At 58.6% G+C, this 57,671-nt stretch carries 43 protein-coding genes and 5 pseudogenes (2 of these 48 only partly in view); 20 read left to right on the top strand and 28 right to left on the bottom strand.

Annotated features, from left to right (window positions below; all coding sequences use genetic code 11):
• Both AC6I6U_RS17175 and AC6I6U_RS17170 read right to left on the bottom strand, forming a co-directional pair.
• On the bottom strand, positions 1-280 hold the 5' portion of the coding sequence (locus AC6I6U_RS17175) for a MarR family winged helix-turn-helix transcriptional regulator (protein WP_497877237.1). It extends 197 nt beyond the left edge of the window; 280 of the gene's 477 nt are visible here — the first part of the coding sequence; its start codon is at positions 278-280; its stop codon lies beyond the left edge, outside the window.
• The gene (locus tag AC6I6U_RS17170; RefSeq protein WP_497877236.1) at positions 277-708 is read right to left on the bottom strand and encodes an SRPBCC family protein; all 432 of its coding nucleotides are present in this window, start codon (positions 706-708) and stop codon (positions 277-279) included. Before AC6I6U_RS17170 ends, AC6I6U_RS17175 begins: the two co-directional genes overlap by 4 nt.
• A 430-nt stretch (positions 709-1,138) precedes the next feature.
• Between AC6I6U_RS17170 and AC6I6U_RS17165 the strand changes: the two genes are divergently transcribed.
• From AC6I6U_RS17165 to AC6I6U_RS17155, 3 genes are all read left to right on the top strand, one after another.
• Positions 1,139-2,791, top strand: coding sequence for a hypothetical protein (locus tag AC6I6U_RS17165; RefSeq protein ID WP_497877235.1), 1,653 nt, complete (start codon positions 1,139-1,141; stop codon positions 2,789-2,791).
• A 140-nt stretch (positions 2,792-2,931) separates the two neighbouring features.
• A complete protein-coding gene (gene solA, locus AC6I6U_RS17160) occupies positions 2,932-4,107 on the top strand; it encodes an N-methyl-L-tryptophan oxidase (protein ID WP_497877234.1) in 1,176 nt (391 codons plus the stop codon).
• 306 nt (positions 4,108-4,413) lie between these two features.
• On the top strand, positions 4,414-5,757 hold the full coding sequence (locus AC6I6U_RS17155) for a DUF7256 domain-containing protein (protein ID WP_497877233.1): 1,344 nt from the start codon (positions 4,414-4,416) through the stop codon (positions 5,755-5,757).
• A gap of 339 nt (positions 5,758-6,096) precedes the next feature.
• Here the strand turns inward: AC6I6U_RS17155 and dinB are convergent, their stop codons facing one another.
• Genes dinB through speD form a run of 5 tightly spaced genes read right to left on the bottom strand, consistent with a single transcriptional unit; the run spans position 6,097 to position 12,191 of the window.
• Positions 6,097-7,209 (bottom strand): DNA polymerase IV, encoded by a 1,113-nt coding sequence (gene dinB, locus AC6I6U_RS17150; protein ID WP_497877232.1) that lies wholly within the window; start codon positions 7,207-7,209, stop codon positions 6,097-6,099.
• Positions 7,202-9,142, bottom strand: coding sequence for an Orn/Lys/Arg family decarboxylase (locus AC6I6U_RS17145; protein ID WP_497877231.1), 1,941 nt, complete (start codon positions 9,140-9,142; stop codon positions 7,202-7,204). The genes dinB and AC6I6U_RS17145 overlap by 8 nt, the downstream gene beginning before the upstream one ends.
• 36 nt (positions 9,143-9,178) lie before the next feature.
• Positions 9,179-10,396, bottom strand: coding sequence for an MFS transporter (locus AC6I6U_RS17140; protein WP_497877230.1), 1,218 nt, complete (start codon positions 10,394-10,396; stop codon positions 9,179-9,181).
• A 15-nt stretch (positions 10,397-10,411) separates the two neighbouring features.
• A complete protein-coding gene (locus AC6I6U_RS17135) occupies positions 10,412-11,818 on the bottom strand; it encodes a coproporphyrinogen-III oxidase family protein (protein ID WP_497877229.1) in 1,407 nt (468 codons plus the stop codon).
• The gene (gene speD, locus AC6I6U_RS17130) at positions 11,802-12,191 is read right to left on the bottom strand and encodes an adenosylmethionine decarboxylase (protein ID WP_497877228.1); all 390 of its coding nucleotides are present in this window, start codon (positions 12,189-12,191) and stop codon (positions 11,802-11,804) included. The genes AC6I6U_RS17135 and speD overlap by 17 nt, the downstream gene beginning before the upstream one ends.
• 577 nt (positions 12,192-12,768) lie before the next feature.
• On the opposite strand from speD, the gene AC6I6U_RS17125 reads away from it, so the two are divergent.
• The 4 genes from AC6I6U_RS17125 (at position 12,769) to AC6I6U_RS17110 (ending at position 15,147) form a co-directional block, all read left to right on the top strand.
• Entirely contained in the window at positions 12,769-13,848 is a 1,080-nt protein-coding gene (locus AC6I6U_RS17125) for a DUF1176 domain-containing protein (protein ID WP_497877227.1), read from the top strand.
• Positions 13,849-13,991: 143 nt separating this feature from the next.
• Positions 13,992-14,285 carry a hypothetical protein gene (locus AC6I6U_RS17120; RefSeq protein ID WP_497877226.1) on the top strand — a complete coding sequence of 98 codons (294 nt, stop codon included), beginning with the start codon at positions 13,992-13,994 and terminating at the stop codon, positions 14,283-14,285.
• A gap of 229 nt (positions 14,286-14,514) precedes the next feature.
• Positions 14,515-14,844: a DHCW motif cupin fold protein gene (locus tag AC6I6U_RS17115; RefSeq protein ID WP_497877225.1), complete on the top strand. Its 330-nt coding sequence runs from the start codon at positions 14,515-14,517 to the stop codon at positions 14,842-14,844.
• A gap of 66 nt (positions 14,845-14,910) precedes the next feature.
• Complete coding sequence (locus tag AC6I6U_RS17110) at positions 14,911-15,147, top strand: hypothetical protein (protein WP_497877224.1); 237 nt, start codon at positions 14,911-14,913, stop codon at positions 15,145-15,147.
• A 105-nt stretch (positions 15,148-15,252) separates the two neighbouring features.
• Here the strand turns inward: AC6I6U_RS17110 and AC6I6U_RS17105 are convergent, their stop codons facing one another.
• Positions 15,253-18,159, bottom strand: coding sequence for a sensor domain-containing phosphodiesterase (locus tag AC6I6U_RS17105; RefSeq protein ID WP_497877223.1), 2,907 nt, complete (start codon positions 18,157-18,159; stop codon positions 15,253-15,255).
• Positions 18,160-18,647: 488 nt separating this feature from the next.
• Here AC6I6U_RS17105 and AC6I6U_RS17100 point away from each other — a divergent pair, with 488 nt between their 5' ends.
• On the top strand, positions 18,648-20,849 hold the full coding sequence (locus AC6I6U_RS17100) for an OsmC domain/YcaO domain-containing protein (protein ID WP_497877222.1): 2,202 nt from the start codon (positions 18,648-18,650) through the stop codon (positions 20,847-20,849).
• A 57-nt stretch (positions 20,850-20,906) separates the two neighbouring features.
• The gene (locus tag AC6I6U_RS17095; RefSeq protein WP_497877221.1) at positions 20,907-21,404 is read left to right on the top strand and encodes a GNAT family N-acetyltransferase; all 498 of its coding nucleotides are present in this window, start codon (positions 20,907-20,909) and stop codon (positions 21,402-21,404) included.
• 7 nt (positions 21,405-21,411) lie between these two features.
• On the opposite strand, the gene mobH is transcribed toward AC6I6U_RS17095, so the two are convergent.
• Together mobH and AC6I6U_RS17085 are read right to left on the bottom strand one after the other, a co-directional pair.
• On the bottom strand, positions 21,412-22,614 hold the full coding sequence (mobH, locus tag AC6I6U_RS17090) for a MobH family relaxase (RefSeq protein ID WP_497877220.1): 1,203 nt from the start codon (positions 22,612-22,614) through the stop codon (positions 21,412-21,414).
• Between the two features lie 173 nt (positions 22,615-22,787).
• Positions 22,788-23,123 carry an ArsR/SmtB family transcription factor gene (locus AC6I6U_RS17085; RefSeq protein ID WP_497883048.1) on the bottom strand — a complete coding sequence of 112 codons (336 nt, stop codon included), beginning with the start codon at positions 23,121-23,123 and terminating at the stop codon, positions 22,788-22,790.
• Between the two features lie 60 nt (positions 23,124-23,183).
• On the opposite strand from AC6I6U_RS17085, the gene AC6I6U_RS17080 reads away from it, so the two are divergent.
• The 4 genes from AC6I6U_RS17080 to AC6I6U_RS17065 all read left to right on the top strand — a co-directional run bounded on the left by AC6I6U_RS17080 (position 23,184) and on the right by AC6I6U_RS17065 (position 26,004).
• A complete protein-coding gene (locus AC6I6U_RS17080) occupies positions 23,184-24,275 on the top strand; it encodes an NADH:flavin oxidoreductase/NADH oxidase (RefSeq protein ID WP_497877219.1) in 1,092 nt (363 codons plus the stop codon).
• Between the two features lie 236 nt (positions 24,276-24,511).
• On the top strand, positions 24,512-24,757 hold the full coding sequence (locus tag AC6I6U_RS17075; RefSeq protein ID WP_497877218.1) for a hypothetical protein: 246 nt from the start codon (positions 24,512-24,514) through the stop codon (positions 24,755-24,757).
• Positions 24,758-24,790: 33 nt separating this feature from the next.
• Positions 24,791-25,366, top strand: coding sequence for a DUF4291 domain-containing protein (locus tag AC6I6U_RS17070; RefSeq protein WP_497877217.1), 576 nt, complete (start codon positions 24,791-24,793; stop codon positions 25,364-25,366).
• Between the two features lie 50 nt (positions 25,367-25,416).
• On the top strand, positions 25,417-26,004 hold the full coding sequence (locus tag AC6I6U_RS17065; protein ID WP_497877216.1) for a hypothetical protein: 588 nt from the start codon (positions 25,417-25,419) through the stop codon (positions 26,002-26,004).
• An 81-nt stretch (positions 26,005-26,085) separates the two neighbouring features.
• Here AC6I6U_RS17065 and AC6I6U_RS17060 read toward each other — a convergent pair whose 3' ends face one another.
• Both AC6I6U_RS17060 and AC6I6U_RS17055 read right to left on the bottom strand, forming a co-directional pair.
• On the bottom strand, positions 26,086-26,451 hold the full coding sequence (locus AC6I6U_RS17060) for a VOC family protein (protein WP_497877215.1): 366 nt from the start codon (positions 26,449-26,451) through the stop codon (positions 26,086-26,088).
• 186 nt (positions 26,452-26,637) lie between these two features.
• On the bottom strand, positions 26,638-27,186 hold the full coding sequence (locus AC6I6U_RS17055; RefSeq protein ID WP_497877214.1) for a hypothetical protein: 549 nt from the start codon (positions 27,184-27,186) through the stop codon (positions 26,638-26,640).
• Positions 27,187-27,786: 600 nt separating this feature from the next.
• Here AC6I6U_RS17055 and AC6I6U_RS17050 point away from each other — a divergent pair.
• Positions 27,787-28,643, top strand: a protein-coding gene (locus AC6I6U_RS17050; protein WP_497877213.1) for an IS5 family transposase whose coding sequence is annotated in 2 segments (ribosomal slippage) — positions 27,787-28,141 and positions 28,141-28,643 — 858 coding nt in all. Because the reading frame shifts where the segments join, the coding sequence is not laid out codon by codon here.
• A gap of 56 nt (positions 28,644-28,699) precedes the next feature.
• Here AC6I6U_RS17050 and AC6I6U_RS17045 read toward each other — a convergent pair.
• The 3 genes and pseudogenes from AC6I6U_RS17045 to AC6I6U_RS17035 form a co-directional block, all read right to left on the bottom strand.
• On the bottom strand, positions 28,700-29,143 hold the full coding sequence (locus AC6I6U_RS17045; protein WP_497877212.1) for a hypothetical protein: 444 nt from the start codon (positions 29,141-29,143) through the stop codon (positions 28,700-28,702).
• 8 nt (positions 29,144-29,151) lie between these two features.
• The gene (locus AC6I6U_RS17040; protein ID WP_497877211.1) at positions 29,152-29,445 is read right to left on the bottom strand and encodes a hypothetical protein; all 294 of its coding nucleotides are present in this window, start codon (positions 29,443-29,445) and stop codon (positions 29,152-29,154) included.
• 72 nt (positions 29,446-29,517) lie between these two features.
• Positions 29,518-29,610, bottom strand: a pseudogene (locus tag AC6I6U_RS17035) (hypothetical protein); the annotation flags it as partial.
• Between the two features lie 78 nt (positions 29,611-29,688).
• On the opposite strand from AC6I6U_RS17035, the pseudogene AC6I6U_RS17030 reads away from it, so the two are divergent.
• A pseudogene (locus AC6I6U_RS17030) lies at positions 29,689-30,642 on the top strand (IS256 family transposase); the annotation flags it as partial.
• A gap of 393 nt (positions 30,643-31,035) precedes the next feature.
• On the opposite strand, the gene AC6I6U_RS17025 reads toward AC6I6U_RS17030, so the two are convergent.
• From AC6I6U_RS17025 to AC6I6U_RS16965, 13 genes and pseudogenes are all read right to left on the bottom strand, one after another.
• Positions 31,036-31,635 (bottom strand): hypothetical protein, encoded by a 600-nt coding sequence (locus AC6I6U_RS17025; RefSeq protein ID WP_497877210.1) that lies wholly within the window; start codon positions 31,633-31,635, stop codon positions 31,036-31,038.
• A gap of 3 nt (positions 31,636-31,638) precedes the next feature.
• Positions 31,639-32,241 carry a hypothetical protein gene (locus AC6I6U_RS17020; protein WP_497877209.1) on the bottom strand — a complete coding sequence of 201 codons (603 nt, stop codon included), beginning with the start codon at positions 32,239-32,241 and terminating at the stop codon, positions 31,639-31,641.
• 280 nt (positions 32,242-32,521) lie between these two features.
• Positions 32,522-32,823 (bottom strand): annotated as a pseudogene (locus AC6I6U_RS17015) (integrase core domain-containing protein); the annotation flags it as partial.
• Between the two features lie 63 nt (positions 32,824-32,886).
• Positions 32,887-33,288 carry a hypothetical protein gene (locus AC6I6U_RS17010; protein WP_497877208.1) on the bottom strand — a complete coding sequence of 134 codons (402 nt, stop codon included), beginning with the start codon at positions 33,286-33,288 and terminating at the stop codon, positions 32,887-32,889.
• Positions 33,288-33,566 carry a DUF8616 domain-containing protein gene (locus AC6I6U_RS17005; protein ID WP_497877207.1) on the bottom strand — a complete coding sequence of 93 codons (279 nt, stop codon included), beginning with the start codon at positions 33,564-33,566 and terminating at the stop codon, positions 33,288-33,290. The genes AC6I6U_RS17010 and AC6I6U_RS17005 overlap by 1 nt, the downstream gene beginning before the upstream one ends.
• Positions 33,567-33,595: 29 nt before the next feature.
• Positions 33,596-34,297: a transposase gene (locus tag AC6I6U_RS17000; RefSeq protein WP_497877206.1), complete on the bottom strand. Its 702-nt coding sequence runs from the start codon at positions 34,295-34,297 to the stop codon at positions 33,596-33,598.
• 242 nt (positions 34,298-34,539) lie between these two features.
• Positions 34,540-34,755 (bottom strand): annotated as a pseudogene (locus tag AC6I6U_RS16995) (transposase); the annotation flags it as partial.
• Positions 34,756-34,896: 141 nt separating this feature from the next.
• Positions 34,897-35,238: a hypothetical protein gene (locus AC6I6U_RS16990; protein ID WP_497877205.1), complete on the bottom strand. Its 342-nt coding sequence runs from the start codon at positions 35,236-35,238 to the stop codon at positions 34,897-34,899.
• 112 nt (positions 35,239-35,350) lie between these two features.
• Positions 35,351-35,737 (bottom strand): annotated as a pseudogene (locus AC6I6U_RS16985) (transposase); the annotation flags it as partial.
• Positions 35,738-35,823: 86 nt separating this feature from the next.
• Positions 35,824-36,225: a DUF6911 family protein gene (locus tag AC6I6U_RS16980; protein WP_497877204.1), complete on the bottom strand. Its 402-nt coding sequence runs from the start codon at positions 36,223-36,225 to the stop codon at positions 35,824-35,826.
• The gene (locus AC6I6U_RS16975; RefSeq protein ID WP_497877203.1) at positions 36,226-48,492 is read right to left on the bottom strand and encodes a hemagglutinin repeat-containing protein; all 12,267 of its coding nucleotides are present in this window, start codon (positions 48,490-48,492) and stop codon (positions 36,226-36,228) included. It lies immediately after the preceding gene.
• 33 nt (positions 48,493-48,525) lie between these two features.
• Complete coding sequence (locus AC6I6U_RS16970; RefSeq protein WP_497877202.1) at positions 48,526-50,241, bottom strand: ShlB/FhaC/HecB family hemolysin secretion/activation protein; 1,716 nt, start codon at positions 50,239-50,241, stop codon at positions 48,526-48,528.
• 238 nt (positions 50,242-50,479) lie between these two features.
• Positions 50,480-51,004, bottom strand: coding sequence for a hypothetical protein (locus AC6I6U_RS16965; RefSeq protein WP_497877201.1), 525 nt, complete (start codon positions 51,002-51,004; stop codon positions 50,480-50,482).
• A gap of 310 nt (positions 51,005-51,314) precedes the next feature.
• Between AC6I6U_RS16965 and AC6I6U_RS16960 the strand changes: the two genes are divergently transcribed.
• The 5 genes from AC6I6U_RS16960 to glgA all read left to right on the top strand — a co-directional run.
• On the top strand, positions 51,315-53,309 hold the full coding sequence (locus tag AC6I6U_RS16960) for a methyl-accepting chemotaxis protein (protein ID WP_497877200.1): 1,995 nt from the start codon (positions 51,315-51,317) through the stop codon (positions 53,307-53,309).
• 129 nt (positions 53,310-53,438) lie between these two features.
• A complete protein-coding gene (locus tag AC6I6U_RS16955) occupies positions 53,439-53,903 on the top strand; it encodes an SRPBCC family protein (protein ID WP_497877199.1) in 465 nt (154 codons plus the stop codon).
• A 146-nt stretch (positions 53,904-54,049) separates the two neighbouring features.
• On the top strand, positions 54,050-55,069 hold the full coding sequence (locus AC6I6U_RS16950) for an alpha/beta fold hydrolase (protein ID WP_497877198.1): 1,020 nt from the start codon (positions 54,050-54,052) through the stop codon (positions 55,067-55,069).
• A 13-nt stretch (positions 55,070-55,082) separates the two neighbouring features.
• Entirely contained in the window at positions 55,083-56,036 is a 954-nt protein-coding gene (locus AC6I6U_RS16945) for a D-2-hydroxyacid dehydrogenase family protein (protein WP_497877197.1), read from the top strand.
• 484 nt (positions 56,037-56,520) lie between these two features.
• On the top strand, positions 56,521-57,671 hold the 5' portion of the coding sequence (glgA, locus tag AC6I6U_RS16940) for a glycogen synthase GlgA (protein WP_497877196.1). 415 nt of this gene lie beyond the right edge of the window; 1,151 of the gene's 1,566 nt are visible here — the first part of the coding sequence; it begins with the start codon at positions 56,521-56,523; its stop codon lies beyond the right edge, outside the window.

Genomic DNA, 57,671 nt, shown 5'->3' with positions numbered 1-57,671 from the left:
CGAAAAACCCATTGGCCAGCAGCGTCCTGACCACCTGCGAGGTGGTCATCGGATCGCTGCCGGTCAATTGCGAAAGGCGCGCCTGGGTCAGCGGCTCCTTGGCGCCGAACCAGGTGGCGACCGCCAGCATGACAAACTGGGTATGGGTCAGGCCCAACGGCTGCAAGGCGGCGCGCTGCTCGCGTTGCCAGGTGTTGGAGACGCGCCAGAGTAGAAAGCCCGGACTCTCTGACGGCCCCTCATGGTGGGTTGGCAGCGGTTTCGACTTGCTCGGGCTCATGCATTCACCGTGCTTTGCACACGGGCCACCAGTGCACGCAAAACGTCAGGAAAGTCACTGGACACCTGCGCGCAGACTTCCTCGGCGCCCTCTCCCGTAACCTCGATCGAATAGACGATCGAGTGCTTGCCATTGGGCAGCGGCGTGATTTCGTGCCTGACGCGAACAGTGATATCACCGAGCACGGTTTCATCCGTAAACCTGAACGGCGGGTTGACTTCGACCAGTTGCGACCTGAGCACCTCCTGGTCGGGCAACACCATCGTCATCCACGTGCCCTCGGCGAACGGGCCATCGAGTGCGCATGAGTAGACGCCCGCGTTCCAGTCCTTCCATAGGTGAACCGCCTCAAAAAAGGCCCAGATGGTTGCCGCTGGTGCATGGGTCTCGTGGCTGTATGAAGCGCTGGCGTGCAGGCGATTGGACATGGCATATCTCAATTAATAAGTAAACATACTATATGTACACATATTAAACCCGTCAACCGTGATTGGAAGATCGACCGATTGATTTCCACTGGAATGAACGAGCTGTCCACATGGACCGCGCTCGATACTCGATAACCATGCCGCTGCCGAGATGGCCGCGCTCTCGGCAGCGCATCCCGTCAGAGGATGTCTGGGCGAGCCGGGTGTTCAGTGAACAGCAAGATAACTCTCGTTCTCTTGACAGAAATTTCCTAGACAAGCCTGAGCGCTTGCTTGCGCCGGGATCACGGGCACTGGCTCTGGTTTAGTGGCCGTGCTCGGGGTGCCTCGGCGCCCTGACCGTGGCAATGAAGCCACACCCCACTCAAGGCTTGTGGCAAGCGGTTGCCGGGCACGCCTTCGAGACACAGGTATCACTACAAGGATCGTTATGAAAAAGTGTTTTGTTCTCTGTGCACTGGCTTCGGCCCTGGCTGGTTGCAATGCCGATTACAACTTCGATGAAGTGTCCGTCGGAGCCGGCACGCTCGGGTCCCCCCATGCGCTGTACCTCGACATCAAATCCGGCCAGCCGCTCAATGGCAGACTGACGCACATGTCCGGTGACCGGGTGCTGCAGTCGTTCAAGGTGGAAAATGGCAGGGCCGTGGGCGAATGGAAACAATTCGGCCGGGACGGCAGGCTAAGAGTGGAAGGCCAGTTGGAGGCTGGCGTGTTCGTCGGGACGCGGAAGACCTGGTGCCAGGGCGCATTCGCCAGCCAACTGCACAACGTGATGACGGAGAAAGACGGACGTCGTTCCGTGCAGAGCTACGACTGCGCCACCGGCCTGCAGGTCGGCGACAGCACGGTCATTCCAGGCAATGGCGTACGTGTCGGCGAGCAGCGCGAGTGGCGGGTGATCGATGGCGAGCAGCAGTTGACCCTGCTGGAAACCTTCGCCAGCGACGGTTCCGGCAAGCTCGACGGGCTGGTGGAGCACTACGACTACAAGGGCGAGCTCAAGGATCGCGCCACCTACCAGAACGGCGAGCTCAACGGCGTGCTTGAGACCTGGGTGACCAGCGACGGCATCAGAGTACCGGGCTTGAAAGTCACCTACAGCGCAGGCAGGAAGAATGGCCCCTCGGAAATCTACTTCACCAGCGGCTGGCCCGTCGGCACGGTGGCCGAGAAGGGCCAATACCAGGAGGGTCGAGAGGTGGGTGTGTGGGTCCGATACCACGCCGGCGAAGCCTCGGTGCGCGACTACGACAACCCGCCGAACAGAACACCCATGGCCCAACGCTTGTGGACGGCCGCTCGCGGTAACCTACGTTCCTCGGACTGGAGCATGGCCATCAGGGATCTGGATGGCTTCGCTTATTTGTTGCAAAGCTCAGGCATCGATATCAACCAAAGGCTGACCAACCAGGATCGCCCGCTGATCACCATGGCTGCGGACAACACCTACGACTACCTGGTGTCGGCAGGTGCCGATCCGATGGGCACGGATGCCGAGGGAAACACACGCCTGATGAGCTGCCTGGCAAAGCTGAACTTTCTCAACTGCAGCCTTGAACACATGATCATGCTGGCCGGCAAGGAGGACCTCAAGGCGCGCAACGTCTACGGCGATACGACACTGTCGCTGTTTTGCATGCGGGCCGATCAATTGCAAAGGCGCCGTGGCACTGGCAAGCAGATACAGTCACTGTTTCAGGCACTGCTCAACGGCAATGACGTGAACACCAGGGCCTACGGTGGTGAAACTGCGCTGCATGCCTGCATGGCAGGGCACAACCTCAGCTTCGCCCAGGCCCTGGCTGCCGCTGGCGCCAACCTGGATGCCACGGACGTCAACGGCATCACGCCGCTGGTGGCAGTATTCCTCAAGCACTATCGCAATGGCACAAGAAACTACGACATCCGTTGGTCCGAAGAACGGATCCGCTTCGTTGCCAGCTACCTGGACAAGACGGACTTTGGCTTCGACACGCCAGTGCCCGCGTTCGGTAAATCGTTGCGCCAGCTCGTGCTGGAAAACGGTGATACCGCTTCGGCGATGTTGATCGACTCACTGGTGGGCACAGCCAAGGGTTGAACGCCGCATCGGCAGCGTGCCAGAGACGATTCACGCTGGGTCGTTCAGAAAGTCGCCCGAGCATATCGATATACTCTTTTATTGTTTGTTTCCTGAAACCACCTGTTTTCAACTAGCGCCTTTTTGAGCGAGCGCTGTCAGTGAAACACTGTGAAGTCATCGTCATCGGTCTCGGCGCCATGGGCGCCGCCACCGTTTACCAATTGGCCAAGGCGGGGGTCGATGTGGTGGGCATCGACCGCTACGCCCCACCGCATACCCTGGGCTCCAGCCACGGCGATACGCGCATTACCCGGCTTTCCGTTGGCGAAGGCGCCCAGTACGTTCCTATCGTCCGGCGTGCCCAACAGATCTGGCGCGAGCTGGAAGCGCTGTCCGGCGAGTCGTTGTTCGAACAGTCCGGCTTGCTCGCGCTGACCTCCAGCCCAGATTTCGATCCCAACGACAAGAATGACTTCACCCTGCGCACCCTAGGCCTGGCCCAGACCTACGGCATCGAACACGAAGTCCTCGACGCCAACCAGATTCGCCAACGCTTCCCGCAATTTGCCCACGTGCGCGATGACGCCATCGGCTACTTCGAGCCCGGCGGCGGTTTCGTCCGCCCCGAGCGTTGCATCGAGGTGCAGTTGCGCCTGGCAGAGCAGCACGGCGCGACCTTGTACACGGGTGAAACGGTCACCCACATCAGCTCGGATGAGCACGGCGTCACCGTCACCACCGACGCCCGCACGGTAAGGGCCCGCAAGCTGGTGTTCAGCGCCGGCAACTGGGCCGGCGGGTTGCTGGGTGAACCCTTCGACCGACTGCTGAGTGTCTACCGGCAAAAACTGTTCTGGTTCGAACTTGAGCCTGGCGCAGGCCTGGAGGGTGCGTCGCCCACGTTCATCCTCACCCACGGGCGCGGCGACGACAAAGTCAATTACGGCTTTCCCGCCCTGCCCGGCGAAGGCAGCCTGAAGATCGCCACGGCCCAATATCACACCACCTCACAGCCCGACCTGCTGGATCGCGCCGTGTCCCCGGCGGAAGAGCGCGAGATGTACGAGCAGCAAGTGCAAGGCCGTATTGCCGGAGTCACCGACAAGGTCCTCAAGTCCGCCGTATGCGCCTACACCGTCACCCCGGATCGCCACTTCATCATCGACGAACACCCCAGGCTGCAACACACCCTGGTGGTTTGCGCCTGCTCGGGCCACGGTTTCAAGCACTCGGCCGCCTTGGGCGAAGCCTTCGCCCAGTGGTGTACCCAGGGTTCCAGCGACCTGGACCTGTCCTTTTTCACCCTTGAACGGTTCAAAGGAAAATACTCGTGAAGCGCATCGCCGCCGCCATCGGTGCCACCCAGGCCGAAGCGCTGAAGATTGCCGTGGTGCCCGTGCCTCAAGATCCTGTACCTCCTCAAGCCTGAGCTGGCCAGCTCCAACTGCAAACCGGCAAGGGGTGTAGCGCACCTGATGAACTGGCACAATTGAGAATGGACTCGGTACTGGATAAACAGGGCGCCAACGCGGTCTGTTAATGGAGCTCAGTGACTGGGCGGGAACCTGCCCTTCCCGCTCGGCGCTTTCGGCCCGCACATTTCCACGCCCCACCTCTCAAAGAACCAAGGATCTTCAAGCATGAAAGCAGCCCGGATAGCGACACTGCGGCCGATGATGCCCGTCGAGGAACTCGCCCGCCTGATGGGCAGCAAGTGGTCGCCGCCCGACAGTGACGGGCGCGTGCCCGATACCTTTTCCAGAGGGTTCGGCGTACGAGTGGATGCTGCCGGCAAAATCGGCATGGTAGCTTTCTACAAGACGTTCCAGGCAAAGGAGATGATCGAGGGCCTGTACATCGGCATGCCGCTGGCCGATGCCCTGGCTGCCCGCCCCGGCTTGCAGCTCCTGCCTGCCAACCCGGAGATTCCTGCCGACTGGACGCAATATGCCGACCAGACGGAAGCTGGCCTTGCCCTGCTCATGCGCGTACGCGACCAGCAGGTTGGCGCCCTGGAGATCAGCAATCCCGATGCGGTCTACCCCGAGCCCGAAAAATTGCTGGCCGACCCGCGACTGACCCTCGCCTATGACCTGCTGCGCGAGCCCCAGGCTCCGCAACCCGCGACCCATCGTGGCACACAGTGGAGCGGTGGCTGGAGCCTTGGCCTTCCTCCTGGCATCACCCAGCACCAGTGGCCCCTGAGCAAGACTCTCGGCTACCCGCTGCGCCACGCCTTCACCATGCACCTGCCCGCGCAATACCGTACGCAGGGTGCGGACTACGTGGCGCTCAGCCTATTTGTCGACGACCAGCTTGAAGAACTGCCGTCCAACGAGGCGATAGAAGAATTCTTCGCCACCGAGCTGTCGGACCAGCCCCCCAGCGACCCGGCACTGATCCCTTTCTGGGAACACCGTCGGGCGCGCCACCCCATGAGCTTCGAGATGACCGACATCCTGGGTACGGAATACGTGGCGGTCTGGCTGACCCAGGAAGAGTTCGATGGCGCGCTTTGCCCGGTGCCCGACTTGGCGGGCAACCCCTTGCTGGAGCAAGCGCCTGGCTGGCTGGAGCAAAGCTATGCCGATTACTTCCACTCCATGAAAATCCACAATTTCGATACGCCCGCCTATGCCTGGCTGCCGGGTGAAGGCCGTGCGGCGGGCATTGAAACGGCGTTCCCCATCCGTGCGCAGGTACGCGAAGGCGACCCGAATGCCGGCAAGCCGCCACGTGAATGGGATCATGAATGTAGAGACAGCGGCTACGTAACGGCCTTCAGCGAACAAGGCGAAGCGCTCGACCTGACACGCCTGCACGGGCGCAACCACCTGGGCGGCACGATGTTTCCTGAACAGGCCTATCCCGAGTTCGGCCCCTATTACCTGGAGTTCGAAGAGGACTTTGGCGGCTTCAACTTCGGCGGCGGCAATGGGCAGTTGGACTTGCAGAAGATGGAGTTGAATTGGGCGTGTGGTTGATGGTTGCCGTGAGCAAACCTCAGGTCAAGTCAATGCAGTTAGCGGTCGGGCAGGCAAGCTGAAGTTGGCTGCCGCCCCCGTCTAGAGTTACTGTTGTGACAACAGCTCTTTTCCTGTGCCCCACGGCCAGCGGTTAACCCGCCGGTTCGATTCATGGCCTAATACCACCGCCCCCATGCCCAGGTAGTACTCTTATGGCTCGCCCTCTCGTCGCCCTGCTCCTCGCCGCCACCAGTTGCGCCGCCTACGCTCAAGAACAGGTACCTCTCTACCGGGAGGTCAAGGATTGGGTGATTGCGTGCGGCAACGTGAGCAACTCCTCGCAGCGCTGCGGATTGTCTACCAAGGCAGCTCCAATTGCAGTCGATTCGACTCCTTGCGCCTGATCTTGACCGAGACACCGACCAGGCGCACTGCTCGCCCCTGACGCTTGGTGTCCCAGAGCCTGCGACACAGGCCATACACCACCTCAGAACACAGATCCAATGCTGGAGCCTCAGTGCTGGCGATAGAAAAATCGGCGAACTTGAGTTTGACTTGGTTCCGGACGATGTGAGGTTCTTCATCCAGTTCGGCCAGGCGAACCCGTAACTCTGCCATCAATGCCTCAAGCTGCTCGCCACAGGCTGCAAGCTCTTGGCAATCGGCCGGTAAGGTATGCTCCACGCCGACTGAGCGTAGTTCACTGGTCTTCTCCTCATACTCCTCCTTACCTTGGCAACGCTCCCAGACGTAAAAGCCATGCAGCCCCAGGTAACGTAGCAGAGCCGGGATCTTGTCATGAGTGACATCACCACACAGGTGACAACCGAGGTTGCCGAGCACAGCCCAGGTCTTCGGGCCTACGCCGGGGATCTTGCGGATGTCCAGGGTTGAGAGAAATCCCTTGACCTCATTGGGCGCGACCACGAACTGTCCATTAGGCTTGTTCACTTCAGAGGCGATCTTGGCCAGGTATTTCAACGGTGCAATGCCAGCCGATGCCGTCAGGTTGAGTTCCTGCTCGATGGCGGCACGGATCTTTATGGCCATGTAAGTGGCCGAACCGTTGCAATGGAGCTGTCCCGTCACGTCCAGGGTGGCTTCGTCCAATGAGAGGAACTCGACTCTGTTGGTATAGCGCCTGAAGATGGTATCAAGCTGGCGGGTGATCTGTTCATAGCGCTCAAAGTGCACCGGTAGCATTACCAGGTCCGGACACAAACGCTGAGCCGTGGCCGTGGCCATGCCGCTCTTTACTCCGAACTGCCTTGCCTGATAACTGGCAGTACTGATCACTCCGCGTTCAGCGGCGCTACCACCTACTGCCACGGGTCGATCACGCAACCATGGGGCCTGAAGCAACTCGACGGACACGAAGAATGAGTCCATGTCGACATGAATGAACTTGCGTTCATCATCCGGCCGGGTAGCACCAGAATCAGGTAACCGGTCATCATCTTGATCAATCAAGCACATACACCCCAAATGCGCTCGCGCCCTCTGCATCCAAAATTTCATGAATGCCCTGAATATGAGGTGCAAAGGCTGGATAAGCCATGACCATGGCCTCAATTGCGCGCAGGTACTTCACGAGGGCATTGGTCCAGCGCTCCCCAGGTGCGATACACATGACTCCGGGGGGGTAAGGAATCACCCCTTCTGCTGCCACCTTGCCAAAGGCCAGATCGATTCTCGTCAGCCTGGCCTCGCCACGGACGAACTGCTGGTTGGCCGCATAGGGTGAGCGGTCGCTGACTGCCAAGTCGATGGCACTGAAGATATCACTCTGCCGTCGCTCCACTTCGTGGGTGGCATAAAGACCGCTGATGCGCTGACAGAGTGCCAAGAGTGAAAGGCCCTCGTAGGCATCTGGAGCATGCTGCAGTGAAGGCAACGCCACGAGAGCAGGAACGTGCTCCTGCAGGTATCGTTCGAATGTATTCAGACACGCGGCCAACCGCCTCAACCCATCCATATCACTTGAAGGGGTCATCAGCAACGTAAAGTTATAGAAGTCGGTTTTCTCCGGGGTGAACCCGTTGTCACGCAGGAACATCGTCACGACACAAGCCGGAATGTCGAGCTCGCCACGGGTGGTGAAGATTGCCTTGCAAGGGTCGATATGATGCAGGCCTGGCTCTATCGCCACCGCCCCCTGCGGGTGGTACGCCGTTTCCCCCTGCCGGCACGACTCACCTGCCAAAGGCTTGATGAACCGACACTGCCGACTCATCTCCTCACGCAACAACCATGCGGCATCAGAAGCATGTCGCCACTGATGCACTCCTCCGCCATCGGCAAGCATTGCCGCGTTTACTTCGAGCGACATAAACAGCGGATAGGACGGACTGGTCGAAGCATGCTGCATGAAGGCCCCGTTAAACACCGGTCTGGCGCAATAGCGAGGCAAATGCTGGATATGCAGGTCCTTCTTGTGGATCTGCGAAGTTTGCGAGAGGCCCGACATTTGCTTATGCACCGACTGGGTCACAAGAATGCCTGGAGAGTGTTCGGTCAGTGGCGCGACCAGCGGCGATAATCCAGCCAGCTCCGGGAGGAAGGGTTCATAACCTGCCCAGGCACTGTCAAAGAGCACGTAATCACACAGGTGCCCGATCCGTGCCAGTAGCGCCGACGCATCGACCATCACACCATCGCAAGTGGCATGTTGAACTACAGCCAGACGAAATGGCCGTGGTTGTCGGGCCCTTTGTGCGCAGAGACATGCTGCTTTTTCGCGCAAGCAGGTCTCGTCGAGCGCCCCCGCACGATACCCTCCCAGGATACCCCGCTCATCCCGGACATTCCCGAGATATACTGGCTGAGCACCGCACTGCACAAGGGCACCGAGAAAAACGGACTTGTGATTGTTACGATCCATCAGCACCAGGTCACCTGCTGCCAGCAGAGCGCTGGCGACCACTTTGTTTGCGGTGGAGGTGCCATTGAGTACGAACCAGGTTTCATCCGCACCAAACACCCTGGCAGCCAATTTCTCCGCATCATTCACAGGTCCTTCATGGCAAAGGACATCCCCCAGTTCCGGAGCGGCGTGAGGCACGTCAACCCTGAACACACCTGGCCCCAACAACTGCCTGAAACGCGCACCGGCCGGGTGTCGTTCCAGGCAATCCCCCCCTTGATGTCCCGGACAAGCATAGGTAGGCCGCTGCTGTGCAACGAAGTCCGCCACTGTACGAGTGAACGGTGGTAATGCACGTCGCTCATAAGCCTGCGCGGCAGCGATGACGCTGCACTTTTCCGAGCCAGACGCACCACTGATGAACAGAGGTATCCCCCAACGCGTCACGGCATCGATGACGCGTTCATCCCGAGCATCTTCAGGTGCTAGCAACAGCGCCGAGGCGTACGCCAGGTTATCAAGCGCGTCCAAAGTGACCATATCGAGATCGCCCAGCCATCCAGGGCAAGGCCCGCACTAAGCACGATTTTTGGCATCATCCGAGCTTCCTTTCATATTCCAGCGCAAGGGCGCAATGAACAACATCAACGTCATCCAGATGAAGGTCGCCGGCCCCGCCAGCATGAAAACCAGGCTGGCGATCAGGCCCGAGACGGCGTCACCGACAACGGCGGTGAAGTAATAGAGGGAGAAATTCCTGCCCACCTGGCGATCATCGGACAGGAACTGGATATTGGTCACGATGGCAATATCTACGAAGGCACCGACGAATCCAACCACGAACAGGATCGCCAGGAATACCCAATTGTGGACCTGCAGCGCGACTGCAGCGGCAAAGAACAACGCACCGTACAACGCCCAGTAGCGCAGTACCAGGCGCGCGCTGGTATGCCTGTTGAAGCGGGTGTACAGAATGCCTCCCAACACAGTGCCAGCCGCAAGCAGCGAAAAGACATAGCCGACGGCCGCTTCCGAGCCAAAGTGCTCCAACACCGATGCCGGCAGGATGAAGCGGACCACCGATGTAGCGAACATCGCACACAGCGTGGTGCAACAGATCACTGCAAACAGCGGAGCATTGCTCACCCGCAATTCACCTACGCTGCGGACCGCATCGCCAATCACTGATCTTCCGTCGAAGGCGACCTTCACGTTCACCTTTCCTGGCAGCAGCGTGGCGATGCTGATGGCCGACAGTGCAAGGCATACGGCGAAGAACAGGAAAGTCGATGTGCTTCCCAGAGACAACGCAAAGGCAGAGAACACCAGCGGTCCGAGAATGGAGGAAGAGTCTTCGATGACCTGAATACCACTGTTCACCGACGACAGCTGACCCTTTTCCACGATGTCCGGGAAATATGCCCGGAAGGTCGGTACATAGAGGCAGTCCAGGGCCGTCATCAGCATCGCCAGGCTGGTGACCACCGCCAACCCCGGTGTTGAAAAAGCAAAAAGAGCAAAGAAGGCCAATGCCAACAGGCTCTTCGCAAGCTCCACTCCAACCAGTGTGCGACGCTTTTGGCAATTGTCCGCCAACCAGCCGCCAATAGGGGAAAACAGTGCGCTGGGCAGGTACCGAAAGAAGTACACCATGCCGATCAGCAACAAGTTTACTTCGGCCATGGACACCACCACAACGGCAAATGCCGTTTCGAAGGCGAACTCACCGCACCTAGAGAAGAAGTAGCCGACCGAGAGCCTGCGTGTACTGCGATTAAAATTCAACGCTTGCATGTCGACACTTGCCCCTCAACCCGCCGCATAGATCAATTCGTCCTGAGTCATATCGCGCCCGGACGTATCGAGCCGCTCGAATACCAGTTGCTTGAGTATGTTCTGCTCACTTTCGGGAATCAGGTAGAACATGATGTTGCTGTACCAAAGCCAGCCCAGGCGGGTCAGACGGTAGTGATGCTCCCCTTCAATAACCAAATCCGCCTCGATCAAAGCAGAGATCCGGTCCATCAATCCTGGGGGCATTCGCTGCATTTCGACCAGGCGTTTATCCACGCTGCCATGGTAAGCCAAGCGCAACACAAGTGGCTTCACAACATCGAGCACGGGGTCATGCTGACTGACCTGGCAAATATATTCGCCGCCCATCATCGTCCTGATGTACTTTTCACGCAGGGGAGTATTGGTGATTACGTTACCCGCCACTGACGAAATGGCCCTCACACCAAAACCGAGTAAGTCGTGATCGGCGTATCCATAGACGTGCTCGTGGTAAATAAAGGAATAATCATCGGTAATTAATGGGACATCAGCTCCCGGCCGATAGACATAGCCATGACCGTTGTAAGGGACGTAGCCACGCTGGCGCATGTGCGCATCGATCATGAACTTCATGTTGAGTTTGCGCATCGCCGGCATGACTTCCGGGAAGCGTGCGCGGATCTGCCTATGCAGTTTCACCGAGGTAGCTGCATTGTTTATCGGATAGATATCGATATTGCTCAGACCCAGTTCGATGGCCTTCTCAATGTCTGCCAGGGTCTGGCGCTCACTGCTGCCATTCATACCGTACATGATGTCACACAGTACATACTCAAAGTGCTCACGCAACAATTCTGCGGCTCGCTCGACCTTGCCGATATCAGGATCGAGATTGAATAACTGCCGCCATTGTGGATCGATGGTTTGCAAGCCAAAACGAGCATGGGTCACACCGATGTCAGCCAACGCTTGCGCACGGGCTTTAGTCACACTGGTAACGTTGAACTCGAACGAAAATTCCTCCACCGTATCCATTTCGAAATGCTCGTGCAGCGACTCGCCAATGGCTCGAATATTATCTGCAGAAAGCAATGAAGGCGTACCACCCCCAAAAAAGATCGCTCGCACGGGGATAGCCTTGAGATCCGTCAGGCGTGATTTATATTCGATTTCCCGAATCAGTGCCTGGGCATATCTATCAATGTCTTGATCATCCTTATACAACCCACGGGTAAACGGGCAGAATGAACAAATAGCCTCACAGAACGGCACATGAAAGTACAATGCTCGCGACCGGGCCCGTCGATTGGCACCCTCGAGAATTTCCGTCAACAGCTCTTCACTAGGTTGGAAAACGTTGAAAGATTGTGAAGGAAAGAAAAAGTTGTACAGGGGAAACTGATAGTCAAACTTTATCAAGCCATTATTGACAAGCCGCATGTTCCACCTCCTGCAGACTGCTCAGAGCGCTGCCTCGCAATAATGTGCGCCGATTGACGTCGACATCCCGCCCAAAAAACTCGGCGATGCCTTCATTTATATCGTTATTATATTTTCCGCACGTGTAGACATCGATACTGATATAGCCACTCTCCGGATAGGTATGATAGGAAAGGTGTGACTCGGACAACAGGAACAGTCCCGTAACCCCCTCACCGCCGGCAGAGAATTTATGAACCATATCACTGATAACGGTGAACCCCGAAGCTCGCAATGTGACCAGAAAGAAACGGTGCAGTGCGTCTTCATTACGCAACAACTGCGAACTAGCACCAGTAATATCCCAAATAGTGTGATAACCCCGATCATCCATAGTTCATGACTCCCTTTTTTCAGGAGAAAATAAAAGGAGTGGTCACACGGACCACCCCTAGGCATCACCACATGCAAACACCCTTAGTGGTTACGCCGATCACATCAGTTTTGAAGAGTTCAATTGCAGACTTCATGATGCATCTCCTTATGTTTAAGTTATAGGCCCATCTTTCGAAGGGACGAAGGAAATTTAGCAACCACCCCAATAAAAAACAAACGTATGCCTGTAAAAAATAGTTTCCACAACCTAGCAAAAACCCAGAAACAAATAATAAACACCGGCACAACCTACTCATTTCACAAAAATGAAATATCCATAAACATTTTTATTGGGCAATAGTTTAAAACTCAACTAGCACAAAAATAAATACTATTCATCCGCAACGTAACGCTCGTGACTCCTAGCCACCTGATGGTCATCGGGCGGCACTGGATAGTGGCCACGATGGCGATATCGACGAAACGCTGATTGCCGAGGGTTTCGCATTCAGCAGCCATGGGTGCAGTAAGTCGGGTTTCGATACGAAGTGATTCATGGCCTAATAGCGCCGTCCACCATGCACTGGAATGCTCTCATGGCCCGCCCTCTCTTCGCCCTGCTCCTCGCCGTCACCACCTGCACTGCCTACGCCGAAGAGCAGGTCCCGCTTTACCGGGTAATCAAGGATTGGGTGATCGCTTGCGATAACACTCGCGCGTGCACCGCGATCGGCGCAGTCCCCATGCGGGACGATACCGGCAACAAGCTCACCTTCAGCCTGCGCATCACCCGCGAAGCGGGGCCTCAAGGCGCATTGCGGGTCGGAGCGTTCAGCTATAACGCCGTTACTGGCAGGCCACTGCTCGACGGCAAGACACTGCACACGTCCATGGCGGCTGGCGAGCAGAGGGACGAGGATGTACCCGAGGTACTGAGCGCAAAAGGCGATAAGGCCAAGGCGCTGATCGCCGAGTTGCGTAATGGCAATGAACTGATCCTTCCTACCAAGGATGGCCAGTCGTTCGCCTCCCTTTCCGGCATGAGCGGGGCACTGCTGTTGATGGACTCGGTGCAGGGTCGTGTCGGCAGCGTCACGGCCCTGGTGCGCCAGGGGCCGGCCACCGCCAACGATGTAGCGCCCGCCCCTCCTGTACTGCCCTTGCCCGAACGGTACGCCCCCGTGGCGCTGGACAAGGCTCAGGCCCAGCACATACGGGACACGGCCATGGCGGCCACGCGCGCGTCATGGCAGCAGGATCAACTCGACGATACACCTGCTGAAGGCGAAGCCTTTGCCTTGAGTGATAGCAAGGCGCTGGTGATCATCAGGACCGATTGCGCAGCGTACAACTGTTCATACCGCCTGTATGAGATGCCCATTGCCCACCCCGAGCAAGCTCGTCCGGTCACGATCGACGAAGTTCCCCGCATGCCGGACATGGTGCCCAATGGCGGCATCCAGTTCGATCCGGCCACCGGGGAACTCAGCAGCCATGCACTGGCAATGAGCATGGGCGGATGCGGTACCTCACTACGCTGGCGCTACGACGGCAGCGCTTTCAGGCTGATCCACGCAGCGCAAATGACCACCTGCATGGGGCTGGACGAAGCCTACTGGCCCGTGCTGTGGCGAAGCCAAGTGAGCCCGACCACTCGGCGCGCACGCGCAAAGTGATTCAGGCCCGCAGGGCATGACCGCCTGTCGTCCCTGTCATTTCTGACAGTATCGGGCTCGCCCCAAACACAGGAAACTCCTGCCCATCTGAAAAGGTATTCAGGTGGTCTTTCAGGTCATCACTCAATGATCAGGAGTCATGTATGACCAACCATGTCATAGATTCACATACCGTCAACGCCCAGCCGAATGACACCCTTGAAATCACCAAATGGCCTGGCGCGCAGCGTGCTGGCGACATGGCCCTCCTCATAGGCAATCTTCCAATACAAGAGGGCCAGATTACCCCCGCCTATTCGGCGACGGTGGCGCACACCAGCGAAGGGTCCGTCAAAGTGGTCAAGGTAACCGTTCCAGACATTCCCCGAGGGTTCTACAGCCTGCATCTTCATACGGGCGGCTCATTCATTCGGGTGGTCGGTGTTCAACTCAGGTAACCAGTGGATCGGCGGGTGTCCCGAATGACTGATTCGCGACGCCAGTCACGACACGATCACTGGCAGCCTACTACAGGTCTCGACGTGAGACCTGTAGTACGCGCGCTCTCCACTGTGCCATCCACCACAACAAAAGCGTGCTGTATGGCGCAATCAAGGCTGGTCTGTATCTATCGGCAGGAATACCCCAACAGTACGATTCGGGCTCGATCTATTGAATGAGGCGGCCATGGAGCTGACAACCATACCTTTTGGAACGACCGACTGGTCGAAGATTGAAGCCACCGAGCATCCGGGAGTGACCGGTACTGCGTACTGGCGTACCGGTCAGTTCGGGACGATACGAGTTCGAATGGTTGAATACAGTCCGGGCTACCTGGCCGATCATTGGTGTCACAAGGGACACATCCTGCTCTGCCTGGAAGGCCAACTCGATACCGAGTTGGAGGATGGCCGCGAGTTCACGCTAACAACGGGCATGAGCTATCAAGTAGGCGACAACGAGGAAGCACACCGCTCATCAACCGCTACCGGTGCCAAGCTGTTTATTGTGGACTGATGGGCCGACAGCGATTTGCGTAGACGGCTAGAGCAATTCGCCAATGGGCGAAAACTCCGGATAGGCATGATCCACACAGATGGCCATATCCGACAACGAAAAATTCGCGCATCTTGCCCATCGGCAGTTCTGGTCGCTTTCCCCACCATGAAACCTGACGAAAAACGCTCTTTTGTATGGCAAGTCATCAAAAGACGACCAATCGTCAGGATGTGCGACCTTTATGGCAAAGTCGGCCCTATCGTCTACATCCAGTTGCCAACTGGTTTGGCATTGATTGCAGCGATACAGGCGAAGCCCTGAGCGTTGTGCGATTAACGTGAACTCCCTGCAAAACGCTTCTTCTGATTCACCATAACTGACGCAGTTGTCGAGCCCTGGGCAGCGACAAGACATAGATATTCTCCATTACAAAATCCACGATCGAGTATTCCCCACGCGCGCCCTCAGGGCCTCCAACCCCATCGGCTTGGCAAAGTAATAGCCCTGCGCCTGCCCCGCCCCCATCTCGCGCAGCAGCTCCAGCGTCTGCTGGTCCTCAACGCCCTCCGCCACCACGCTCAAATCCAGCGACTCGGCCATCCGCACGATGGCCCGGACGATTGCCCGACTGCGCGTGCTGCTGGTCAGTTCGAAGATGAACGACTTGTCGATCTTAAGCCCGCTGAAACGGTACTGGTGCACATAGCTCAGCGACGAGAACCCCGCCCCAAAGTCATCGAGCACCACCGACATGCCATTGTCGGCCAGCCGCTGCATGGTCTGCCGGGCAATCGCCGGCTCCGCCACCAGCGCCCCCTCGGTCAGCTCCAGGCAGATCCGTGAGGGCGAGACACCATGATGCGCCAGCAGCGCCAGCACATCACCGGCAAAGTCCGGACGCGTCATGCTGTAGCTGGAGCAGTTGACGTGCACCGCCGGCCAATGGGCGTGCTCAGGTTGGGCAAGAATCGCGGCGACGCTGCCGAGCATGTACAGGTCCAGCCGACCGATCAGGCGCAGGCCCTCGAAGTCTGGCAGGAACTCGCCCGGTGCAACCACCCTACCTCCCGGTTGATGCCAGCGGATCAACGCTTCCAGGGCCAGCAGCTCGCCGGTTTCGACGCTGACGATTGGCTGGAAATACGGCAGCAGTTCATCAGTGCGCTTGAGCGCGTTGCGCAACGCCCCTTCCCGCTCGACCTGGTCCGACACCTCGCGACGCAACTCCTGGTTGAACACCGCGTAGCTGTCACGCCCGGCGCTCTTGACCCGGTACATCGCCGCATCGGCATCACGCAGCAGGTCGGCCGGCTCATGGTGGAACTGGCCATCGGCACTGACGATACCGATGCTGCAGGAAGAGAAGACTTCATGGCCGTTGATGAAGAACGGCAGGTCGAACGCCAGCAGGATTCGCTCGGCGATGTCGGTCACCACGTCCAGTGCGGCATCGGGAACGAGTACCGAGAACTCGTCGCCGCCCAGGCGCGCCAGCAGGTCGGTTTCCCGCAGGCAGCCACGCAGGCGCTGGGCGGCCTGCATCAGCAGCAGGTCGCCAAAGTGATGGCCGAGGCTGTCGTTGACCATCTTGAAGCGGTCGAGGTCGATGAACATCACCGCCAGGTGCCCGCCTTCGCTGTCGAAGCGCGACCAGGCCAGGTTGAGGCGCTGCTGCAAGTAGGTGCGGTTGGGTAATCCGGTCAGCGCATCGTGGGTGTTTTCGTGCTGCAGCTTGGCATTCGCGTGGTCGAGCTCGCGGGTACGGCTCTGTACACGAGCCTCGAGCATGAGGTTGGCCGCGTGGATCGCTTCGGCCGCGGTACGGCGCGACAGGGCGGTGTCGATGTGCCGTGAGACGAAGGTCAGCAACTCCTGGTCGCGCTGGGTGTAGCGCACCTCTGCGGTATAGCTTTGTACCGCCAGCACGCCGCGCACCGTATCGCCATCGAACATCGGGATGCCCAGCCAGGAATGCGAGCGGACGTTGTCCTGGGGGGCGTCGATCTCGCCGATCGAGGTCAGGCGATCCACCTCGCTGACGTCGAACAGACAGGCGCGACGCTGGCGGATCACGTATTCGGTGAGGCCGCGAGAGCCGCGACGAGGGGCCGGACGGGTGGTCTGGCGTTCGTCGACGTAATAGGGAAAGGTTACTTCTGCAGTGGCGTCGTCGAACAGCGCGATGTAGAAGTTCTCGGCGAACAGCAGCTCGCCGACGATGCCGTGCAGGGTCTGGAACAACTCGGCCATGTCGCCGGGCCGACTGGACAGCTCGGCAATCTGGAACAGTACGCTCTGCAGGTGCTCGGCGCGCTCGCGGTCCAGCACTTCCTGGCGCAGGGCGTCGTTGAGCGCCGACAGTTCCAGCGTGCGGCGCAGTACCGTTTCCTCCAGGTCCGCGCGGTGCAACATGCGGTCCAGTGCCATGGCGACGTGACGGACCACCACCAGGAATAGCGCACGGTCTTCGGCGCTGTAGACACGGGACACATCGTAGACCTGCATAGCCAGCATGCCGAACACTTCGTCCGAGGCGTTTTTCAGCGGTGCGCCCATCCAGAATTCGGGGCGGTCGCCCACGCAATAGAAGCGCTGCTCGGCCTGGGCCGCGAGAATGCCGGCGGAGTCGATCAGCAGCGGCTGGCCGCTGGTCAGCACCTGGCCGGTGAGGGACAGGTGGTCGAGATCGAGATATTCGTAGTTCTCGGACTGCAAGGCCTGGGTGTCGATGATGTCGACGTAGTACGGGTAATCGATCTTGCCCGTGACCGGGTCGTACAGTGCCAGGTAGAAGTTCTCGGCGTCGATCAGGCTGGCCAGCAGCCGGTGAATGCCCAACAGGAACACCGAGCGTTCGCGGGTAGAACTGGCCAGGTAGATGATTTCATAGAGCACGCGCTGGGTGATCTGCGCCCGTGCCAGGGCATCGGCCTGAACCTGGACGCCCAGGCGCCGCGCGAACTCGGCGAGTGCCGGCTGGGTGGCCTGCTCGACCGGTGCGAGCAGCCAGCCCAACACGCTTTCGCCGCGGCCGGTGGGCCAGCGGTACAGTCGTCGAGCCCGGCAAAAGCTTTCGAAGTCCTCATCCGAGACAATGGCCGGCCACTGCACTTGCGGGTCGCCCTGCCCGACCAGGTGCAGCTCTTCGCCGATGCGGTAGACCGCCCAGGCCCGGGTGTGGACCCAGTTGCACGCAGCCTCCAGCAATTGCTCGATCGTGTCCTCGTCCCCCGCGTTGAACGCGGCGATTTCCGAGGTTCCTTCCTGTTGATCTGCGACAACATCGCAGCCGTTCGATTGCCGAGAGGAGTCGGTCAATGGACGAAAACTCATCAGCGCTCCCAGAGCCAAAACTGGCAATACTCAGTGACTGGCTGCGGGCAATCCCCTCGCAGGTCAGTCTTGTCGCGTTCTTTTAATCGTTTATTGGTTGGGTGCCAGCCATAGCGCCTTAATGCCATACTGACAGCATCCAGGCGTATTGAGAATGGGCTGTTGCAGGAGTTTTCCGAACGGTAAATTCGACTTCATGGAACGGCTCGATCCTTTGCCACAGTGATGGATGGCCGCCGTGGGCGATTCGAGGCGATGCTGATGTTGTCATTCGACCAGGAAGGGCTGGTGACGCTCATGGGGCGAGATAGCCAGTGGTTTCCTATGGGGATGTAGGGAATAGCTCGGCGTTAGCGCACCTTTGTGGGCGAAGCCGTCCGGACGCTCAACGGTATAAAGAACCCGGTCTCGTCCGCTATCGCTTCCTTCCCGCCGAAAAGCCCGGATAATAGCGACCATTCGTATTTTCGCTCTTCTGGTAATCCCGCATGGAAATCAAGGTCAATTTTCTCGACAACCTCCGACTCGAAGCCAAGTTCGATGACTTCACGGTGGTGGCCGATCAACCCATCCGCTACAAGGGCGATGGCTCGGCACCGAGTCCCTTCGACTATTTCCTGGCCTCGTCGGCCCTGTGTGCGGCCTACTTCGTCAAGGTGTACTGCGAAACCCGCAATATCCCTACCGACAATATTCGCCTGTCGCAGAACAACATCGTCGACCCCGAGAACCGCTACAACCAGATCTTCAAGATCCAGGTCGAGCTGCCCGCCGACATCTCCGACAAGGACCGCCAAGGTATCCTGCGCTCCATCGATCGCTGCACGGTAAAGAAGGTCGTGCAGACCGGCCCGGAATTCGTCATCGAGGAAGTGGAAAACCTGGACGCCGATGCCCAGGCCCTGCTGATGCCCAATTCGGACTCGCAGGCGAGCACCTACATCCCCGGCAAGGACCTGCCGCTGGAACAGACCATCGCCAACATGTCCTCGATCCTCTCGGGCCTGGGCATGAAGATCGAGATCGCGTCGTGGCGCAACATCGTGCCGAACGTCTGGTCGCTGCATATCCGCGATGCGCAGTCGCCGATGTGCTTCACCAACGGCAAGGGCTCGACCAAGGAAAGCGCGCTGGCCTCGGCCCTCGGCGAGTTCATCGAGCGCCTGAACTGCAACTTCTTCTACAACGATCAGTTCTGGGGTGAAGAGATCGCCAACGCGGAGTTCGTGCATTACCCGGACGAGCGCTGGTTCCAACCCGGCCGCAAGGATGCCCTGCCCAAGGAAATCCTCGACGAGCATTGCCTGGCGATCTACAACCCGGATGGCGAACTGCGCGGCTCGCACCTGTACGACACCAACTCCGGCAACACCGAGCGTGGCATCTGCTCGCTGCCGTTCGTACGCCAGTCGGATGGCGAGGTGGTGTATTTCCCGTCCAACCTGATCGAGAACCTGTTCCTCAGCAACGGCATGAGCGCCGGCAACACCCTGGCCGAAGCGCAGGTGCAGTGCCTGTCGGAAATCTTCGAGCGCGCGGTGAAACGCGAAATCCTCGAAGGCGAAATCGCCCTGCCGGACGTGCCGCAGGAGGTGCTGGCGAAGTACCCGGGCATCCTCGCCGGTATTCAGGGCCTGGAGGAACAGGGCTTCCCGGTGCTGGTGAAGGACGCCTCGCTCGGCGGCGAATTCCCGGTGATGTGCGTGACCCTGATGAACCCGCGCACCGGTGGCGTGTTCGCCTCGTTCGGCGCCCACCCGAGCTTCGAGGTGGCACTGGAGCGCAGCCTGACCGAACTGCTGCAAGGCCGCAGCTTCGAGGGCCTGAACGACCTGCCGCAACCGACTTTCGAAAGCCAGGCGCTGATGGAGCCGAACAACTTCGTCGAGCACTTCATCGACTCCAGCGGCGTGGTGTCGTGGCGTTTCTTCAGCGCCAAGGCCGACTACGCATTCGTCGAGTGGGATTTCTCCGGCCAGGGCGAAGACTCCAACGCCGAGGAAGCCGCCGCATTGTTCGGTATCCTCGAAGGCCTGGAGAAGGAAGTCTACATGGCGGTGTACGAGCACCTCGGTGCCTCCGCCTGCCGTATCCTGGTACCGGGCTACTCGGAAATCTACCCGGTGGATGACCTGATCTGGGACAACACCAACAAGGCGCTGTTCTTCCGTGAAGACATCCTCAACCTGCACCGCCTGGACGAGGAAGGCCTGGAAGCACTGGTCGGCCTGCTGGAAGAAAGCGAACTGGACGACTACACCGACATCACCACGCTGATCGGTATAGAGTTCGACGAAAACACCGCCTGGGGCCAGTTGACCATTCTCGAACTGAAACTGCTGATCCACCTGGCGCTGAAGAACTTCGAGGAAGCCAAGGAGCTGGTCGAAACCTTCCTGCAGTACAACGACAACACCGTCGAACGTGGGCTGTTCTACCAGGCCCTGAACGTGGTGCTGGAAGTGGAGCTGGACAACGAACTGGACATGGCCGACTACGAAACCAACTTCCGCCGCATGTTCGGCAACTCGCGCATGGACGCGGTGCTGGGCTCGGTGGACGGCAGCGTGCGCTTCTTCGGCCTGACGCCAACCAGCATGAAGCTGGAAGGCCTCGATCGCCACCAGCGCCTGATCGACAGCTACAAGAAACTGCATGCGGCGCGGGCCAAGATGGTCGCCTCCCGTTAAGCCCCTCCCGGCAAGGAAGCGCCCCGCGCGTTTCCTTGCCATTGGATACTGAGACTGATGCCCGACTGGTCAATCCAAACCGTTACGCGCGAGTCCATGAACGAGGTGATCGGCTTCGTCAACGACGCCCGCCGCGAACTCTTCCCGATGCTTGCCGACACGCCAATGCCGGCGGACCTGGCCCGTTTCGCCGAAACCTACCTGGGAGGCGAAGGCCGCTTTCTGATCGCCCGCGATCAGGGTCGACTGGTTGCCGCCATCGGTTATGTGCCCTACGACCACCGTTTCCGGCAATTGGATTATCGGGCTGTCCGGGTCGTCGAAGTGGTGCGTCTGTTCGTCTTGCCGGAATATCGGCGGCATGGCCTGGCCGCAACGCTGTTCGCCGCATTGCGGGAAAAGGCGACGCAGGCGGATATCCAGTGTCTCTACCTGCACACCCACCCCTTTCTGCCAGGAGCGATCGCCTTCTGGGAGCGGCAGGGTTTTGCCATCGTGGACATCGAAGCCGATCCGCTCTGGCGAACCACGCACATGCAGCTGATGCTGGACTGACTCCGCCTCACTGCTTCAACTGCAAGGAGGGATTATCCGCCGGTGTCTCGGCGAAGATCAGCAGAGGGTCCTTGAACAAGTAGCCTTTGATGCTACGCGTCTTGCGCAACTCCTGAAGCTCGCAGGTCCAGATGTTCAGGCCCGTGCTGCCCCTGCGGTGCACCCGCAGCTTTTCGAAGCAACGCTGGACCCCACGCCAATCGTCCGTACCCTGCGACTTGGCGGCCTCGGGATGTTCCTGGACATAACGGTGGAAGATGCCCGGAGAAACCATGAAGGCCGTGCCGGCCACGCTGTGGACCTTTGCGGCCGAAGTATTGGTCACGATCCTGCCGGTGAGGAGGCCCTCACGCAGCCAACGAATGAACGCCTGCCCCTGGACCCTGCAGCGCGCCTCGTCGTCTTCCTCGACACCTGTGATTTCAACGACCGGAAGTGGCGCCGGTGCCACCTGGGCTGGCGACTGCTGGCACGTTTTCGCCGAACTGCCGTCCTGCCCATTGGCAATCGATGCCTGACGGGCCTGGGTGACCAGCTCGCCCAGCGCGCCAGCCTCTTCATCATGCCCCGCAAGGACGTTGACCAGGGCATTCCAAAGCTGGGGATAGCCACTCAACCACCGGAGTGTCGAATGAGACACCAATTGGGTGAACAGCATGCCTGCCGCCGCGTGGAGCGTCTCGGAGCGCTCATTGAGGTAGCGGAAACGATAGGGCCTGTCGGGTGGGCCCATCCAGGGCTGCCATGTCGAGCCATTGGACAGCTGCACATTCACTTCAACGATGAGCTTGCCAATATCACGCAACAACGCCGCATAGGCCGTCGCGACACTCCAGGCCTCCGCCTGGGCGCCCTGCACTTCTGCGCTCGTCCCGACCGGCAGCAGCCGTGACTGTCGCAATTTCAACGCATAAACCGTGGTATTCAGGCAGTGGTCGAGCAGGCCACCGGGATAGGCATGGTGATCGTGCTGCGAAGCGGGGAACTGCTGGGCCACTTCGGCACAGCGCTCGATGGGTTTGAGATAGAGCACATCGAACTGTTCGCGCGAGAGTGAAACGAGCTGCCAGATCTGCCCGAGCAGCGCTTGTCGACACGGTGTCGAAAGGAGTTCGGCGGCCGATTGCGGGCTGAAGTACCCGACGACAGGCTCCCCCTCATGAGAACCAGAACCTGCAGCATTTCTTTTCAGCAACCGGCGCCAAAACATCGAAGTGTCATCCGTATCCGTGGAAAGACCTTTCGAATTCTCGTGCAGCTTTTCGATGAACCCAGCCGCCCGTGAATCCTCGTTTTCTACGCGGATTTATGAACCGGAACAGGGCTGGCGACCATGGAAAAACAGGTTTGCAGCGTGCGTGTTTTCAACCGCAGGAGCGCCGGTCAACGCTGGGAAAGAATGCAGCCAAGCAACCCGGGGAATCGCACATCGAGCATTTGCGAACGCAACGAGTTCATATGGGTGGTGCCGACGTTGCGGGTATGCACCAGCCCCGCATCGCGCAGCACGCGAAAATGATGGGACATGCTGGACTTCGGCCGGCCGCCGTCCAACTCGCCGCAGGTCGCTTCGGCAACACCTGCCAGGCAGCGAACTATTTCCATGCGCACAGGGTCACTCAAGGCGTAGAGCACGCGTTCGAGCATGAGGTCTTCGGGAGCCGGGTGTTTGAATTCTCGCATGCGGCCAATGATAACAAGACTTCCCTTTATTGCCATAGTTCGATTACCATCGAACAAACGAATCAAACTCACCCCATCGTTTCCGGGAGATTTTCCATGTCGGCACTGTTCGAACCCTACAAGCTCAAGGACGTCAGCCTGCGCAATCGCATCGCCATTCCGCCGATGTGCCAGTACATGGCCAACGACGGCCTGATCAACGACTGGCACCAGGTCCACTACGCCGGCCTGGCACGTGGCGGTGCCAGCCTGGTGGTGGTCGAGGCCACCGCGGTTGCTCCGGAAGGCCGCATCACGCCCGGCTGCGCGGGCATCTGGAATGACGAGCAGGCCCAGGCCTTCGTGCCCGTGGTCAAGGCCATCAAGGCCGCAGGTTCGGTACCGGGCATCCAGATCGCCCACGCCGGTCGCAAGGCCAGCGCCAACCGCCCGTGGGAAGGCGACGACCACATTGCCGAGTCCGACGCCCGTGGCTGGCAGACCATCGCCCCGTCCGCCCTGCCCTTCGGCGCGCACCTGCCGAAAACGCCCAAGGCCATGACCCTGGAAGACATCGCCCGGGTCAAGCAGAACTTCGTCGACGCCGCCCGCCGCGCCCGCGATGCCGGCTTCGAGTGGATCGAACTGCACTTCGCCCACGGCTACCTCGGCCAAAGCTTCTTCTCCGAGCACTCCAACCAGCGCACCGATGCCTATGGCGGCAGCTTCGAAAACCGCAGCCGTTTCCTGCTGGAAACCCTCGCCGCCGTGCGTGAAGTCTGGCCGGAAAACCTGCCGCTCACCGCGCGTTTCGGCGTGCTGGAATATGACGGGCGCGACGAGCAGACCCTCACCGAGTCAATCGAACTCGCCCGCCAGTTCAAGGCCGGCGGCCTGGACCTGCTGAGCGTCAGCGTCGGCTTCACCATTCCCGATGCCAACATCCCATGGGGCCCGGCGTTCATGGGCCCGATCGCCGAGCGCGTGCGCCGCGAAGCCGACCTGCCGGTGACCTCGGCCTGGGGCTTCGGCACGCCGCAACTGTCGGAAGGCGCACTGAAGGCCGGGCATCTGGACCTGGTCTCGGTCGGCCGCGCACACCTGGCCGACCCGCATTGGCCATACTTCGCGGCCAAGGAGCTGGGCGTCGACAAGGCCGCCTGGACCCTGCCGGCACCTTACGCGCATTGGCTGGAGCGTTATCGTTAAGCTGAAGTAGCGTTGAACCGGGAAGGCACCGATAGTTCGGTGCCTTTTTTGTTACTACCCAACCGCCCCTCCGAAAAGGCGACAGGTTCTGGGCGCCAATAAACCGGAATCGGCCGCTTTCACTAGCAAAACGCTATCACATACCTTAGGCTCCGCTTCGCGAAAGCCATGCGCCAGGGGGCCGACATAGACTGCCTGGGCGTGCAGCCCCCCCGTTCTGTCCAAAGAGCAATGGAATGTCCAGCAATATCGGTAACGAATACCTCCAGGCCGTACTGACCGGCCTGCGCTTCATATGCCTGATGGTGATCTCAGCCTGGCTTGCCGGCAAGGTGCAGGGACTGTTTCACAACCACAACACCTTCGTGTTCATCGGTTTGTTGATGGCGATCTGGTTTGTTCTCAACGAACTGCTGGAACGGGCCAGCAAGAAACGCCGCTGCGCATCATCCGAAAAGACCGCACACACTCGGGAACACTGATTCCCTCATAGTAATCAATCACAGGAATATCATTTGCCTACACCCCCGCTTCGCCAGATTCGCGCGCAGTACGACGACCGGACCATTCGCGTCTACCAGGCCTATTCGGACTCGATCGCCGAGGCCGCCCTTGCTCATGGGACGTTCGTCTCGCCGCCGTTCAAGATGGAACGGATGACCTGGATAAAGCCCTCCTTCCTCTGGATGATGTACCGCGCCGGCTGGGGCCTGAAGGACGCCGGCCAGACGCGCATCCTCGCGATAGACATCACTCACGAAGGCTTCGCCTGGGCCCTGGAACACAGCTGCCCGAGCCACCCCGACGAATCGATGAGCCAGGAACAATGGCTGGCCCTGAAGGAAAGCTCGCCAGTGCGCATCCAGTGGGACCCGGAGCGTGACCTGCACCTGCAACCGCAGCCCCACCGCGCGATCCAGATCGGCCTCGGCAAACAAGCCGTCAGTCTCTACGTCAATGAGTGGATACAGAACATCACCGACGTGACCCCGCTGGCTCGCCATATTCATGGGCTGGTATCCGAGAACCGGCTTGCGGAGGCGCAGCAGGCGCTGCCAGTCGAACTCGAATACAGGCGCGCCCAAGACTGAACGACACCCTTTCATCAACGGACGAATGCTTTAAAGGATATTCATCAATAATGAACAGAACCAAGCTGCTCACCCTGGCCCTCATTCTGGCCCTGCCAGCCTGTCACTCCAACGTCAGGGACTCCTCGCCCACCTTCATCAAGGATGGTGTCCAATTGGGCCAGAACAAGGTCACCGTCGATGCCCAGCACGCCAAGGTCATCATGAAATCCGCGGGCAACTTCGTCCCCGTGGAGTTTTCGATCCGCCGCTCGGCAGACCCCGACCAGCGCACGGAAGTGCTGGGCAAAGTGGCGTATACCGGCCGCGGCCAGGTATTCGGCTGGATCGCCAAGCTCAATGAGACCAGTCACAGCGCACTGCTCAAACACTTCCCGCAATTGGAAATACAGGCCGACCCCGATCAGTTGCTCGAGGTATGGGGTGATGCCCACGGCGCGGGAGGCGGTGCCATCTACACCTGTGGCCCGATCAGCACCCGCTTTACGCCACAGCGCAGCAAAGTCTACCTGGTTGAGTTCCAGTCCATCGAGCAGCGCTGTGAGCTGCATGTCTATGACGTGACGCAACCGAAGGAGCGTATTCCGGTGGAGAGCAATTCTTCGACAGGAGAGATTTTGACGCTGCCTAAACAATGATGAGATAGGAGGTTGAGGCCTACCTGACTGCCGGCAGCTTTTATAGGATGGATTTCGTTCTTTACCTGCGACAGACAATCACTAGTCGAACTGCATGACCTGGAAAACATTACCTTCTGGGTCGATACCATCGTACATAGAATAGGCAAATCCAACGTAGCGTTTGAGTTCGCGTACGGTAACGCCGGCACCAGCAAGCGCGTTACGATGCGCCTCCAGATCGCAGGAAATGGTAAACACGATTTTCGTGTTGGAATTGGCTTCAGCTCCCGGTGAGCGCACCCGAAACGCAGCGCCAACGCGATGCAACGCCAACTCCATCCCACCAGCATCGAAAACGACCCATTCGTTTTCGATTTCCTCGGTGACGGTGTAGAGGTCAAAATGTCGCTGGTAGAACACCTTGAGCAGTGCTACGTCGTGAACGTAAATAATCAGCCGAGTCATTCGGAGTGTCATGGTGTGTTCCCCAATTTCAAAATCATCAGAACCTGACGACTCAACCTTGGAGTCTGTCACAGCCAGAAACAGGCAACCCTAGAGCATGGGGTTACACACCAGCAGCAGATCACAGCGAAACAGCCATTTCCAGGAAAACTCGGTGATGAGCATCATCAACAGGAATCACCTAACTCAGGACTCAGTACGCTGTTGTTCCCAGGTAAGCACCGTATAAAGCAGGCCGGCTATCGAACCTATCGACGCGAAACCGGCGAGACCGAGCCAGAACACCGCGGGTAGCGCAATCGTAGATCTTTCTACAAGAGTCGCTCCGATAAACATCAGCCACATCAACACACCGCTGCCCGCCCCGCCAACCACATAACGCCAGGGCGTGGCCAAGAATCGCTCCACCAGCCACAGCACCGGCCAACAGACCAACATGCTGAGCAGTGCCCCGATCACGAAAAACAGAACGAATATCGACAGGACTGACTCCTGAGCAGAAAAAAGATACACACAAGCCGCGCCTCCCAGCATCAATCCTCCCGCCAGAGGAACCGCCATGACCGAGCGCAAGCTACGCCTTCCCGGCGAGCCAGTCCGACCGTTCAAGCGCTCCACCCAAGGAAGAACCAAGCTATGCCAGCCCCCCAACGCGACGCCACCGAGCACTGCCGACGTTAGTAGCTGCAGAGAGAAACCACCGAAAAAGAGATAAAGCAGCAGGCTTTGGGCCATTCCACTTGCCAGGGGACGCACCCTGGACTCTGGCCAGCGGCGGTCTCCCAGCAACAGCAAGGGAATGCCCAGGACAAGGAGCTGACGAATCCGAATAGTGCCCGGGGAAACAGCGACTCGGCGGATAGCCTGCTACCTTCCGACAGCACCAGCGCGGCAACGAGTGCACCGCCGACCAGCACAGCAAACAGACGTAGCTCAAGGTTGAATTTCACTTGTTGCGTGCAGGTAGAGGTCACGGCTTCCTGCCTTTGAAAATCGAAAAATTCTATCCTGCCGCATCAGGCTTTGGCATTAGCTTTCCAGTCATTTTCTAAGGCTTGCAGAATGGAGGATAAACCACCTCTCGATTTCATAAAAATCGTGGCGACCCCTCCATTGTCCAAGAACATTTATCATGTTTGTTGAAAGCTAGACACTGCGTCAGGCAATGACACACCTCGATTCAAGGTGTTGTTACGACCGGTTGAATCCGCCCGGTACTGCTCAGGAATGTCCCCGCTCCTAGGCTCTGTCTGAAATCCCAAGAAACTGAAATGTGGCCCCGGAACAGCCTGGGCTCTGTACAGTCGCCGACCATCTACGGAAAGGAATTCTGTGATGGCAAAGCGTTATGAACTCTCGGATGAAGCGTGGGCGGTGGTCGCCGATCTCTTTACGGCCGCTCACGTCAGGGGCCGGCCCCGCAGCAGTGATCGCTTGATGCTCGACGGTGTGCTCTGGGTACTTTGTTCAGGAGCAGCCTGGCGAGATATGCCCGAGCGTTTCGGGTCTTGGGCGACGGTCTATCACCGCTTCCGAGTCTGGCGAAACCGCGGAACATTCGATCAGATGCTCAGACGATTGCACCTCAGACTTAATGACAAAGGCTTGATCGACCCCCACACCTGGATGATCGATTCGACCGCGGTTAGAGCAACCCGTGCTTCATCTGGAGCGCGGAAAAAAGGGGGGCTGACGAGCCTACCGATCACGCTCTAGGCCGCAGTCGTGGCGGCCTGACAACCAAAATCCACATGCTCTGCGACGCCAACGGGATACCGTTGCGCTTTCTCCTCTCTGGCGGTCAAGCCAGTGACATCAGCTACGCACAACCACTGTTGGATGAAGTCAGCATTCCATCGAGCCAACGTGGCCGCCCGCGCAAGCGCTGTAAATGGCTGCTTGCCGATAAGGGCTACGACGCCGAAACGCTACGCCGCTACTGCGACCAATATCGAATGCAACCCGTCATCCCACTGCGTTCGATGAAGCGCAAGCCCAAGCCTGGCTTACCCAGACTGTTCGACCGGCCCAAATACCGACAGCGCAACATCATCGAACGCATGTTTGGCTGGCTGAAAGAGAGCCGCCGAATCGTCACGCGCTTCGACAAGCTCGCAAAAAGTTATGCAGCGATGGTCTCGCTGGCTTGTGTCTTGCGGTGTATGCGACGGCTTTTTTCAGACAGAGCCTAGATTAGCAAACGGTTTGAAAAATAAACCCCTACAAAAACACGAACCCGCCTAAATTATCAAGCCATGAATTTTATCTCATTACCTTCCAGATAATAAAGTCCCTCAAGCTCACCGGATATCACAGGAAAATCTAAAATCAGTTCCGACTCATATGAAATAGGCAAGCAAAGCTTCAACACATCGACACTTTTCGGATAATCGTCCCAGGACGGCTTAATCATACCATTCCAGAAAGAAACACAAACACCATCATCCATGAACAGCACAGGCTTCAAATATTGCACAGAGCCATCCCCATCCCAGTACAAATAACCTTTATACACCTCCCCACTCGAACCATAAAAGTCTGTACGAACAATAACCTGAGCTTCAAAACAATCCTCCCCCTCTAACAGAGGTCGAACTGTTAATTCATCCTCTACAGAATCATCCATAGGAAAAAACCATACACCCGACCGGGAAATATCAGCAATAGTCAGATCATACACTTGCTTATCCATCAACCCACCTACTTAATCAAATGCTTTATTGATTCGTACAGCTCTGGACGACCAACGTCACCATAGGCCTTCTGCAACCCTGTACTTATCTGGTCAGCAGTATAGCTGGCCCGCTTACCACCCACCACAGGAGGCAAGTAGACACTAATAGCTTTATGCATTGCATCGGGATTTAACTTCCCCGTATGAGAATACTGCGTAATTAGCGTAGCTGGATGATCAAGCATATCCGTAGTCGTATAACCAAGCATCTTCCCTAAATACTGAGGCAATATATGATGCGCCTGAAATCCCTTATTCATACCTTTGAGATCACTATACGTAGGGCTTACAACTGGCAGAGGTTTTCCGTCAATACCGCACGGACCGCTATTATGAACCCACGTCTTCAGATTTCCGACATAAAACGTATGACCGATATCGACTGTCAGGTTGAAAGTTTTCCCAACGGACTGAAAAAGCTCCAGCGATTCAACCTTGACTGAAACGTTCTCACCTGCTCCATCGTGTAACGACTGAAGAAGATCCCCCGGCTTTAGATCAGTAGCTATTTTCCGGGCTTCCTGGAGCCGAGACGCACCGCCGAGAAAGCCATGGCAGCCGTCATCCAGGAGGCCTACATCCAGGGCGTATCGACGCGCTCGGTTGATGAACTGGTCAAGGCCATGGGCATGACCGGTATCTCGAAAAGCCAGGTATCACGACTGGCTGGCGAGATCGACGAGCGCGTTCATGCCTTCCTCGATCGTCCGCTGGAAGGCGATTGGCCCTATCTCTGGATCGACGCGACCTACGTCAAAGTGCGGGAGGCCGGGCGTATCGTCTCGGTCGCCGTCATAATCGCCGTGGCCGTGAACACCAATGGTGGCCGTGAAATCCTGGGCATGCGGGTTGGCCCATCAGAGGCCGAGCCGTTCTGGACGGACTTCCTGCGCTGCCTGATGCGGCGTGGGCTACGCGGCGTAAAGCTGGTGATTTCCGACGCTCACGAAGGCCTCAAGGCCGCCGTTTCCAAGGTTTTCCATGCCACCTGGCAGCGCTGCCGCGTGCACTTCATGCGCAACGCCATGGCCCATGTCGGCAAGGGGCAGCGCACCATGGTGGCGGCGCTGCTGCGCACGGTCTTCGCTCAGGACAGCCGCCAGGAATGCCACCAGCAATGGCGCCTAGTGGCTGACCAGTTACGTGAGAAATACCCAAAGATCGCGGCGCTGATGGATGGCTGCGAGGACGAAGTGCTGGCGCACATGGCGTTTCCCAAAGCGCACCGGCAGCAATTGCACAGTACCAACCCGCTGGAACGGTTGAATGCAGAGATCAAGCGCCGCACTGAAGTCGTTGGCATTTTCCCCAACGATCCGGCCATTACCCGACTGGTTGGCGCGATGCTGCTGGAACAGAACGACGAATGGTGCCTGCAACGGCGCTACATGCAGTTGGAGGCTTTCGAAGCGGTCAGCGATAATCCGCAGGCCAAGCGGTCGGCCGTGATCAACTAAACGGCAAACTCAGTGGCCAAGGCCACGATGAGTTACACCACTTCCTGGGACACGATCATCAGTTTGAGTTGAAAGACACACCCTGCAGTTAAAAACAGCGGGGCGAGGTAGCTTTTGACCGTGACTCGAGATCGGCTAATGGGCGTCCCCGCTTCCGGAGGATACCCATGACACCCTCGACCCGGGACTGCAGAATGCCCTCCGGATCAAGATCCGTCGCACCCACAGCATAGTCAACCTGCTCCGGAACGCTTTCGAGTAACTCGTATGTCATGGGGTCCATGCCAGGCACCTACTTTTTCGCCACTGGAGCAATATATGATGAAGGAAAAACGATGGCCGGATCTATTTTCATATTATCCGAACCAGAAAACAAACCCTATCCAACTCCCCTTACTCACCGGGATACATGCTCAAGAAACGCTCATCCAAATGCTGACCTTCGAAAAACCTATCCTTCTCAAAATCCACATCAGGCGCCACAACAAAAAGCTTTCTAAGCGGAGCAGGAAAATCATCAATACTGGCGTACACGGTAGGAACTAGATATCTAAAATAGTCACCAGCTTGACTTTCCCCGTCATACCCAACAGGACAATCATCTACCCCCCTATCAGCGTCCACCGCATGAAACACAAAATATCCACGAGAAGAAGGAAAAGAACACTCACTAGTACTCAGATGACTACACCGAAGAACAGTGCTCTCAACCTCACGCCTAGATGACTTTCTATAAGTAGCCTTCGAATAATAATCGAGAATTGTGAGCCCATTTTTGTCTTCAGGAATATCAGGAAACTCTGCTGACTCGCCCCAAAGATACTCACCTAGACGATCAAGACTGCTTTCAAGATCGACATCTCTCGACAAGACTCTTGGAAGAGGGCCATAACAGTTATTCACCATAACAGCTACTCTACGATACTTGTCCACTGCAAACCAGGTGATAATACCACCAAACTCCGGAATCCAGCCTTCACCTAGCTCATTCACCGATCACTCTCCCGACCATGTGGCCTTACAGTTTGGACAAGCCCCAATAACAGTTTCCGAAACCTCTTTTTTTCCACCATAAACATCTCTAGGCCGATAAGCGGGCGTGAATTTTATATTTTCAGGACGCACGCCTTGCCTGATCAGCTTATCCGCAGCAAACACCTCAGCGCAACCACCTGCTATATTCTTACAAAAACTTGTCTTCTCTCCAATACTAACACCAAGCTTACTTTCCACATAATTCACCGTCCGTGGATCCAGCATTTCTGCGGTGACTTTTGGATTATTACCAGCCACTGCAATCAACCCTGTATCTGGATCATAGGCACCAACCATGGTAGCTATTTTAGTAGCTTGGTTCAGCGAAGAAAACGAATTAATTTCCCGATACACCGCCACTTCAGCTTTAAAAGCAAGCTCCGCACTAGTAGCTTGCTGAGCACCAGGAAAAGCAAGCCCTGCGACCCCCAGAGAACCTAGCAGGATATTTCCTGCAGAGTTCCCATAATCCCCTTTCATCCCTTGGTCAAAACCGTACCCGGCCTGCGCGGCGCCATTCGCCGCAGCAACCAGCCGAATGGTTGCACCTAAAGACCCAGACATGACGTACAACGCCGGCGTACCTATATTGGCAAGCCCCTGTTGCTCATTATACTGACTCAGAGTGCCTAGAGCCTCACGATAGATGCGCTCATCATTTGTCTGTCCCCGCAACCAGAAGGGGTTATAGGCAGAGTGCCATACTTGGATTCTTGCTCAGCTCGATACACCTGAAGATAGGCATTCAGCTCCCTTATATCTGCAGGTGACATAGAGTCACGATCACTAATCCACTTAGCTAGCAAATTCTCACTACGATGATCCGCCCCCTCAAGTGTAGTGGTCAACAATTCCCGGACACAGAATTGAGTTTTTCTTCCGCAACCGCCGGCGGTACGAAACCGTTGTGCTGATGCGGCCTCGTCCAGTTGTACCGCTGCATGAGGTAGCGGCCGATGTCCTGCTCAGCCAACGCTGTCGTCTGTAACCCACCGTCGGCACCCACTCCGTTTTCAAACTACGAAATAGCCGCTCCATGGGTGCGTTGTCGTAACAATTCCCTCGTCGGCTCATGCTTTGGCTCATCCGATAACGCCATAGCCGCTGGCGGAAACTACGGCTGCCATATTGGCTACCCTGATCGCTATCGGGAAAACGGGGACCGGGAAAACGGGGACGGAAAACGGGGACGGATTTATTTTCCCATATTTACTTACTTTCATTCGCGCCCGCTTCTCCATTCCTACCTGCCCAAATAAAATCCGGCTCAATACTACATTTCAATCCAGCATCAACAAGATCGTCAAAAATTTTTAAAATATCTATTGCCCTCCCACAAAACGCAAGAAACTCACCCTGGCGAAGCCCTTCCCTAGATTCTAAAAAATTACAACCAGACGCCTTAGAAACAGCCATCACATGATTTTTATTCTTATAATCACCAAAACAAAAAACCTCATAATCCTTATCATCGAATTTGATCCCAGGTATATCCGTTGCAACCAAAGACCAACCGCACGCCAAACACTTCATACCACCAGTACTACCTTCCTTGAAGGCAACCAGCTCACCACCACATCGCTCACACATCATCAAAGAAGAACTTATCATCACGGTTTACCTGGATAGAAAACTTTGAAACCACCTTGATTAGATAGATCAGGAAGATTCGGATTAAGAGGAGACCTAGGGGCAACCACCATTTTGCCATCACCATAAGCCCATACCAAATTAGTTGGCGCCTTAACCGAAACCCCCATCTTATTCGCAAGATTCTGGGCAAATCCTGCATCACAAGCCCCCGTATCACAGGATAGCAAGCGTATAGGCTGTCCATTATAAGACGGATTATTCTCAATCAGCCGAGAAACAAGGCGCTGATCTGCCATGATAGTTCGGCGGAAAAACGGGGACGGATTTATTTTCCTGACTCTCGCCTCGGCCGGCCCGGACCCCGCCTCTCTATCCGTAAACCAATAATCCTTTCTACCTCGTCTACGAAACGATCCGTCCCTGTCAACTGATTTCTTTGCAAAGCATCGCGGATCAGATTGATTTCGTCAGTTGAAACAGCTTGTCGTACAAATGCCTCGTAACGCTGACCTCGTTCTTTCGCAGTATCACCCAAAGCAGCAAAGCAAGGTTCAACATCCAGCAAACGGTCATTTTCTGCCCCATTCATCCGAGCTTGATAGCTCGACCATGGATAATCTACCGGGTCAGCGACCATGCGAGCACGCACAGGATTCAACTCGATGTAGCGACAACACGCCAGTACATAAGCATCCGATTGCACGACACTGGACTTGTATCGGCTTTCCCACAAGGTGCCCGAACGACCCTCCAGCCGATTGCGATAACGTGTCGTCCGTGCTGCCAGAGCCTTCATCAACTGCCCCAACCCTGCGACTGCTTCACCGGGGGCCAGCAAAAGATGAACATGATTGGTCATCAGGCAATAGGCGTAGACCTTCACGCCGAATGCTTCCTTGAGCTCCCGCAGATTCGCGAGATAACGCTGATAATCTTCCGCACCCGCAAACACTATCTGACGGTTATGACCGCGTTGTACTACATGGTGCGGGTAGTTTGGTAAAACAATACGTCCCATCCTGGGCATACCTGAAGCCTCCTTCCGTTGAAGCTTTCAGAGTAGCAAAGGGGTCAGAAAATAAATCCGTCCCCGTTTCTGCGTCCCCGTTTCTGCTAGCGCTGTTGCGTGACTTCGGGACGGGTGTAGTCGACGACGGAGCTGTTGACCAGGTTTTGTGTTGCATTGATGGCAACACTTCCACCCGCCTAGATCACGGCAGAAAATAAATCCGTCCCCGTTTCTCACTCCGCCCGTTTCTCCCGTTTCTCGGCGACCGCATCACCGGGGGCCAGCAAAAGATGAACAGGATTGGTCATCAGACAATAGGCGTAGACCTTCACGCCGAATGCTTCCTTGAGCTCCCGCAGATTCGCGAGATAACGCCGATAATCTTCCGCACTCGCAAACACTATCTGACGGTTATGACCGCGTTGTACTACATGGTGCGGGTAGTTTGGTAAAATAATACGCCCCATCCTGGGCATACCTGAAGCCTCCTTCCGTTGAAGCTTTCAGAGTAGCAAAGGGGTCAGAAAATAAATCCGTCCCCGTTTCTGGTCCGTCCCCGTTTCTGCGTCCCCGTTTCTGAGACCGGCTAACGGGGGCCTGTTCGCTCTTCGGCAACATCATGAGATAAACGACAGAGCTCTCAAATCAAACTCAAATTCTTCCATCTCTTCGACAGGCAAGTCCTCCAACCAATTCGCCAAATTTATTTCAGAAATCATCCTGACAGCTTCTTTTCTATGATATTCAACCTCTTCAATAAAGCCAAAAATCAACAAAACACAACAGGCAACTTCAAGCATCAACTTTTCAATATCATGCTCATAGCTTGATTCAAGCTCACCATAAACCCAAGCACTGACCTGTTGAACCGTCCACCCCGCCCCCCCGTAATCCCTGCATCCTCTCCAATAATAGAGAAGCAACACATTCTTTATTTCAAAATAGGTCGATCTCTCCATATTACTTAACTCCTGCTGCCACCGAAAAACGGGGACGGATTTATTTCCAAAAACGGGGACGGATTTATTTCCCTCAACGGTTCAAAAAATAAATCCGTCCCCGTTTCTGCTCAGCACGCACAGGATTCAGCTCAATGTAGCGACAACACGCCAGTAGATAAGCATCCGATTGCACGACACTGGACTTGTATCGGCTTTCCCACAAGGTGCCCGAACGACCCTCCAGCCGATTTCGATAGCGTGTCGTCCGTGCTGCCAGAGCCTTCATCAACTGACCCAACCCTGCGACTGCTTCACCGGGGGCCAGCAAAAGATGAACATGATTGGTCATCAGGCAATAGGCATAAACCTTCACGCCGAATGCTTCCTTGAGCTCACGCAGATTCGCGAGATAACACTGATGATCTTCCGCACCCGCAAACACTATTTGACGATTATGACCGCACTGTAATACATGGTGCGGATAGTTTGGTAAGACAAAACATCCCATCCTGGGCATATCTGAAGCCTCCTTCCGTTGAAGCCTTCAGAGTAGCAAACGGTTAATAAAGTAAATCCACCCACGCTTTTCTGTTTCGTTTCCATTTAAACATTTAACACCGAAAGACTCACGTCACCATGACTCAAGAATTCTTGAAAACAAGAAACAACAACCCCTATATCCCTTGTAATTAAATTCGACTGATAACAATCACCCAAGATTTCAATCATTTTCTCTCCGACCGACGCATTATTAAGGGTACGCACAACGTGCCCACCGTCCTTCAAGTATTGATTTAACATCACAAGATAATTCCCAGAGTCAGCATATAGCTTTATTTCGTAAGGCCCACTTTCAGGCGCAGGGGTAATAGACAACGAAGCGACGCCATCAAATTTACTATACTCACATATAATAGACCTAACATCTTCCATAGTCGGCTGATAAACAAGAGGAACTTGCAATCTACCGAACGCAGGACTAAGCGTATACCCTCCGATCACCATCTATTTCATCTCCTTAATAGACTTCATACCTGGTTGCCAGTAATAAATTTTTGGAAGCCCTGTGCTATCATCTTTAGCTTTCACGGTCAAAAACTTCAGCTCAGCCTTTTCTGCGGCAGCGGCTATGTCACCTTTGCAATATCCGCATACATCCCTTCCTTCGACTGTCATGGACATATCCGCCCCAGCAGTTTTACCAGAACTGTATGCTTGCTGAATCACACCGATTTCAGCGTGGGCCTCTTTCATATTTCCGTTTGGATAACGTTTGCTAGGCTCCGCAGCGGCTTTATCTGCAATCCTATCCGTGATCAACGAAGGTACTTTTGGGTCCGCCTCATTGAGCGGACGAGCGGTTTGATTGACATCTTGGAAGGTCTGTCCTCCTACCGTTCCCTCAGCTGAAACTTTTGGTGCAGCTCCCTTAGCCGTTCCTTCTATTACATTTCTCTCGACCTGCTTAGCGGCTTCCGAATCCGTAAACATGCTTGTTGCATTCGCATTCTTGGACGTAGCGCCTTTTGTTCCGTCTTTTAGGGCAACGCCAACACCACCAAAAACCCCAAAAGCGGTACCACCTAACGCAGCATCCCCACCAGCCATCTCTGCGGCAATGATACCCACTTCATTGCACAACGCCGGAGAAAGCCCACACCCCATGGCCAATTCTGGGAGTACCAAAGCCGCGCCAGCAGCTCCAGAAGCATACGCCCAGCCCTGGACAAAGTCATGCCCCGGCCCTCTGTACCCGTCTCCACGAGCCAGGGACCGTTGTGCATCACTCCTTTCCTCTGGAGTCGCGCCCTGCTGAACCAGATAGGTGTCTAAACTAGCTGCGGCCGCACCGAAGCTATCGCTTAGAGGGAATGATATTTCATTGTTCTCAACAGCGTTCTTCGCCGTATTGCCTGCAACGATGGCGCTGGCCGAGTCGCCACCAATCAGGCCACCCACCAAGCCACCGGCCAGAGTCGACAACGCCGAGATTTTCTGCTTTTCAACCTCACTCAGCTCACTGGCTTTCTTGCCTGGATAAAGCTGAGCTGCAAGCAATTCCCCTATACTGGCGCCAGCGGCTCCAGCCAACGCCGAACCATCCTGGGACTTGGCCAAGACCGCGCCAAGAACCGCGTGGGCCATGATTCTGGCTTCGAGGTTATCGCCGGTGCTCTCCTTGATAATACCGGCCAGATACGGAGCCGAAGCACCCGCCAACGCTTGAGCAATGTTGCCACCAGCCAGCCCCTGAATCGCAGCCGTAACAGCCTGCGCGGCACGTTGGTAATTACCCCCCGTCCCGTAATCACGCATGACAACATTGGTAATCTGGTTGGCAATCTGCTCGTTTGTAGGATTGGTGTTGCCCTTATCGGCCAATTGCTGGCGCGCCGCTTCGATCTTCTGAGGATCCTTCAGCGCCTTGGCTGTCTCAATCGCTCCCTGAGTACGAATGATGTCTGCTGCCTGGGTACCGATCTCTCCGATCAGTTGGGCCTGGCGCAAACGTTTCTGCTCTTTTTCCTTGTCAAAAATCGGGCTCAGAGCATTGTTCGCGTGCTCGACATCACGGCTCAGCGTGGCGACATCCTGCTCTTGCTTGTCCTTGTCACGGATGTTGATCTCACCCGCCGAGACCGCCGAGTAGGTTGTACTACTGTCATGACCACTGTGGTTCGCTCCAGCCAACAGCATGCTGCCCATGTTACCCATGAACATCGAACCGGTGCTGCCACCGGTCCCGCCGCTGATTCCTTGGTGCTGACTGGTAAAGTCAGCTTTGTTACCGATATCGGCCCAGCCCAGTGTTCCAGTGCTCAGCTTGTTTTGATCGGCAGTGGATGTGCTCGCGATTACCGCACCATTGAGCTGGGTATGCTCCCCAACGGTAACCTGATAACCACCCTTACCGGCAAACAGGCCAGTTTGCTCCTGAACACTGTCGAAGTTCGACTTGATTTTGTCCTGGCTGATGCTGAGCGATGCACTGCCAGACATGGTGCCAAACGTAAAGCTGGCGCCACCGCTAACGTTGGTCTGCTTGGAATCAAAACGATCGGAGTCTTGCAGACTGGTCAAGGCCAGATTACGGCCAACATCGGCAACCACCTTTTGGGCTGTAGCCTGCGCGCCTTCCAACGTAGTATCCCGACCACTTTTCAGGGTCAGTTGATTACCAGCGTTGACAGTGGTTTCTGTCCAGGCAGTCCCATTGCCTTTTTCCTTGCCGACACCACTGTTTCCGCTAGCAAAGATACTTAGCCCCGCACCACTGGAACTCACCCCCAGACTGATACCAACCGCTCCACCGCCACTCTTGTTGGAGCCTTCCTGCTTCTGGACATTACTTCCCGCACTCAGCTCAATGTCCCGAGCGGCAGTCATCGATACATCATGACTGGCCTGCAGCTTGCTGCCGACGACGGAAATATCTCCAGCGGTGGAACCCGGCTGCCCATTACCCGTCGCAATGATCGTCAGGTCCTTACCAGACGTCAGGCTGCTTCCTTGACTGACGCTCTGCTCCTGGAGCTGCTTGGAGCTGGATTTCTGCGTTCCCAGTGAGAGGGAAATGCCCACAAAGCTACCAGTCTGTGCACCAGACTCCAATGCCTGAGCGCCCTGCCAAGCCTGATACCCGGACAAGCCAGCCTTGATACCCTGCAATGCCGCAAGACGGGAGTCGTCCTCCTGCTTGGCGGCCTGAACAGTTTGTACTGCGGTATTGACCGCTTCGCCAACGACACCGGACAACGCTAACGTCAAACCGCTCTTGCTGCTGGTCTGAGCGGAACGAGTTGAGTTGGTATTGGCAGCATCAGTGATATGAACATTTTGCCCAGCGAGGTTGATATCTTTATCAGCGACCACATCGCTGGCCTTGATAGTCAGATCCTTGCCAGCAGTAATGTTTACACTGCCCAGCACACTGCCAACAGTACTGGCCTTTTCTGTTTTGGTTTCAGTGCTTTGCGTATAGGTATTCTTGGAGGAACCCAAGGTCACACCTATGCCACCAGAACTCATCAAGCCCGACTTTTTAGTTGACTGGCTATGCTGCGCGCTAAAGCTTTCGGTATCACTTTCGACGCGGATGTTGTTGCGAGCCTGCAAATCGGTTTTTTCTGTTGAAACTACGTTGCTCGCGGAAACGACAAGATCATGCCCCGCCTGGACCAGCGTCGTGTCTGCACTGAGTGTCGAGCCAGTCAGCGATGTGGCGCTGGAAGAATCACTGCTTTTCTTGCTGGTGCTGGAGAATCCGAAACCACCCGACTTCGACTTGGCCGAAGCATTGAACTGGCTGTTTTGCGCAGCGCTCAAGTTGACATCGTTACCCGCCTGAACAACCAGAGCACCCTTTTCACTGTTAACGGTTGAGCCCGTGATATTTACGTCATTAACAGCGGCAATCGTGGTCTTCCCTTGCGCCTCGATAACCGAAGAAACAGCCTGCTCACTGCCGCTTTCCGTCATCGTCGATGACTTCTTGCCCCAAGAGCCTTTCTTGGTCTTGGAATAGTAGGAGTAGTCACTGTTTGCCGCTGTTTCCAGCGTCAGATCATGACCCGCGTAAACATAAGCCTCATTGTCCGACTTCACCCGACTGGCAATCACATCAAGATCGTTACCTGCCGCCAAAACCACGTTGCCCCCCGCCGAAACGCTGCTCGCCACCTGCTGGGTATGATCCTCCTGGCGAGTCACCTTCCGCGTCTGGTCATAGACATGCTGCTCGTTCGCCGCCGAGGCCAGCGTCAGGTCGCCAGTGGCCGACAGGGCAACATCACGCTTGGCATCGATCTGGCTGGCAATGGCCGTCAGGTCGCGCCCCGCAGCGAGCGAAACGTCGCGGCCGGCCGTCAGCGTCGAGCTGAGCTGGGTGAGTTGCTCAGTAGTGTGGCCCTTGCCGATACCGACGGCATCACGCTGTTCGGCAGCAATCAGGTTGATGTCGCGACCGGCAACAATCTGGGTATCACGGCCGCTCTGCAGCACACCGCCCTGGCTGGTCACGTCACGGCCGGCACGCACGACCAGGTCGTTGGTCGCTTCGATACGGGCCGCGCTGTCGACGACATCGCGATGGAGCGTGACATCGCCCCTGCCACTGTCGATCTGGGTGACGGTACGTTCGTTGATCACATCGCCCGTGGTAGCGGTCAGGCTGACATCACGACCGGCGATGACACCACCAGCCTTGTTGACGATGTTGTGTCCCGCCAGCAGATCGAGGCGGTTGTCGGCCTGGATCAGTCCGCTGTTGGTCAGGTCGTTACCCGCACTGGCCGATAGGTTGTTGCTGGCGCGCAAGGTCCCGGCGTTGCTCAGGTCCTGGCCGGCGATCAGCTTGACGTCGGAGCCCTGGATCAGGGCGCCGTCAGCGGTCAGGCGGTTATTGGCACTGGCCAGGTACAACACCGGAACCAGCACCTGCTCGCCGTTGACTTCGGTGTTTTCCAGCCAGACGATGTCATGCGTCAGGGCCGCCACCTGTTCGGACGTCAGGCTGACGCCGACGGCCAGGTTGAGCTCCTGCTTGCTCTTTATGGCGTTGTCCATCAGGTACTTGTAGAGGCCTTCGTCGGACGTCTGCCCATCGATAAAGCGCTGGCCGGTGCGCGCCGTCACCGCCTGCTGGATCAGTTTCTGCTCGTAGAAGCCATCGCCCAGGCGCTTGGCAGCGGCGTCCGGGTCATAACCGAGGTTAGACAGCATGTAGTCCGAGCTCATGAACTGCTTGAGGTCGGTCAGCACCGGGTTGGTTTCGATCAGGTACTTCTGCGGGCTGGACTTGCCCGAAACATCAGGCAGGCCCCGTACATGGTTGACGGACTGGCTACCGGCAGGCAGCAGGACACTGCCCGCATCAGCCGGGGTGGCGACATTGACCACACTGCCACTGACGTTCGTTGCAGTGGTCGACCGAACATTCTGCTCAAGCTGCAGGTTGCTTGCAGTGCCCCGATTCGCATCGGCCAGTTGCAGGTTGCGCGCCTGCGCATCACCCGCACCCGGCTGGCGCTGGGCAGTATCGACTGCGGCGGAACTCATGCCCTGGGCGCCCACCGTCGGCACCCGCGAAACGCCCTGTCCGCTGAGGCGGAACAGGCCATTCTGGCCGGATGGCAGGCTGAAGCCCGGCAAGGTCACCGGGTTGACTTGCTGCTGAGCCAGGTTCGGCGGCAATTGGGCGTTGAGCAACACGACCGAAGGCAACACCTTCGCCGTAGCGGTTGCGGCCGAGCGCTGTTGCGTGACTTCGGGACGGGTGTAATCGACGACAGAACTGTTGACCAGGTTTTGTGCTGCATTGATGGCAACACTTCCACCCGCCTGAATCACGGCGGCAGCCAGCCCGGTACCACCGGAGGCGGCCGTCGTGGTGTCACCGATCAGGCCACCGCCCCAGGCCGAGGTGTAGTTGGTGAAGGCATCGACCGAGATCGGCGTCGGCGTCGACTGGGCATTGTAGGGAGTGACATAGCTGCTGATGAACGCGTAGTCGGAGCCCTTCTTGACCCATCCGGAGTACCAGGTCCGGGTCCGGGTGGTACGACCGGCCACCGCGCCTTCGTTGGTCAGGTTATTGGCATTGATGTTGATGTTGCCGGAAGCAGTCATCGCGCTGTAGCGATTGATGACATCCCCACCGTCGATCGTCAGGTTGCGTCCGGATTGCAGGCTGGCTTGCCGGGAGTCCTCATCGATGGCGCTCTGGAATACCTCGGTGGCGACGTAGTTGGTCTGGCGATGTTTCGAGCCGGTGTAGTAGTTGTTGACGCCAATGCTGCCGGAGACAAAGCTGCTCTTGTAGGTCAGCTTGTCCTTGCGATTGAGCAGACTCTGCGCCCGCAAGGTCATGTCACCTTGGGATTCGAGGCTGCCAGAGATGTTTTCCAACTGGTTGGCGCGAGTGCCGTCGACGTAGCCGGACACTGTCAATGCACCGAGACTGTAGATATCGCCCTGGTTGTTGGTCAGGGTATCGACCTGCAAGCCCATGTCACCACCACTGAACAGCAGCGAGCCATTGTTATTCAGCAGGTCGTGAGTCTTGATCGACAGGTTCTGGGCACTGGCCAGGGTGCCGTTGTTGGTCAGGCTGCCGGAAACCACGCTCAGGCCAGTGTTGGAAGTCAGGCGACCGGCATTGCTCAGCAAGCCACCCAGATTAAGTGTGGTATCACCTCCGCCCGCGATACTGCCAGCACTGCCCAGGCTGACCGAGGCTGCATTCAGCCCCAGCGTGCCCTGGGTGCTGTAACGGCCGTTACCACCATAGCTGCCGGTCAGGTTCAAGCTGGCCGTGCCGTCACTGGCGATCAGGCCATCGTTGTTCCAGTTGCCACCGCTGCCGGTCAGGCTGTCGACGGCCAGCAGTTGCCCACCTGCCGTCTGGTTCAGGGTGCCGATGTTCAGTGTCAGTCGGCTGGCCTCGATCACACTGCTGTTGGTCCAGCTGTCTGCAGTCAGGGTCAGGCCGCCACGGGTCGTCACGTTGCCGCTGGCGTTGAGCAGCTTGTCGGTGGCGATATCGAAGGTACCGTTGCCCACGTGCTGCAGGCTGCCGCCCTGGTTCTGGAAGCCGCCGACGTTCAGGGTCAGGTCGCTGTTGGCGGTCTCCAGCTTGCCGTTGCGGTTGTCGAACAGGCCACCGATCTGGAAGTCGGTCTTGCCGCTAGTACCCAGGGCACGCAGTTGGCCGGTCTGGTTGTCCAGGCTGGCAGCCCGCACGCTCAGGGTGCTGTCGCTTTCGATGATGCCGAGGCGGTTGTTCAGGACGCCGTTGAGGCTCAGGTCGATGCGTTGGCCGGCGATCTGGCCATCGTTGTCGCCGCTGTTGTCGAAGTTGTTGCCGGTGACCTGCACCAGGCCCTTGGCATAGACGCCGCCATTGCGGTTGTCGAAGTCGGCGGTGGTGATCAGCGTATCGCCGCCTTGCGCCGAGATTCGGCCACCATAGTTGTCGATGCCGCCCAGCGCCTTCAGGTTCAGGTTCTGGCCCTGGATGATGCCGCCCTGGCGGTTGTTGTTCAGGTCGTAGCCGTTTTTCAGCACGCCGACGATCCGGGTTTCCAGCGCGCCCTTGAGGCTGCTCAGGGTGCCGCCGCGGTTGTCCAGGTTGGCCGCACTGGCCGTCAGGTTGCCGTTCTGGGCAATCAGCTTGCCGCTCTGGTTGTCGATATCACCGCCCACGGTCAGGCTCAGGGCGCCCTGCCCTTGCAACGCGCCCTTGCCGTTGGCCAGGCTGGCCGCGTTGACGGTGAGGTCGCCGTTCTGGCTGTAGATCAGGCCATCGGCGTTGTTCTGCAGGGCACCGGTGCTGGTGATCTGCAGGTTGCCATTGGCGGCGATGGTGCCACGGTTGCGGTTGTCGAGACTGCCGGTCAACAGGCTCAGCAGGCCCTGGCTGACCAGTTGGCCGCCCTGGTTGCTGACCTGGCTGCTGCGGCTGATCACCAGTGGACCGGCGCTGGCCAGCTTGCCGTTGCTGTTGGTCAGGGCGCCGAGCAGGTCGAGGGTGACCGCACCGTTGCCGGTCAGGGTGCCGTTGCTGTTATCCAGGTCAGTACCGGTGAAGTCGATGGCCTGTTCGGCACTGATGCTGCCGGCGCTGTTCAGGGCCATGGTGTTCAGGGTCAGGGCCGCGCCGCTGTCGATGGAACCGCCTTGGGCGTTGTTCAGCAGGCCGGCGACGGTCAGCTTCTGGCCCGCACCGCTGGAGAGGATGCCGGCGCTGTTGTCCAGGCTGTCGGCATTGACGGTCAGGGCCTGTTGGCTGACCAGGGCACCGTCATTGGCGTTGAGCAGCGCACCACTCAGGGTGACATCCAGGTTACCGTTGCGGCTGGACAGCGTGCCGCTGTTGCGGTTGTCCAGGCTCGCGCCCTTGACGGCAAGCCCCTGCCAACCGGAGATCAGGCCGCCCTGGTTGGTCACGGTGTTGCCAGTCACGCCCAGTTGGTCGTTGCTGATCAGCTTGCCGTGGCTGTTGTCCAGGTGACGGCCAGTGACGTTGAAGCTCTGGCTGCTGGAGAGCTCACCATTCTGGTTGTTCAGGTCACGCAGGTTGTCGAGGGTCAACGGGCCCTTGGCATTGAGCAGGCCGTTGCGGTTGTCGAGATCACCGCCCGCCAGGTCGAGACGGATTGCCTGGTCGCTCAGCAGGCGCCCACCGTTCTGGGTCAGGCTGGAGACAGACAGGTCGATATCACCCTGGGCCGAGACTTCGCCACCGTTGCTGGAGTCCAGGCTGGCGGCCCGAATATCCAAGGCCGCCGCGGCGATCAACCCCTTGAGGTTGGTCAGGGCCTGGTTGACCCGCAGGGTCACCGCCTGGTTGCCCAGCAGCTTGCCGTTGCTGTTGTCCAGGCTGTCGGCGGCCAGGGTGAAGGCCTGGGCGCTGGAGATCTCGCCGCCCTGGTTGTTCACGCCCTTGAGGTTGTTGAGCACCAGCAGCGGCGCATTGATCAGGCCGTTCTGGTTGTTCAGTTGGCCATGATTGAGGTCCAGGGTCAGCGCGCTGTTGCTGAACAGCTTGCCGCCCTGCTGATCGAGGCCGGTCACGCTGGCGGTCAGGAGCTTGTCGCTGCCGATGCGACCGCCCTGGTTGGTCACCTGCCCCGCCGTCAGGGTCAGGCGGTCGGCACTGGTCAGGCTGCCGGTGCGGTTGTCGAAGGTGCCGGTGGTCACGCCGACCACGCCCTTGCCGCTGATCACGCCCTGGGCCGTGTTGTCGAGGCTGGCGCTGTTGACGGTGATGCCAGCGTCGCTGACCAGCCGTCCGTTCTGGTTGACCAGCGCTGCACTGGCCTTGGCCGTCAGGGGGCCGGCACTGGAGAGGCTGCCGGCCGTGTTGGTCAGCTTGGCGGCACTGACATCCAGCTGCCCTTCGCTGCTGACCAGGCCCTGGCTGTTGTCCAGGTCACCGGTGAGGGTAATGCGGCTGTCCTGGCCGCTGATCAGTTGGCCGTTGCTATTGTCCAGGGTCTGGCCGTCCAGCGTCAGGCCGGCCTTGCCCTTGAGCAGGCCCAGGTTGCCGTTGAGCACCTGGGCGCTGTTCAGGCCCAGGGTGGTATCGGCCAGGACCTTGCCGCCATCGCGGTTATCCAGGCGGCTGGCGGTGATCGCGATGTCCGCGTTGCTGGATAGCTCGCCGGCGCGGTTGTCGATTTGATCGACGTTGAGTTTCAGCGCTTTTGTCGCCCCCACCAGACCATTCTGGCGGTTGTCCAGGGAGTTGCCGGTGAGGCTCAGGTCGCCCTGGGCGATCAGTTGGCCGTTCTGGTTGATGAAGGCACCACTGACCGCCACGTCAGCCAGCCCACGGCTGCTGATCTGCCCCTGGCTGTTGTTCAGGCTGGCGCTGCGGCTGTCGAGGGAGGCAGCCGAGATCAGGCCCTTGACGTTGTTGAGCGCCTGCTCGATGCGCAGGGTCAGGCCCTGGTTACCCAGCAGCTTGCCGCTGCTGTTGTCCAGGCTCTCGGCGGCCAGGGTGAATGCCTGGGCACTGGAGATCTCGCCGCCCTGGTTGTTCACGCCCTTGAGGTTGTTCAGCACCAGCACCGGGCCGTTGATCAGGCCTGCCTGGTTGTTCAGTTGGCCGTTGTTCAGGTCCAGGTTCAGTTGGGTTTTGCTGAACAGTTCGCCGTTCTGCTGATCGAGGCCGGTGACGCTGGCGGTCAGCGCCTTGCCGCTGGCGATACGACCGGCAGCGTTGTTGACCTGCCCTGCAGTCAGGTCCAGGCGGTCATCACTGACCAGGCGGCCCTCCTGGCTGTTGTCGAAGGCCCCGGTGGTGACACGGGCCGCGCCCAGGCCACTGATCCGGCCTTTCTGGCTGTTGTCGAGGCGCGAGCTGGTGAGGGTCAGGCCATGATCGGTGAGGATCGAGCCCCCCTGGTTGAGCAGCGCACCGAGGCTGTCGATGGACAGGTCACCGGCACTGCCGACCTGACCGCGGGTGTTGTCCAGGCTGGCGACCTTGAGGCTCAAGGTCCCTTCGCTGCTGAGCAGGCCGGTGTTGTTGAGCAGCGCGCCGTCGAGGCGGATATCCAGGCCCTTGAGCGACGAGAAGGTACCGCCGGTGTTGTCCAGCGACGTACCGGCCAGGCTGGCATTGCCCTTGGCAAACAGCCGACCCTTGGTCTGGTTGATCAGTTGCGCCACGGTCAGGGCCAGGTCGGTTTCAGCCAGCAGCTTGCCACCGTCACTGTTGTCCAGACGCTGGGCATTGAGCTTGACCTTGCCATTGGTGCTGGACAGTTCACCGGCACGGTTGTCGATCTGGTCGACATCGAGGGTCAGGCCCTGGATGCTGGCAACGGTCCCGCCGTTGCGGTTGTCGAGGTTCTTGCCGGTCAGCAGCAGCGCGCCTTGAGCGACCAGTGCCCCGCCCTGCTGGTTCAGGGTGTCGATGTTGGCCGTCACGTCACTCTGGCTGGCGATACGTCCCTGGGCATTGACCACGGCCTGGGCCTTGAGGGTGACCGGCCCGGTGGCGCTGAGCAGGCCGCCCGTGTTGTCCAGGCGAGTGCCTTCATAAGCGACGGCCGCCTTGCCGAGCAGGTTGCCCTTGTCGCGGTTGTCCAACTGGTCGACCAACAGTTGGGCATCCTGGTCGGCCTGGATCAGCCCGCCCCGGTTATCGACCGAGGCACTGCGCAGGGTCAGTCGGTCCTTGCCAGCCAAGCTACCGCCACGGTTGTCCAGGCTGCCAGCAGCCAGCTCGATCACGCCGGTGGCGCGCAGCTTGCCCTGGTCGCGGTTATCGACGGCGTCACGAATGGTGGCCGTCAAGCCGCCGCCCGAAGCCAGCACGATACCCGCCGCGCGGTTGTCGAGGCTGGCGGCATTGAGGGTCAGCGCACCACCGGAGCCCAGGGTGCCGCCCTGGTTGTCCAGGGCGCCACTGAGGTCGATGTTCAACCCCAGGTCACCTGTCACCTGGCCCTGGATGTTGTCCAGGCTGGCCGCTGCCAGCGTCGTGGTTGCGCCGCCGGAGATGGCTCCGCCACGGTTGTTCAACGTCTGCGTGGCCGTGATCTTCAGGTCGCGGCTGGCGACGACACTCTTGCCCGCGTTGTTGACGTTCTGTGCGCTGATGCTGACGTCACCGGTGGCATTGCGGCTGTTATCGGCATTGACCCCGGCCTCGATGATGCCGTTGTTGGTCAGTTGGCCGCCGCTGTTCAAGGTGATGCGATCCTTGGCCACCAGGTTGTTCTGGCTGGTCAGGTCGCCTTGGGTGTTCACGTCCAGGGTGGTGCCGGCATAGACCGGCCCCTTGGTTTCCAGGCTCTGGGCCTTGACGTTGACCGCACCGGTCGCCGCCGTGTCGACCATGCTCAGATGGCCGTTGGCATCAAGCTGGATATCGCCACCGCTGGCGACCATCTTGCCGTCGAGCTTCACCCCGACACCGGCTTCGGTACCCACCAGCTTGATCGCCCCGGCGTACATGCCGCCCAGCGCCGAGGAGTCGATCGCCAACTGCGGTGCAGTGGCCGGATCGGCTGCCCGCGCGGTGGCCTTGAGAGTCTTGGCATCGACGTCGTTGGCGCCGGTGATGATTGCCAGGTTCTTGGCCTGGATCTCGGCATTGAGTTTGGCCGAGCGGGTGATGATCTCGAAGCGGTCGATGTTGTTGGCGTTCAGGCCAGCGCCTTCAATCGAGACACTGCCCTGATCGACCTGGTAGCCCGAAACCTGCCCATTGGTAATCACCGCCTTGCCGGTGGTGAGCGTCGCCTGCGGCGTGTTGATGAAACCGCAGCCATTACAGGTGATGCCGTACGGGTTGGCGACAATCACATGGGCCGACTGCCCCGCCACTTCGGTGTAGCCACGCAACTGGCTCGGGCTACCGCCATTGACCTCGTTGAGAATCGTGGAGGCGGCACGCCCGTTGAGGTTGCTGTTACCGAGGATGATCCCGCCCAGTTGCGTCGACTGGGTGCGCTCGGTGGCGTTGTTGAGGATGACGCCCTGGCTGCCGACGTTGTAGTCCTTGAACTGGTTGTGCGACAGGCCACTGCCGTTCGGTGCAGCAATGTTGACGATGGGCACGCCATTGCCCGCCTGGCCAAGCGTCGTCCCCGGCGCACTGACCACGATCCCATCCGCCTGTGCCCACAACGGCTGCCAGAACATGACGTTGGCCAGCAGGAAAGCAATCCCGCGCTTCGGCAGTCCCAGGAAGTGGTCACGGTTTTTCAGGGCAGCAGAAGGCTGGCGCGCGAGGAAGGCGAACTGGCGAACGTCCATGTCAGGGAATCTCGAATCGGATAAAGCGGAAAATTAAAGGAAGAAGTCCAGGCGGAAGTAGATAGGCGCCTCACGCTCGGTGATCGGTGTCGGGCGCTCCAGGGAATGGGCAAAGGTCACTGTTGCCGCCACGTTCTTGCCGCGGGCGAACAGTTCCAGCGAGTCGCTGGTCATGCGCCCGTGCTGCTCGGCGTTGTAGCGGCCATGACGAATCACCCCCTGGTCATAACCGATACTGGTGCCGTACTCGGCAAACACTGGACGCATCCAGTTCCAAGTCACCGGCCGGCTCCAACGCAGGTCGTTACGCCAATAGCCGCCACTGTCGCCAGACAGGCTCTGGTCCTTGTAGCCGCGAATCGAAGACTGCCCGCCCAGGCTCATGCGCTGCGGGCTGAACAACACGTCTTCGCTGCGCTGGCCGGTCATCAGGCTGCTGAAGCTGAACGATTCGCCCCACAGCTTGAACGGCTGCAGGTAGCTGACGGTGGCGGTGTATTTACGGTAGCGGGCGTCGGCCTGGCCTGGCTTGGGGTCGTGGTTGCCTTGGGCATCGAAGGCACCGATGCCCTCCTGCATGCCCAGGTCGACGTTGACGAACGCGCCGCCAATCCGCCGGCCATGGTTGATGCCGAACTGCGCCTCGCTGATGCGGTTGCTGCTCAGGGCCAGCTTGCTGTCTTCGATGAAGTTGTTGGTACGCAGGTAGGACACGCCGGTATTGAGCGAAGTCTTGCTCATCGCGTCGCGATAGATCACCCGCTCCAGCTTCAACTGGTGGTTCTGGCTGTCACCGGTCTGCTTGAAGTCGAAACCGACGGCCTTGGCCAGGGAACGGTACTCGCTTTCGCTGTAGGTGTAGCTGAGGTTCCACCAACCGAACGGCAGGTTGTAGTAGAACATCGCATTGCGCGAGGTTTTCTGGTGGTCACTGATAGCATCGTGCCCGCCACGCAACGACAGCTGGTCGGCCAGGCCCAGCGGGTTGTCCCAGTCGAGGGTGGTGCCCCATTGCTGCTCGCCGGTGCTGCGCTGGCCGTCATTATGCCGCGACAGGCCGACCCGCCAGGGTTTCTGCGGGTTGTTCTTGACCAGCACCTCGCTGCCGCCGACTTCCTTGCCCGGAGCCAGCTCCATCTGGGCCTGGTTCGACGGCAACCGGTTCAACTGGTCGACCATCTGCTCGATTTCCCGCAGGTTGAGCAGGTCGCCCTGTCTGCCGGGAAAACTCATCCTCAACTCACGGTCGGAGATACCGCTGCCTTCGGCGCCCTTGAGTCCTTCCAGCTTGCCTTCGACCACCAGCACTTTCAGGTTGCCGCTGGACAAGTCCTGTTGTGGCAGATAGGCACGACTGGTAACCAGGCCCTTCTCTATATAACGGTCGGTGATGACCTTGAGCAGTTCGTTGAGCTGCGGCACACCCAGGCATTGACCGATATAGGGTTTGAGTAAGCGCTCACGCTCACCGGTCGAGAGCGAATCAGCCCCCTGCAGGTCGATGGTCTTGATCGGGAAGCAGCGATTATCGACCGGAACCTGGGGCGCTACGGGAGTAGCGGCCTTGCCAGGCAGGTCCTTGAGTTCTTCGAGACGACGGCGCTGCTCTTCGAGGAGACGGTCCTGACGATCGCGGATCAGGTCGGTGATACCGGGAGTATTTTGGTCAGTGGCGGCTTGAGCAGTATTAATGGCGGAAATACACAGCAGCGCAACGCAAAACCTCGTCCCGAAGGCGAGTGGAGACATGTTCGATCCCTCGAAAAGCAACTGATATCAAAATAATGGCGCGATGGTAGAGAGACGTATCCTTGGCGTCAACAAATGTAAGATTTTATTTCAAGACAGACACATACCGATCCACCGACCGCCGGCCTGATGTCAGCGATGCAGGAATATTTCGTATGTCGTCAGACAGAGACGCTGTAAATCGCGCGGAAAGATTGCGCTCCGCCCCGGCCGGGGCGGACGCTGGAGCCAGGCCCTATCAGGCCTTGGTATTGACCGTCACCGCAGCACCGGTACTACCGAACTGCTGCAGATTCTGCAGAACGTTGATGGCCTTCTTGTAAGCCGGAATCATGTAGTTGGAGTACACGTCCCGTTTCAGCGCGCGATCCTGGATCGTGGTGATCTGGGTCGCGAAATACTCCAGGGAGTTGAATTTCTCGTCGGTGTTCTTCTGCACCCCGAACTTGTCGAACTCTTCGCCGGCGTTGAGCAGCAGGCTGGCGGTAAAGGTGTCGATCAGGCCGTTATCCTTGAGGAATGTGCTGATTTTACCCAGTTGCGCCGGGCTGACCTGCTCCGGGTTGAAGTCCTTGAACTTCGCACGCATCTTGGCTGCGGCCATCTTTCCGGTATCGAGAGCCAGCGGGTCCCTGCCGACCGTACGCAGCAGCTGCTTGGCCTTGTCGCTCTGGATCTTGGACTGCTGGGCAGGAGCACCGTCCTTGACGAAAATCTTCAGGCCCGCTGCCGAGGCCCAGGCCCCTACCGTTCCCATGCTCATGCCCGGACTCCTTGGCTCAGGTGGTTGAAAATATGTTGCTGCGCTTGACGTGCTGGTGAGGCAGTCATAGGAAACGTCCCTGATTTAGGTCTGAAAGGCGAAATCTTAGTCAATATTCCAATCAAGATACAATTTATCTACATTTCATTACACAAAAATGGCCGGATTTGGCCCAGCCCGAAGGCTTGTGCCAGAGCCTTCCTGCAATCTTGTACGATCGTACCTAAAGCCAATCCAGACCAAGCCGATAACCTGCCGAAGCCCTGAAAAGCTCACGAACAATAAAAGCCGCTTTGCAAGGACAGGTCCCATGCCTACGTTCCGTACGATTCAAGCCCGCTACACGTTGTTTCTGGTCCTGTTTGTCCTGCTGCTGTTCGTCCTGACCGTGGTCGGTATCGGCCAACTGGTGGCGCCCAAGCTGCGCCATACCGAAGAACAGGTGGCACTCAATCGCATTGCCGAAGTAGCGGAGCAGATCCAGGGCGAACTGAACAAGGTCCAGGCCCAGCAACGCAGCATCACCCAGACCATCCCCCTGCTCGACAGCGATGCCATCGACAAGGTGCTGCCGGGCCTGGTGGACCAGTACGGAGAACTCAAGGTGTTCGGCGGCGGTATCTGGCCCCTGCCTGGCCAGCGCACGCCGGGGCAGAACAAGCACAGTACGTTCTGGCACCGCGATGCCAGCGGCCAGTTGAAGGTCAACACCTTCTGGAACAGCGCCGAGGCGCCCAACTACTACGACCAGCCCTGGTACAAGGGCGGTATGGCCACCCCGCGTGGCCAGTGCGCCTGGGCTGCAGCCTACAAGGACGACGCCAGCCAGGAGCCGCGCACCAACTGCGCGATGGCGATCCAGCGCAACGGCGCGCCCTACGGCGTGTCGACCATCGACGTGACCCTGGGTTTCTTCAACGACCTGGTGGCCCGCAAGGAACAGGACCTGGGCGCCGAAATGCTGATCGTCGAAGCCGACGGCAAGATCATCAGCAACAGCACCCACATCAGCAGCCCGGTGGTACTGAAGAACATCAACGACCTGGCCGGCACCTCGCCCTTCGCCGCGCAGATCAAGGCCGGCCTGCAGGAGCGTGACACCGGCCGGCGGCGCGTCGAGTTCGACAACGCTGGCGTCGCCAGCACCTTCTTCATGCGCCCCATCGAAGGCTCGCCGTGGTTCCTCGCCACCGCCCTGCCGACCAAGTCGATCACCGCCCAGCGCGACGATGTACTCAGTACCCTGAGCCTGTTGCAGGTGCCGATGATCGTATTGCTGGTGCTGCTGCAGATCTACGCCATCCGCAAGCTGGTACAGCGCATGCGCGTGCTCAAGGGCAATATCGACGCGCTGTCCAGCGGCGATGCCGACCTGACCCGGCGCATCACCATCCGTGCCGAGGACGAACTGGGCGCCATCGGCCATTCGGTGAACCGTTTCATCGTCTACCTGCAGAACATGATCGGCGAAGTGACCCAGGCCACCGGCGACATGTCCAGCAGCCTGGAAAAACTCCAGCAGACCTCGGCCCAGAGCAACCAGATCCTCGCCCGGCATGCCTCGGAGACCGACCAGACGGTAACCGCCATCACCGAGATGAGCAGCACCGCCGAAACCGTCGCGCACAACGCCGCCGAAACCGCCGCCTTCACCCAACGTGCCAACGAACACGCCGATCGTTCGCGGGTGGTGGTGGGCGAAGCTTCCGGCAGCGTCATCGCCCTGATCGACGAAGTGTCCAGCGCCACCCAGAAGGTCGAGAGCATGCAGCAGGACGCCCAGCGCATCACCGAGATCCTCGGGGTGATCGGCGCCATTGCCGGGCAGACCAACCTGCTCGCCCTGAACGCCGCCATCGAAGCGGCGCGTGCTGGCGAACAGGGACGCGGGTTCGCCGTGGTGGCCGACGAGGTGCGCGCCCTCGCCGCCCGTACCCAGGCCAGCACCTCGGAAATCAATGAAATGCTGACCCGCCTGACCCAGGGCGTGACGTCGTCGGTCAGCGCCATGGAAAATACCCAGGCCAGTTGCCAATCGGCCGCCGACGCCACCGCACGGGTCAACTCGGGGCTGGATGAAATGGCCGGTTCGGTCAGCCACATCAACAGCCTGAGTACGCAGATCGCTACCGCCGCCGAGCAGCAAAGCGCGGTGACCGAGGAGATCAACCGCAGCATGGTGCAGATCCGCCACATGGTCGAGGAGCTGGTGCAAAGCGGTCACGCCACCGACGCCAACACCCGCAGCCTGCTGGAGGCGAACAACCGCGTGAGTGCGTTGATGGGCCGCTTCAAGGTCCGTTGAGCCCGCGCTGACGAACACCCCCGGCGTGGGCACCGGGGGTCGGACAATCGTCGCCTGCCCGGGTGCAATGCCCGGGCATCGCCTATGCTCACCACTGCTTCTCCCTGAATGCAGTAGGAGCTAGAAAATATGGAACAGCCCTCTTTCCAGAGCTATGCCAAGAGCTTGAGCAACGAGATCTATATAGAAGCCGATATCGCCACGGTGTATGCCTACGTGACTCAGCCGGATCGCTGGCACGAATGGCACCCGACCTCCGTCGGCGCCGACACCGGCATGCGCGGCCCGGTGCCGAAGGACCACCGCTTCAGCGAGGTCATCGACCTGCTGGGGCTGCGAATCGAGATGAACTACCGCGTGGTCCTGGCCGACCCGCCCCATGCCTTCAGGACCGCCTTCACCTCCTCCGTCGTCGACGGCTGCATCTATTACGAACTCACGCGCCAGGGGCACGGCACCCACTTCTGCCGTACCCTGCAGTACATCACCGAGCTCAATCTCAGCGGCTTGCAGGGCCGCATGATCGAATTGTCGGCTCGGGCCCTGAACAACCTCAAGCACGTGCTGGAAACCTCGCGACAGACCGTTGCCTGACCCCTTTTCTTCGGTTCCCCCCAGGTTGCCGACTACGGCGATGGCGCATCATCTATGCCTGTCGCCGTTACCCAACCCGTCGACCGCTTTAATCCGCCGTTAATCGCATCTGAGCAGCATCGGGCGGATTCCCAAGGAGGTCGCCCATGCCCACTTCACGCTCCCTTGTCCTCGGCAGCCTGTTCCTCGCCGCGTCGCTGCCAGTCCTGTCCCACGCCGCCGAAGGCCCGGCCTACGGGCCGGAACTGCAGGGCTTCGACTATCCCTATCCGGTCGAGCACTTCGCCTTCCAGTCCCAGGGCAAATCCCTGCAGATGGGCTACATGGACGTCCAGCCCAGTGGCCCGGCCAACGGCCAGAGCGTAGTGCTGATGCACGGCAAGAATTTCTGCGGCGCGACCTGGGACGACTCGATCAAGGCCCTGAGCGCGGCTGGCTACCGGGTCATCGCGCCAGACCAGATCGGTTTCTGCACGTCGAGCAAACCCGACAACTACCAGTACAGTTTCCAGCAACTGGCGAGCAATACCCACGCCCTGCTGGAAAGCCTCGGCATCCACAAGGCCGTGCTGCTCGGCCACTCCACCGGCGGCATGCTCGCCACCCGCTACGCACTGCTCTACCCGCAACAGGTCGAGCGCCTGGCGCTGGTCAACCCGATCGGCCTGGAAGACTGGAAAGCCCTGGGCGTGCCCTACCGCACCGTCGACCAATGGAACGAGCGCGAGTTGAAACTTAGCGCCGAGGGCATTCGCAACTATGAGCGCAATACCTACTACGCCGGGCGCTGGAAGCCCGAGTTCGACCGCTGGGTCGACATGCTCGCCGGGCTGAACAAAGGCCCCGGCCACGTCGCGGTGGCCTGGAACTCGGCACTGATCTACGACATGATCTTCACCCAGCCGGTGTACTACGAGTTCAAGGACCTGAAAGTGCCCACCCTGCTGCTGATCGGCACTGCCGATACCACGGCGATCGGCAGCGATATTGCGCCGCCCGAGGTCAAGGCCCGCCTGGGTCATTACGATGTGCTCGGCAAGCAGGTGGCCAAACTGATCCCGCACTCGACACTGGTCGAATTCCCTGGCCTGGGCCACGCCCCGCAGATGGAAGAGCCGGACCGCTTCCACAAGGCCCTGCTGGGCTGGCTGGCCGCCAAACAATAATGAGGAGCACCCGATGACGTTGCAGATTGCGGTAATCGATGACTGGCAAGGCGTGGCCGGCGAGGTGGTGGACTGGTCGGCCCTGGCCGGGATTGGCCAGGTCAGTTTCCTGCATGACTATCCCGCCGCCACCAAGGTGATGGCCGAGCGCCTGGCCGGTTATGACGTGATCTGCGTGATGCGCGAACGCAGCACCTTCGACGAGGCCCTGCTGCGCCAATTGCCGCGCCTCAAGCTGCTGGTGACCGGCGGCATGCGCAACGCCGCCCTCGACATCAAGGCGGCAACGGCCCTGGGCATCCAGGTCTGTGGCACCGAAAGCTACAAGCACGCCGCACCGGAACTGACGTGGGCCCTGGCCATGGCCGTGAGCCGTAACCTGGTCAGAGAGGCCAACTCCCTGCGCGCCGGCGACTGGCAGGTCGGACTGGGCAACGATCTCCATGGCAAGACCCTGGGCATACTCGGCCTGGGCAGCATTGGCCAGAAGATCGCCCGCTACGGCCAGGCCTTCGGCATGCGGGTCATCGCCTGGAGCCAGAACCTCACCGCCGAGCGTGCCGCCGAAGTGGGCGTGGAATACGTCAGCAAGCAGGCTCTGTTCGAGCAGGCCGACCTGCTATCGGTGCACCTGGTGCTCAGCGAGCGTTCCCGTGGCCTGGTCGACGCCCAGGCACTGGGCTGGATGAAACCGTCCGCGTACCTGGTCAACACCGCCCGCGGACCGATCGTTGACGAGGCGGCGCTGGTCAGCGCGCTGGAACAGGGCAGGCTCGCCGGAGCGGCACTGGATGTGTTCGAACAGGAACCGCTGCCGGTCAACCACCCGTTCCGGACCCTGGACAATGTCCTGGCCACACCCCATGTCGGTTATGTCAGCCAGAACAACTATCGGATGTTCTATGGCCAGATGATCGAGGACATTCAGGCCTGGGCGGCTGGAGCGCCGCTCCGCCCGCTCGGCTGACGCGCCGAAACACGCCATGGCCGTGCCCTGTCCGGGCGCGGTCGGCGTGGCTTCCTCTGCCCTCTTATTGCCCACTCTCCCCATGACCGGAGCCATGCCGGTGCAGACGGCCCCGGCGCTTGTTCCAGAAAGTTTCCATCGCTCCGCCGCCTTATATCTGTCATGAAACTTTTTGAAATTTGTCGTCTAAATAACGCCCTTCAAGTCAGCAACATCTCTCCTACACTGTTTTTCTGGGCCTACTGACCAGTCAGTCATTTCCTCTGAAAAAAAATCGAACCTTCTGCACTGGCGGTCAGTCAGGTTAAAGGTAGGGCGCCTGTACCGGGTTTCAGGGGCACAGGCGCTCCCCCACTCTTTCTTGTCTAGGTGCGTTGGCCACACTTTGCCAAACGCCCTGAACTGACGTGTCCGACCAAAGGAAGCGGATTGGGCACGTTGCGTGAAAGCCACGGATCAGATCAGATAAAAACGGGAGAGGCACATGATCAGCGCTGCGTTGGAGATTCAGGAAGAAGGTTTGATTCAGGTCAGCGAACCGGTCCAGGTGCCAGTCCCCTCAACGGGAGGGAAGACGTTGTCATCCGTTGTACCCGTCAACCCGAACAAGAAGAAAGTGCTGTTCGTCACCTCCGAATTCGCCGACCTGGTGAAGGCCGGGGGGTTGGGCGACGTCTCGGCGGCGTTGCCCAGGGCCATGCGGCACCTGCACGACGTGCGAGTGCTGATCCCCGGCTACCCGCAGGTGCTCGACAGCGACAATCCTATTCATATCGTTGGCGAACTTGCCGGCCATGCCGCGCTGCCACCCTGCCAGATCGGGCGCATGGACATGCCCGACGGCCTGGTGATCTACGTGCTGATCTGCCCGGAGCTGTTCGAGCGCGAGGGCACCCCCTATGGCGCCAACAACGGCCGAGACTGGCCGGACAACCATATCCGCTTCGCCCGCCTGGGCCTGGCTGCCGCCGACATCGCCGCCAACCTCGCGCAGATCCACTGGACTCCCGACCTGGTTCACGCCCACGACTGGCCCGCCGGCCTGGCCCCGGCCTACATGCACTGGCGCGGGCAACGCACGCCGACCCTCTTCACCATCCACAACCTGGCCTACCAGGGCGTAGTCAGCCTGGCCTGCTGCCCGGAATTGGGCATCCCGCCCCATGCCCTGCAGCAGGAAGGCATGGAGTTCTACGGCAAGCTGTCGTTCCTCAAGGCCGGCATGGCCTATGCCAGCCACATCACCACGGTCAGCGCCACCTATGCAGAGGAGATCACCACCCCGGAGTTCGGTTGCGGCCTGGACGGTTTTCTCGCCAGCAAGACCTACCAGGGGCTGCTCAGCGGCATCCCCAACGGCATCGATGAAAGCTGGGACGCGGCCACCGACCAGCATCTGGTCCAGCCCTTCAATATTGGCGACTGGAACGGCAAGGCAGCGAACGCCGCCCACGTGCGCCAGCTGTTCGGTCTCGAAGCCTCCAGCGGCCCGCTGTTTGCCGTGGTATCACGTCTGGTCTACCAGAAGGGCCTGGACCTCACCGAAGCGGTCAGCGAATTCATCGTGCGCGCCGGGGGCCAGATCGCGATCATCGGCCGCGGCGAAGCCGAGGAAGAAGAAGCCATGCGCCAGTT

This window comes from Pseudomonas sp. UTLPPB19802 (assembly GCF_059730225.1).
The sequence above is the reverse complement of the archived record's forward strand: the minus strand, read 5'-3'. Positions and strand labels throughout refer to the sequence as shown.

Excerpts from the sequence above, each read along its gene's own strand:
- AC6I6U_RS17170 (WP_497877236.1), bottom strand. The coding sequence starts at position 708 with ATGTCCAATCGCCTGCACGCCAGCGCTTCATACAGCCACGAGACCCAT.
- AC6I6U_RS17165 (WP_497877235.1), top strand. The coding sequence starts at position 1,139 with ATGAAAAAGTGTTTTGTTCTCTGTGCACTGGCTTCGGCCCTGGCTGGT.
- AC6I6U_RS17155 (WP_497877233.1), top strand. The coding sequence starts at position 4,414 with ATGAAAGCAGCCCGGATAGCGACACTGCGGCCGATGATGCCCGTCGAG.
- AC6I6U_RS17145 (WP_497877231.1), bottom strand. The coding sequence starts at position 9,142 with ATGGTCACTTTGGACGCGCTTGATAACCTGGCGTACGCCTCGGCGCTG.
- AC6I6U_RS17140 (WP_497877230.1), bottom strand. The coding sequence starts at position 10,396 with ATGCAAGCGTTGAATTTTAATCGCAGTACACGCAGGCTCTCGGTCGGC.
- AC6I6U_RS17135 (WP_497877229.1), bottom strand. The coding sequence starts at position 11,818 with ATGCGGCTTGTCAATAATGGCTTGATAAAGTTTGACTATCAGTTTCCC.
- speD (WP_497877228.1), bottom strand. The coding sequence starts at position 12,191 with ATGGATGATCGGGGTTATCACACTATTTGGGATATTACTGGTGCTAGT.
- AC6I6U_RS17125 (WP_497877227.1), top strand. The coding sequence starts at position 12,769 with ATGGCCCGCCCTCTCTTCGCCCTGCTCCTCGCCGTCACCACCTGCACT.
- AC6I6U_RS17120 (WP_497877226.1), top strand. The coding sequence starts at position 13,992 with ATGACCAACCATGTCATAGATTCACATACCGTCAACGCCCAGCCGAAT.
- AC6I6U_RS17115 (WP_497877225.1), top strand. The coding sequence starts at position 14,515 with ATGGAGCTGACAACCATACCTTTTGGAACGACCGACTGGTCGAAGATT.
- AC6I6U_RS17110 (WP_497877224.1), top strand. The coding sequence starts at position 14,911 with ATGATCCACACAGATGGCCATATCCGACAACGAAAAATTCGCGCATCT.
- AC6I6U_RS17105 (WP_497877223.1), bottom strand. The coding sequence starts at position 18,159 with ATGAGTTTTCGTCCATTGACCGACTCCTCTCGGCAATCGAACGGCTGC.
- AC6I6U_RS17100 (WP_497877222.1), top strand. The coding sequence starts at position 18,648 with ATGGAAATCAAGGTCAATTTTCTCGACAACCTCCGACTCGAAGCCAAG.
- AC6I6U_RS17095 (WP_497877221.1), top strand. The coding sequence starts at position 20,907 with ATGCCCGACTGGTCAATCCAAACCGTTACGCGCGAGTCCATGAACGAG.
- mobH (WP_497877220.1), bottom strand. The coding sequence starts at position 22,614 with ATGTTTTGGCGCCGGTTGCTGAAAAGAAATGCTGCAGGTTCTGGTTCT.
- AC6I6U_RS17085 (WP_497883048.1), bottom strand. The coding sequence starts at position 23,123 with ATGGCAATAAAGGGAAGTCTTGTTATCATTGGCCGCATGCGAGAATTC.
- AC6I6U_RS17080 (WP_497877219.1), top strand. The coding sequence starts at position 23,184 with ATGTCGGCACTGTTCGAACCCTACAAGCTCAAGGACGTCAGCCTGCGC.
- AC6I6U_RS17075 (WP_497877218.1), top strand. The coding sequence starts at position 24,512 with ATGTCCAGCAATATCGGTAACGAATACCTCCAGGCCGTACTGACCGGC.
- AC6I6U_RS17065 (WP_497877216.1), top strand. The coding sequence starts at position 25,417 with ATGAACAGAACCAAGCTGCTCACCCTGGCCCTCATTCTGGCCCTGCCA.
- AC6I6U_RS17060 (WP_497877215.1), bottom strand. The coding sequence starts at position 26,451 with ATGACTCGGCTGATTATTTACGTTCACGACGTAGCACTGCTCAAGGTG.
- AC6I6U_RS17055 (WP_497877214.1), bottom strand. The coding sequence starts at position 27,186 with ATGGCCCAAAGCCTGCTGCTTTATCTCTTTTTCGGTGGTTTCTCTCTG.
- AC6I6U_RS17045 (WP_497877212.1), bottom strand. The coding sequence starts at position 29,143 with ATGGATAAGCAAGTGTATGATCTGACTATTGCTGATATTTCCCGGTCG.
- AC6I6U_RS17040 (WP_497877211.1), bottom strand. The coding sequence starts at position 29,445 with ATGAATAAGGGATTTCAGGCGCATCATATATTGCCTCAGTATTTAGGG.
- AC6I6U_RS17020 (WP_497877209.1), bottom strand. The coding sequence starts at position 32,241 with ATGTCTGGGTCTTTAGGTGCAACCATTCGGCTGGTTGCTGCGGCGAAT.
- AC6I6U_RS17010 (WP_497877208.1), bottom strand. The coding sequence starts at position 33,288 with ATGATAAGTTCTTCTTTGATGATGTGTGAGCGATGTGGTGGTGAGCTG.
- AC6I6U_RS17005 (WP_497877207.1), bottom strand. The coding sequence starts at position 33,566 with ATGGCAGATCAGCGCCTTGTTTCTCGGCTGATTGAGAATAATCCGTCT.
- AC6I6U_RS17000 (WP_497877206.1), bottom strand. The coding sequence starts at position 34,297 with ATGCCCAGGATGGGACGTATTGTTTTACCAAACTACCCGCACCATGTA.
- AC6I6U_RS16990 (WP_497877205.1), bottom strand. The coding sequence starts at position 35,238 with ATGGAGAGATCGACCTATTTTGAAATAAAGAATGTGTTGCTTCTCTAT.
- AC6I6U_RS16980 (WP_497877204.1), bottom strand. The coding sequence starts at position 36,225 with ATGGTGATCGGAGGGTATACGCTTAGTCCTGCGTTCGGTAGATTGCAA.
- AC6I6U_RS16975 (WP_497877203.1), bottom strand. The coding sequence starts at position 48,492 with ATGGACGTTCGCCAGTTCGCCTTCCTCGCGCGCCAGCCTTCTGCTGCC.
- AC6I6U_RS16970 (WP_497877202.1), bottom strand. The coding sequence starts at position 50,241 with ATGTCTCCACTCGCCTTCGGGACGAGGTTTTGCGTTGCGCTGCTGTGT.
- AC6I6U_RS16965 (WP_497877201.1), bottom strand. The coding sequence starts at position 51,004 with ATGAGCATGGGAACGGTAGGGGCCTGGGCCTCGGCAGCGGGCCTGAAG.
- AC6I6U_RS16960 (WP_497877200.1), top strand. The coding sequence starts at position 51,315 with ATGCCTACGTTCCGTACGATTCAAGCCCGCTACACGTTGTTTCTGGTC.
- AC6I6U_RS16955 (WP_497877199.1), top strand. The coding sequence starts at position 53,439 with ATGGAACAGCCCTCTTTCCAGAGCTATGCCAAGAGCTTGAGCAACGAG.
- AC6I6U_RS16950 (WP_497877198.1), top strand. The coding sequence starts at position 54,050 with ATGCCCACTTCACGCTCCCTTGTCCTCGGCAGCCTGTTCCTCGCCGCG.
- AC6I6U_RS16945 (WP_497877197.1), top strand. The coding sequence starts at position 55,083 with ATGACGTTGCAGATTGCGGTAATCGATGACTGGCAAGGCGTGGCCGGC.